General features: G+C 70.8%; 51 protein-coding genes and 2 pseudogenes (2 of these 53 cut by a window edge). 20 read left to right on the top strand and 33 right to left on the bottom strand.

Going from position 1 to position 56,801, the window contains the following annotated elements; genetic code table 11:
- On the top strand, positions 1-1,128 hold the 3' portion of the coding sequence (locus KCH87_RS06790; RefSeq protein WP_308298763.1) for a glycosyltransferase family 39 protein. 249 nt of this gene lie to the left of the window's left edge; the window shows 1,128 of its 1,377 coding nt (coding positions 250-1,377); its start codon lies off the left edge, out of view; its stop codon occupies positions 1,126-1,128.
- A gap of 5 nt (positions 1,129-1,133) precedes the next feature.
- Here the strand turns inward: KCH87_RS06790 and KCH87_RS06785 are convergent, their stop codons facing one another.
- The 3 genes from KCH87_RS06785 to KCH87_RS06775 all read right to left on the bottom strand — a co-directional run bounded on the left by KCH87_RS06785 (position 1,134) and on the right by KCH87_RS06775 (position 5,464).
- A complete protein-coding gene (locus KCH87_RS06785; RefSeq protein WP_210584940.1) occupies positions 1,134-2,003 on the bottom strand; it encodes a trans-aconitate 2-methyltransferase in 870 nt (289 codons plus the stop codon).
- A 192-nt stretch (positions 2,004-2,195) separates the two neighbouring features.
- Entirely contained in the window at positions 2,196-3,914 is a 1,719-nt protein-coding gene (locus KCH87_RS06780) for a glycoside hydrolase family 6 protein (protein WP_210584939.1), read from the bottom strand.
- Between the two features lie 62 nt (positions 3,915-3,976).
- Positions 3,977-5,464, bottom strand: coding sequence for a cellulase family glycosylhydrolase (locus KCH87_RS06775; RefSeq protein WP_210584938.1), 1,488 nt, complete (start codon positions 5,462-5,464; stop codon positions 3,977-3,979).
- Positions 5,465-5,716: 252 nt separating this feature from the next.
- Between KCH87_RS06775 and KCH87_RS06770 the strand changes: the two genes are divergently transcribed.
- The 3 genes from KCH87_RS06770 (at position 5,717) to KCH87_RS06760 (ending at position 11,743) form a co-directional block, all read left to right on the top strand.
- Positions 5,717-8,632 (top strand): glycoside hydrolase family 48 protein, encoded by a 2,916-nt coding sequence (locus KCH87_RS06770; RefSeq protein ID WP_210584937.1) that lies wholly within the window; start codon positions 5,717-5,719, stop codon positions 8,630-8,632.
- Positions 8,633-8,765: 133 nt separating this feature from the next.
- On the top strand, positions 8,766-11,231 hold the full coding sequence (locus KCH87_RS06765) for a sialidase family protein (RefSeq protein WP_210584936.1): 2,466 nt from the start codon (positions 8,766-8,768) through the stop codon (positions 11,229-11,231).
- 161 nt (positions 11,232-11,392) lie between these two features.
- Complete coding sequence (locus KCH87_RS06760; RefSeq protein ID WP_247195721.1) at positions 11,393-11,743, top strand: hypothetical protein; 351 nt, start codon at positions 11,393-11,395, stop codon at positions 11,741-11,743.
- Between the two features lie 49 nt (positions 11,744-11,792).
- Here KCH87_RS06760 and KCH87_RS06755 read toward each other — a convergent pair whose 3' ends face one another.
- From KCH87_RS06755 to KCH87_RS06740, 4 genes are all read right to left on the bottom strand, one after another.
- A complete protein-coding gene (locus KCH87_RS06755) occupies positions 11,793-13,667 on the bottom strand; it encodes a rhamnogalacturonan lyase (RefSeq protein WP_210584935.1) in 1,875 nt (624 codons plus the stop codon).
- Positions 13,668-13,706: 39 nt separating this feature from the next.
- On the bottom strand, positions 13,707-14,663 hold the full coding sequence (locus KCH87_RS06750; protein WP_210584934.1) for a YafY family protein: 957 nt from the start codon (positions 14,661-14,663) through the stop codon (positions 13,707-13,709).
- Between the two features lie 742 nt (positions 14,664-15,405).
- Positions 15,406-16,164 (bottom strand): class I SAM-dependent methyltransferase, encoded by a 759-nt coding sequence (locus tag KCH87_RS06745; protein ID WP_210584933.1) that lies wholly within the window; start codon positions 16,162-16,164, stop codon positions 15,406-15,408.
- Positions 16,165-16,168: 4 nt separating this feature from the next.
- Positions 16,169-16,471, bottom strand: a complete 303-nt coding sequence (locus tag KCH87_RS06740) for a 4a-hydroxytetrahydrobiopterin dehydratase (protein WP_210584932.1) — start codon at positions 16,469-16,471, stop codon at positions 16,169-16,171.
- 131 nt (positions 16,472-16,602) lie between these two features.
- On the opposite strand from KCH87_RS06740, the gene KCH87_RS06735 reads away from it, so the two are divergent.
- The 8 genes from KCH87_RS06735 (at position 16,603) to narI (ending at position 26,166) form a co-directional block, all read left to right on the top strand.
- Positions 16,603-17,430 carry a helix-turn-helix domain-containing protein gene (locus KCH87_RS06735; RefSeq protein WP_210584931.1) on the top strand — a complete coding sequence of 276 codons (828 nt, stop codon included), beginning with the start codon at positions 16,603-16,605 and terminating at the stop codon, positions 17,428-17,430.
- Between the two features lie 95 nt (positions 17,431-17,525).
- Positions 17,526-17,711, top strand: a complete 186-nt coding sequence (locus KCH87_RS06730) for a hypothetical protein (RefSeq protein WP_210584930.1) — start codon at positions 17,526-17,528, stop codon at positions 17,709-17,711.
- A gap of 281 nt (positions 17,712-17,992) precedes the next feature.
- Positions 17,993-18,856, top strand: a complete 864-nt coding sequence (locus KCH87_RS06725) for a helix-turn-helix transcriptional regulator (RefSeq protein WP_210584929.1) — start codon at positions 17,993-17,995, stop codon at positions 18,854-18,856.
- A 47-nt stretch (positions 18,857-18,903) separates the two neighbouring features.
- Complete coding sequence (locus KCH87_RS06720) at positions 18,904-19,719, top strand: SAM-dependent methyltransferase (RefSeq protein WP_210584928.1); 816 nt, start codon at positions 18,904-18,906, stop codon at positions 19,717-19,719.
- Positions 19,720-19,797: 78 nt separating this feature from the next.
- A complete protein-coding gene (locus KCH87_RS06715) occupies positions 19,798-23,355 on the top strand; it encodes a nitrate reductase subunit alpha (RefSeq protein ID WP_210584927.1) in 3,558 nt (1,185 codons plus the stop codon).
- Positions 23,355-24,953 carry a nitrate reductase subunit beta gene (narH, locus tag KCH87_RS06710; RefSeq protein WP_210584926.1) on the top strand — a complete coding sequence of 533 codons (1,599 nt, stop codon included), beginning with the start codon at positions 23,355-23,357 and terminating at the stop codon, positions 24,951-24,953. The genes KCH87_RS06715 and narH overlap by 1 nt, the downstream gene beginning before the upstream one ends.
- Positions 24,953-25,447: a nitrate reductase molybdenum cofactor assembly chaperone gene (gene narJ / locus KCH87_RS06705; RefSeq protein WP_210584925.1), complete on the top strand. Its 495-nt coding sequence runs from the start codon at positions 24,953-24,955 to the stop codon at positions 25,445-25,447. The genes narH and narJ overlap by 1 nt, the downstream gene beginning before the upstream one ends.
- Positions 25,444-26,166, top strand: coding sequence for a respiratory nitrate reductase subunit gamma (narI, locus tag KCH87_RS06700; protein ID WP_210584924.1), 723 nt, complete (start codon positions 25,444-25,446; stop codon positions 26,164-26,166). Before narJ ends, narI begins: the two co-directional genes overlap by 4 nt.
- A 104-nt stretch (positions 26,167-26,270) precedes the next feature.
- Here narI and dnaK read toward each other — a convergent pair whose 3' ends face one another.
- The 8 genes from dnaK to KCH87_RS06660 all read right to left on the bottom strand — a co-directional run bounded on the left by dnaK (position 26,271) and on the right by KCH87_RS06660 (position 36,569).
- Positions 26,271-28,133 carry a molecular chaperone DnaK gene (gene dnaK / locus KCH87_RS06695; protein WP_210584923.1) on the bottom strand — a complete coding sequence of 621 codons (1,863 nt, stop codon included), beginning with the start codon at positions 28,131-28,133 and terminating at the stop codon, positions 26,271-26,273.
- A 98-nt stretch (positions 28,134-28,231) separates the two neighbouring features.
- Entirely contained in the window at positions 28,232-28,981 is a 750-nt protein-coding gene (locus tag KCH87_RS06690; protein ID WP_210584922.1) for a glycerophosphodiester phosphodiesterase family protein, read from the bottom strand.
- A 6-nt stretch (positions 28,982-28,987) separates the two neighbouring features.
- Entirely contained in the window at positions 28,988-30,364 is a 1,377-nt protein-coding gene (locus KCH87_RS06685) for a hypothetical protein (protein WP_210584921.1), read from the bottom strand.
- Positions 30,365-30,486: 122 nt separating this feature from the next.
- Complete coding sequence (locus tag KCH87_RS06680; protein WP_210584920.1) at positions 30,487-30,915, bottom strand: OsmC family protein; 429 nt, start codon at positions 30,913-30,915, stop codon at positions 30,487-30,489.
- A gap of 65 nt (positions 30,916-30,980) precedes the next feature.
- On the bottom strand, positions 30,981-32,783 hold the full coding sequence (locus tag KCH87_RS06675) for a hypothetical protein (protein ID WP_210584919.1): 1,803 nt from the start codon (positions 32,781-32,783) through the stop codon (positions 30,981-30,983).
- Positions 32,780-33,841 carry an ATP-binding protein gene (locus KCH87_RS06670; protein WP_210584918.1) on the bottom strand — a complete coding sequence of 354 codons (1,062 nt, stop codon included), beginning with the start codon at positions 33,839-33,841 and terminating at the stop codon, positions 32,780-32,782. Before KCH87_RS06670 ends, KCH87_RS06675 begins: the two co-directional genes overlap by 4 nt.
- Before the next feature lie 81 nt (positions 33,842-33,922).
- Positions 33,923-36,010 (bottom strand): phage holin family protein, encoded by a 2,088-nt coding sequence (locus KCH87_RS06665; RefSeq protein ID WP_210584917.1) that lies wholly within the window; start codon positions 36,008-36,010, stop codon positions 33,923-33,925.
- A gap of 157 nt (positions 36,011-36,167) precedes the next feature.
- Entirely contained in the window at positions 36,168-36,569 is a 402-nt protein-coding gene (locus KCH87_RS06660; protein ID WP_210584916.1) for a hypothetical protein, read from the bottom strand.
- Between the two features lie 85 nt (positions 36,570-36,654).
- On the opposite strand from KCH87_RS06660, the gene KCH87_RS06655 reads away from it, so the two are divergent.
- Together KCH87_RS06655 and KCH87_RS06650 are read left to right on the top strand one after the other, a co-directional pair.
- A complete protein-coding gene (locus KCH87_RS06655; protein WP_210584915.1) occupies positions 36,655-37,428 on the top strand; it encodes an MBL fold metallo-hydrolase in 774 nt (257 codons plus the stop codon).
- Positions 37,425-38,045: a DedA family protein gene (locus KCH87_RS06650; protein ID WP_210584914.1), complete on the top strand. Its 621-nt coding sequence runs from the start codon at positions 37,425-37,427 to the stop codon at positions 38,043-38,045. Before KCH87_RS06655 ends, KCH87_RS06650 begins: the two co-directional genes overlap by 4 nt.
- 56 nt (positions 38,046-38,101) lie before the next feature.
- Here the strand turns inward: KCH87_RS06650 and KCH87_RS06645 are convergent, their stop codons facing one another.
- The 4 genes from KCH87_RS06645 to KCH87_RS06625 form a co-directional block, all read right to left on the bottom strand.
- Positions 38,102-39,181, bottom strand: a complete 1,080-nt coding sequence (locus KCH87_RS06645) for an MBL fold metallo-hydrolase (protein WP_210584913.1) — start codon at positions 39,179-39,181, stop codon at positions 38,102-38,104.
- Positions 39,178-40,425 carry an aminotransferase class I/II-fold pyridoxal phosphate-dependent enzyme gene (locus KCH87_RS06640; RefSeq protein ID WP_210584912.1) on the bottom strand — a complete coding sequence of 416 codons (1,248 nt, stop codon included), beginning with the start codon at positions 40,423-40,425 and terminating at the stop codon, positions 39,178-39,180. Before KCH87_RS06640 ends, KCH87_RS06645 begins: the two co-directional genes overlap by 4 nt.
- 137 nt (positions 40,426-40,562) lie before the next feature.
- Positions 40,563-41,270: a hypothetical protein gene (locus tag KCH87_RS06635; RefSeq protein ID WP_210584911.1), complete on the bottom strand. Its 708-nt coding sequence runs from the start codon at positions 41,268-41,270 to the stop codon at positions 40,563-40,565.
- Between the two features lie 322 nt (positions 41,271-41,592).
- Entirely contained in the window at positions 41,593-42,309 is a 717-nt protein-coding gene (locus tag KCH87_RS06625) for an ANTAR domain-containing response regulator (RefSeq protein ID WP_210584910.1), read from the bottom strand.
- Between the two features lie 127 nt (positions 42,310-42,436).
- Here KCH87_RS06625 and KCH87_RS06620 point away from each other — a divergent pair, with 127 nt between their 5' ends.
- The gene (locus tag KCH87_RS06620; protein ID WP_210584909.1) at positions 42,437-43,558 is read left to right on the top strand and encodes a PAS domain-containing protein; all 1,122 of its coding nucleotides are present in this window, start codon (positions 42,437-42,439) and stop codon (positions 43,556-43,558) included.
- Here the strand turns inward: KCH87_RS06620 and KCH87_RS06615 are convergent, their stop codons facing one another.
- The gene (locus tag KCH87_RS06615) at positions 43,559-44,353 is read right to left on the bottom strand and encodes an RNA polymerase sigma factor SigF (protein ID WP_210584908.1); all 795 of its coding nucleotides are present in this window, start codon (positions 44,351-44,353) and stop codon (positions 43,559-43,561) included.
- A gap of 316 nt (positions 44,354-44,669) precedes the next feature.
- Here KCH87_RS06615 and KCH87_RS06610 point away from each other — a divergent pair, with 316 nt between their 5' ends.
- Both KCH87_RS06610 and KCH87_RS06605 read left to right on the top strand, forming a co-directional pair.
- Positions 44,670-45,044, top strand: coding sequence for a DUF2795 domain-containing protein (locus KCH87_RS06610; RefSeq protein WP_210584907.1), 375 nt, complete (start codon positions 44,670-44,672; stop codon positions 45,042-45,044).
- A gap of 23 nt (positions 45,045-45,067) precedes the next feature.
- Complete coding sequence (locus tag KCH87_RS06605; RefSeq protein ID WP_210584906.1) at positions 45,068-45,610, top strand: type 1 glutamine amidotransferase domain-containing protein; 543 nt, start codon at positions 45,068-45,070, stop codon at positions 45,608-45,610.
- An 11-nt stretch (positions 45,611-45,621) separates the two neighbouring features.
- Here the strand turns inward: KCH87_RS06605 and KCH87_RS06600 are convergent.
- The 3 genes and pseudogenes from KCH87_RS06600 to KCH87_RS06590 form a co-directional block, all read right to left on the bottom strand.
- Positions 45,622-45,884, bottom strand: a pseudogene (locus KCH87_RS06600) (DUF6158 family protein).
- A 59-nt stretch (positions 45,885-45,943) separates the two neighbouring features.
- Positions 45,944-47,563 (bottom strand): ABC-F family ATP-binding cassette domain-containing protein, encoded by a 1,620-nt coding sequence (locus tag KCH87_RS06595; RefSeq protein WP_210584905.1) that lies wholly within the window; start codon positions 47,561-47,563, stop codon positions 45,944-45,946.
- A gap of 51 nt (positions 47,564-47,614) precedes the next feature.
- Complete coding sequence (locus KCH87_RS06590) at positions 47,615-48,280, bottom strand: histidine phosphatase family protein (protein WP_210584904.1); 666 nt, start codon at positions 48,278-48,280, stop codon at positions 47,615-47,617.
- Positions 48,281-48,352: 72 nt separating this feature from the next.
- On the opposite strand from KCH87_RS06590, the gene KCH87_RS06585 reads away from it, so the two are divergent.
- The 3 genes from KCH87_RS06585 to KCH87_RS06575 are packed head-to-tail and all read left to right on the top strand — an operon-like array spanning position 48,353 to position 50,944.
- Entirely contained in the window at positions 48,353-49,852 is a 1,500-nt protein-coding gene (locus KCH87_RS06585; RefSeq protein ID WP_210584903.1) for a bifunctional phosphatase PAP2/diacylglycerol kinase family protein, read from the top strand.
- Between the two features lie 46 nt (positions 49,853-49,898).
- Complete coding sequence (locus tag KCH87_RS06580; protein ID WP_210584902.1) at positions 49,899-50,732, top strand: class I SAM-dependent methyltransferase; 834 nt, start codon at positions 49,899-49,901, stop codon at positions 50,730-50,732.
- Positions 50,733-50,773: 41 nt separating this feature from the next.
- Positions 50,774-50,944 (top strand): hydrophobic protein, encoded by a 171-nt coding sequence (locus tag KCH87_RS06575; protein ID WP_210584901.1) that lies wholly within the window; start codon positions 50,774-50,776, stop codon positions 50,942-50,944.
- Positions 50,945-50,975: 31 nt separating this feature from the next.
- On the opposite strand, the gene KCH87_RS06570 is transcribed toward KCH87_RS06575, so the two are convergent.
- The 10 genes and pseudogenes from KCH87_RS06570 to KCH87_RS06530 form a co-directional block, all read right to left on the bottom strand.
- Positions 50,976-51,257, bottom strand: a complete 282-nt coding sequence (locus tag KCH87_RS06570; protein ID WP_210572152.1) for a gas vesicle protein K — start codon at positions 51,255-51,257, stop codon at positions 50,976-50,978.
- The gene (locus KCH87_RS06565; protein WP_210584900.1) at positions 51,254-51,442 is read right to left on the bottom strand and encodes a gas vesicle protein; all 189 of its coding nucleotides are present in this window, start codon (positions 51,440-51,442) and stop codon (positions 51,254-51,256) included. The genes KCH87_RS06570 and KCH87_RS06565 overlap by 4 nt, the downstream gene beginning before the upstream one ends.
- Complete coding sequence (locus tag KCH87_RS06560; RefSeq protein ID WP_210584899.1) at positions 51,439-52,197, bottom strand: GvpL/GvpF family gas vesicle protein; 759 nt, start codon at positions 52,195-52,197, stop codon at positions 51,439-51,441. The genes KCH87_RS06565 and KCH87_RS06560 overlap by 4 nt, the downstream gene beginning before the upstream one ends.
- Positions 52,194-52,520 (bottom strand): gas vesicle protein, encoded by a 327-nt coding sequence (locus KCH87_RS06555; RefSeq protein ID WP_210584898.1) that lies wholly within the window; start codon positions 52,518-52,520, stop codon positions 52,194-52,196. The genes KCH87_RS06560 and KCH87_RS06555 overlap by 4 nt, the downstream gene beginning before the upstream one ends.
- Positions 52,517-52,768: a gas vesicle protein GvpG gene (locus tag KCH87_RS06550; protein WP_210584897.1), complete on the bottom strand. Its 252-nt coding sequence runs from the start codon at positions 52,766-52,768 to the stop codon at positions 52,517-52,519. The genes KCH87_RS06555 and KCH87_RS06550 overlap by 4 nt, the downstream gene beginning before the upstream one ends.
- Before the next feature lie 3 nt (positions 52,769-52,771).
- The gene (locus KCH87_RS06545; protein ID WP_210584896.1) at positions 52,772-53,542 is read right to left on the bottom strand and encodes a GvpL/GvpF family gas vesicle protein; all 771 of its coding nucleotides are present in this window, start codon (positions 53,540-53,542) and stop codon (positions 52,772-52,774) included.
- Entirely contained in the window at positions 53,539-53,907 is a 369-nt protein-coding gene (gene gvpJ, locus KCH87_RS06540) for a gas vesicle protein GvpJ (protein WP_210584895.1), read from the bottom strand. Before gvpJ ends, KCH87_RS06545 begins: the two co-directional genes overlap by 4 nt.
- Positions 53,908-53,948: 41 nt before the next feature.
- The gene (locus KCH87_RS06535; protein WP_210584894.1) at positions 53,949-54,284 is read right to left on the bottom strand and encodes a gas vesicle protein; all 336 of its coding nucleotides are present in this window, start codon (positions 54,282-54,284) and stop codon (positions 53,949-53,951) included.
- Positions 54,205-55,023, bottom strand: a pseudogene (locus KCH87_RS50710) (ATP-dependent DNA ligase). The gene KCH87_RS06535 and the pseudogene KCH87_RS50710 overlap by 80 nt, the downstream one beginning before the upstream one ends.
- Positions 55,020-56,801: the 3' portion of a transketolase gene (locus tag KCH87_RS06530; RefSeq protein ID WP_210584893.1), read on the bottom strand. It continues 66 nt past the right edge of the window; the window shows 1,782 of its 1,848 coding nt (coding positions 67-1,848); its start codon lies beyond the right edge, outside the window — the gene reads right to left on this strand; the stop codon is at positions 55,020-55,022. The pseudogene KCH87_RS50710 and the gene KCH87_RS06530 overlap by 4 nt, the downstream one beginning before the upstream one ends.

Below are 56,801 nucleotides of genomic sequence, written 5' to 3'. Positions count from 1 at the left end.
GCGGCGAGCGGGACGGTGGCGTTACTCGGCCGCCGTCTGACGGGATCACGTGCGGGGCTGCTCGCCGGGGTCGTCTTCGCGCTGCTGCCGCCGGTGCAGCGCTATGCGCAGGAGGGCCGTTCGTACGCGCTGGTGTGCGCGCTGGTCGCCTGGGCGTCGTATCTGCTGGTGCGGGCGGTGGAGACACGCTCGCGTGCGCTGTGGGCGGGCTACGGTGCCGTCTCGCTGGGCGCGTGTCTGCTGCACGAGTTCGCCGTACTGGCCCTGGTCGCGCATCTGGTGGCGCTGCCCCGGGCGGCACGGCGCACCGGCCTGCGGGTGGCGCTCGCCGTCTGCGGCTGTCTGGCCCCGCTCGCCGTGCTGAGCATGGGCCAGTCGGACCAGGTGGCGTGGATCGGCGGGGTCGGGGCGGGCGCGCTCGCCGGCTTCGCCGGGGTGACCGCGCTCGGGGTGGCCGGTGCGGCGCTGCTGGGCCCCCTCTTCCGCTTCCGCGGCAGACACCTCGCGCTCCCCGCCCTGGCCCTGCCCCTGCTCGTGCTGCCCGGACTCCTCCTCCTGCTGGCCACACCGCTCAAGCCCCTGTACGTCGACCGCTACGTCCTCTACGGCCATATAGGCACCGCGCTCATCGTCGGCGCCGCACTCGACCGCCTCCTGGACACCCGGGCACGCGCACTGTGCATGGTCGCCGCCGGGTCCGCCGTACTCGCCCTGCTGCCCCTCGCCCTTCAGCTGCGCAGCCCGGAGAGCCGCACCGACGACGTCACCGCGATAGCGCGGGCCCTGCGCACCGCCGGAGCCGACGCCGACGGAGTCGTCTACCTTCCGTCACGACGTCGTGTGTGGTCGCTGCCCGAACCCGGCCCGCTCCCCGATCTCACCCTGGACCGCGAACTGGCCGCCTCGCACACGCTCTACGGCACCGAGGTGCCCGCCTCCGCCGTCCGCGCCCGCCTGCTGAACGCCACGCGCCTCGTCGCCCTGCGCGATCCGGCGGGCCAACCCCTGGACCGCACCGGCCAGGAGGAGGCGAAGCGCCGGGTGCTGGCCACGTACTTCGTCGAGTGCGGCACCCGGCACGTCCAGGGGGCGCGGCTCACGGTCTACGCCCGGCCCGGCCACTGCTGAGAAGGTCAGCCGGTCCGGACGGCCGTGTGCACCGTGCGGGCCGCCAGCACGAACAGGTCCGTCCGATGGTGCACGCTCGCCTTGTCGTCCGGGTCGAGGAGCCGGTCGAGGGTGGCGCGGTCGGTGGCGTCGAGGTCGTCGCCGAACCTCTCTCGGATGCGGGAGAGGGTGGCGGCGGCGACGGTGCGTGCCCGGTCGGGCGTGGGGGCGGGCAGGTCGAGGAGGAAGCTGCGGGTGCCGCTGGGCTTCAGCCCGGCTGCGGTCAGCAGTGCCGGCCAGTCCTCGGCCACGGCCACGCTGCCCGGCAGGGCCGCCCGCATCTCGGCGAACCAGTCCTCCTGTACGGCGTCGAGGCGTGCCTGTAGACCCGGGCGGCCGATCCCGATGTCGCGCGGCAGGAAGCGGGTGGGCAGGCCGCCCTCCACGAGTGCGAGCGTGCCGCCGGACACCAGTCGCTCGGCGTAGGCCGCGATGCCGGCGCGCTGGTCGCCGAGGTGGTGCAGGCTGTGGCTGGCCCAGATCAGATCGGCGGGGTATTCCAAGTCGCCCATGATGTCCGGCAGTTCACCGGTGAGGGTGCCGAAGCGGTCCGCGACGCCGAGCCGCTCCGCGCGGGCACGCGCCAGCTCCAGCAGCGGCTCGGAGCCGTCGACGGCGACGACCCGGGCGCCGGGGAAGGCATCGGCGAGCAGACACGAGACGACGCCGGGTCCGCTGCCCACGTCGACGATCAGCCCCGGCTCGGTCTGTTTCTTGCCCAGCCAGGCGAGCGCGTGCTCGTGCAGGGGCGTGTACAGCTCCGCCTGCGCCTCCAGCAGCGGGGCCATCTCCGCCCAGTCGATGTCGGTGTGTTCGTGCTGGTGATCGTGCGCCATGGTCATTGGCCTCTCGTCCGGGTACGGCCACAGCGTGCGCCGACACACCCCGAACAGGCAATCACTGTTGCCGCTACAGCAAAGTCGTGGCGCCGAAAATCAGATGCGAAACCCCGGCGAATCCCCGCGCCCCGAAGGGGCGCGGGGAACTGCGCGACCAGCCACAGCGGACCCGCAGCCGCAGTCATCGCACTACGACAACGGCGGGTACGCGTTCTGCATCAACTGCTGAAACTGCGCCGAGAACCAATGCCCCGACAGCGGAGCGCCAGGCAGCGCACCGGACAGATTGTTGCCGTTGCGCGGATTCCCCGTATACGTCGGATCGCACATACGGTCGAACCCCTTACCCTCATCGTTCGGAATCGCCGTGCTGGACCCGTCCGACTCCCCCGGCGGCTTCATCCACACGTACGCGTCGATCCCGGCGGCCGGCCCGGCCTGCGGACGCTCGCCGAGACCGGCCCCGGACTGGTTGCACCAGTTGCCGACGTGGATGCGCCGGTCGTAGCGGCCACCGTCGATGTAAGTGTCGACGCTGGTCGTCGCACCGGGCCCGGCGGGCCGGGCAGTGCCGCCCCAGCCGTTGCGGGAGGTGTCGATCAGCATGCCGATCCCGGAGTTGAAGCCGGTCGTGACGAGCTGGGTCCGGAAGGCCTGGGCGAACGACAGCTCGTCGACATAGCGGTTCCAGTCGACCCACTTCGACTGGCGCACGGAGGTGCCGCCCACCGTGTCGTCGATGGTGAAGTTCTGCTCCTTCAGGGCGCTGTAGTTGGCGGTGTTGGCGATGAAGCCGTGCACGTCGTTCACGGTTGCGCCCTCGGCGGTGGCCGCCTCCTTCATCACGGTCGCGGACGCGGCGAAGTTGTCGTCCCAGCCGATCCAGCCGTGGTGCCCGGCGTCGATGTAGTTGTAGACGTTGGGCACGTCGCCCAGCTCGCTGAGCGCGTAGCCGACGCCCTTCACGTAGTTGCCGTTGGCCTTCATCACGTCGCACTCGGGGGTGGCCGTCGGACGGCTGCCGGTGTTGGTGACGAGGTTGGGCAGCGAGTCGATCTCGATGGTCGTGACGATCCGCAGGTCGGCGTACTTGGGGTCGGCCAGGATCGCGGCGATCGGATCGATGTACTCGGTCTTGTACCGGTCGATCTCCGTCGGGCCCAGCTCACCGTTGGACGCGAGCGCGGCGCAGTCACGGCCCGGCAGGTTGTAGATCACCAGCTGGACGACGAGTTGGCCCGCGCCCTTCTGCGTCAGCGCCTCGTCGAGGTGGTCGCGCAGCCCCATGCCGCCGCCCACGCCGTTGATGGCGGCGGTCCGGTCGAGCCAGACGCCGGTCGGCTGGTTGGAGATCCGGCTGCCGCCCGGCTCGGCGGCGGCCTTCGCGGACCACTCCGGGTTCACGTACACCTTGGCGCCCGAGTACGGGTTGTCGACCCGCGGGCCGGTCGGGTCCGGCGGGTCGGTGGGATCCGTGGGGCCGCCACCGTCGTCGACGTTGCAGGTCACGCCGTCGAGCGTGAAGGTCGTCGGCAGCGCGTTGCTGCCACTGTAGGAGGCGTTGAAGCCGAAGCTGATCGAACCGCCGGTCGCCAGCGTCCCGTTGTAGGACTCGTTGGCGGCGGTGACGGCGGCACCGTTCTGGCTGAGCTTCGCGTTCCAGCCGTTGGTGATCGTCTGGTTTCCGGCGTACGACCACTTGAGGGCCCAAGCGGACTTGGCGGCGCCGTTGTTGGTGACCGTCACGGCGGTGGTGAAGCCGGTGTCCCACTGGTTCTGCACCTTGTAGTCGACGGTGCAGGGGACGGCGGCGGCCTCCACACCGCCGGTATCGACGGCGAGCGCCGTCCCGGAGGCCCCGGCGACCAGCGCCAGGGCAGCGAGCATCGCAGTTCTGGTACGACTCATGAGTGCGGGTTCCTTCTCCGTTGCGGAAATTGACCGTTGGCGGAAATTGACCGTTGCGAGAGCTATCCGTTCAGGGCGCGCAGGTGATCACGCAGCCCGATGCCGTACGACGTGGGAGTGCCGTCGTAACTGGAGATCAGGGCCGGGCCGGAGTTGCAGTTCCAGGTGTTCCAGGTCCAGCCCAGGTAGGACAGGCCACGGTCGTCGAACCACTTCATGACCTGGTCGATGAAGGAGTGCGCGCAGGTGTTCTCCCCGATCTCGCCTGCCACCAGCGGCACTTGGGCCGCGACGGGGGCGAGGGTGGAGTTCCAGCAGCTCTCGTTCGCGCAGGAGTTGAAGTTGTAGACGTGCCAGGCCGCGGCGAGATTGCCCGCCGGGTCGGTGGGCTTGTACGTCAGCCACTGGCTGAGGTCGTTCGAGTAGGCGAGCCCGCCGGCCAGGATCACGTTCCGGGCGCCGGTGGCCCGGACGGCGTCCACGAGGTCCTGCATGCCGGCGACCTCGTAGCCGATGCCCGGGCAGGTTCCGCCGTCCCGCCAGCACTGCCACGCCTGGGTGGCCGTGGAGGTCGCGCGGTCCGGGTAGGGCTCGTTGAACAGGTCGAACACGACCGCCGGGTCGTCCTTGAAGGTGCTCGCGACCGAGGTCCAGAAGGACGGCGTGTACTGCATGTCGGGCATCGGCTTCTGGCAGGTGGCGTGCACGTCGGAGCAGCCCGCCGAGTTTCCGGTGTACTGCCCCCAGGACCAGTGCAGTTCGACCATCGGCGTCATGCCGTGCGCCTTCACCTTGGCGACCAGGTCCTTGACGGCGCTGATGTAGTTGGCGCCCGCGTACTCGGGCTTGATGTGGGAAAGGCCCAGCCAGCACTCCTCGTTGAGCGGGATACGGACGGTGTTGGCGCTCCAGTCGGCCATCGCCTTGACGGCCGCGTCGTCCACCGGGCCGTCCCAGATGCCGTAGCCCTGCACGCAGGCGAACTCACCGCCGGAACGGTTCACGCCGAGCAGACGACGCGTGGTGCCGTCGGCGTCCACGAGCTTGTTCCCGGAGACGCGCAGCACCGGTGGCGCGGCGTCAGGTTCGGGCGGATCGGTCGGTGTCGGCGTGGGAGACGGCGACGGCTCCGCGTCCCCGTTGCACGTCGTGCCGTTGAGCCTGAACGACGTCGGTACGGCGCTGCTCCCCGACCCGGAGGCGATGAACCCGGCGCTGACGCTCGCGCCGGTGGCGAGCACGCCGTTGTAGCTCTCGTTGGTCGCGGTCACCGATGTACCGGACTGGGACCACTTGGCGTTCCAGCCCTGGCCGACCTGCTGACCGCCGGCGAAGTCGAAGGTGAGGCTCCAACTGCGCACCGCGGCCGTGTTGTTGGTGATGGTCACGCCGCCCTGGAAGCCGGTGTCCCACTGGCTCGTGACGGCGTACTCCACCGTGCACGCGGGCGTGGCTCCCGACGCCGTGACGACCGGTGCGATCGCGGTGCCGACCAGAGCCACGGCGGCTGAGAGGACGAGTAAAAGTCCTGAACGCGGGGGGTGTCGCATGAGCGAGTCCTTGCAGCTCGGGCGCGTCGTGACGGACGCGTCGACTGATGGAGTCGCTCCCACTGGTGCGAAGGAAGCTAGCGCCAAGTGACAGTGAAGGACAGGGGATGCGCTTGACTTTTCCTCAACTGGATCCATCGAATCTTTTCGACTCTTCAAGCACCTTGACCCCTCTTGCCCCCGTCCCCACTATGGGAGCGCTCCCACTGGTTCAAGCCTTGACTTCTCCGAGCCGCAAGGAGGAACCAGCACATGCCCCCAAGAAGGAGACGCCGCGCCGTGCGGCGGTTATGGACCGCCGTCGTGGCGGCCCTCGCCCTCCCCTTCACGATGCTGTCGACAGGATCAACGCCCGCCCAGGCGGCGGCACTTCAGTGCAGCGTCGACTACAAGACCAACGACTGGGGCTCCGGCTTCACCGCGGACCTGACGATCACCAACCGCGGTACGGACCCGATCAGCGGCTGGACCCTGACGTACGGGTACTCGGGCAACCAGAAGCTGACGAACGGCTGGAACGGCAGCTGGTCCCAGTCCGGCCAGTCGGTCACCGTGCAGAGCGCCGCGCACAACGCGTCGATCGCCGCGGGAGCCGCCGTCTCGACCGGCGCGCAGTTCACGTACAGCGGCACCAACGCCGCCCCGACGAGCTTCGCGGTCAACGGCACCACCTGCGCCGGCGCACACCAGCCGCCGATCACCGTGCTGACCAGCCCGGCCGCGGGCGCCGTCTACTCGCAGGGTGGCGCGGTCCCGCTCGCGGCCACCGCGGCGGCGGCCGACGGCGCGACGATCAGCAAGGTCGAGTTCTACGACGACACCACGCTGCTCGGCACCGACACCAGCGCGCCGTACTCGCTCTCGGTCTCAAGCTTGACCGTGGGCAGTCATTCGCTGGTGGCGAAGGCGTACGACAGTCTGGGCGCGTCCGGCACCTCCACGCCGGTCGGCATCACGGTCGCCTCGGGTCCCGCCGTGGTGGCCTCGACCAACCAACTGGCCGTCCAGCAGGGCAAGACGGGCACGTACGAGGTGAAGCTGTCGACGCAGCCCACCTCCAATGTGACCGTCACCAGCGCGCGGACCAGTGGGAACACCGGTCTGACGGTGACCGGCGGCGGCTCGCTGACCTTCACACCGTCGAACTGGAACACCGCGCAAACGGTTACGATCACGGCCGCTTCCTCGGGCACCGGAGCGGCGGCCTTCGAGTCCACCGCCACCGGGCATGCGAAAGCGTCGGTAACGGTTACCCAGATCGCCTCGACGAAGCTGTACGACGCCCGTTTCCTGGAGCTGTACGGCAAGATCACCAACCCGGCAAACGGTTACTTCTCCCCCGAGGGCGTCCCCTACCACTCGGTCGAGACGCTGATCGTCGAGGCACCGGACCACGGCCATGAGACGACCTCGGAGGCGTACAGCTATCTGCTGTGGCTCCAGGCCATGTACGGCAAGGTGACGGGCGACTGGTCGAAGTTCAACGGCGCCTGGGAGATCATGGAGAAGTACATGATCCCCACCCACGCCGACCAGCCGACCAACTCCTTCTACACTCCCTCGAAGCCGGCGACGTACGCGCCCGAGCTGGACACTCCGAACGAGTACCCGGCCCGGCTCGACCCGTCGGTCCCGGTCGGCTCGGACCCGATCGCGGCCGAGCTGAAGAGCGCGTACGGCACGGACGACGTGTACGGCATGCACTGGCTCCAGGACGTCGACAACGTCTACGGCTACGGCAACTCGCCCGGCAAGTGCGAGGCGGGGCCGTCGGACACCGGCCCGTCGTACATCAACACCTTCCAGCGCGGCGCGCAGGAGTCGGTGTGGGAAACGGTTCCGCAGCCGACCTGTGACGCCTTCAAGTACGGCGGCACGAACGGGTACCTGGACCTGTTCACCGGCGACTCGTCCTACGCGAGGCAGTGGAAGTTCACCAACGCCCCGGACGCCGACGCGCGTGCGGTGCAGGCCGCGTACTGGGCGGACATCTGGGCCGAGCAGCAGGGCAAGGGCTCGGACGTCTCCACGACCGTCGGCAAGGCGGCGAAGATGGGCGACTATCTGCGCTACGCCATGTACGACAAGTACTTCAAGAAAATCGGCAACTGCGTCGGCCCGGCCACCTGTGCGGCCGGCACCGGCAAGGACGCCTCGTCCTATCTGCTGTCCTGGTACTACGCGTGGGGCGGCGCAACGGACACGAGCGCGGGCTGGGCCTGGCGCATCGGCTCCAGCCATATGCACGGCGGCTACCAGAACCCGCTGGCCGCGTACGCGCTGAGCAGTTACGCGGACCTGAAGCCCAAGTCGGCGACAGGGCAGCAGGACTGGGCCACCTCGCTCGACCGACAGCTGGAGTTCTACCGCTGGCTCCAGTCGGCCGAGGGCGGCATCGCGGGCGGCGCGACGAACAGCTGGGCGGGCCGGTACGCGACTCCGCCGGCCGGGAGGTCGACGTTCTACGGCATGTACTACGACCAGCAGCCCGTCTACCACGACCCGCCGTCCAACCAGTGGTTCGGCTTCCAGGCGTGGTCGATGGAGCGGGTCGCCGAGTACTACCAGCAGACGGGGAACGCCGAGGCGAAGGCGGTTCTCGACAAGTGGGTCGACTGGGCGCTGTCCGAGACGACCGTCAACCCCGACGGGACGTACCAGATCCCGTCGACGCTTCAGTGGTCGGGCCAGCCCGACACCTGGAACGCGTCAAGTCCCGGCGCCAACAACGGCCTTCATGTCACCGTCGCCGACTACACGAACGACGTCGGTGTGGCCGCCGCGTACGCCAAGACCCTGACGTACTACGCGGACCGGTCCGGGGACAGTGCTGCCGCGGCGACGGCGAAGGCGTTGCTCGACGGTATGTGGAGCAACCACCAGGACGCGTTGGGTGTCGCCGTTCCGGAGACGCGGTCGGACTACAGCCGGTTCGACGACGGCGTGTACGTCCCGAGCGGGTGGAGCGGCACCATGCCTAACGGGGAAGCGATCAACTCGTCGTCGACGTTCGATTCGATCCGGTCGTTCTATGAGGACGATCCGGCGTGGTCGAAGATCGAGGCGTATCTGGCGGGCGGGGCCGCGCCCTCGTTCACGTATCACCGGTTCTGGGCCCAAGCGGATATTGCGCTGGCCATGGGCTCTTATGCGGAGTTGCTCGAATAAGGGCCGCGGAGCGTCTTGGGGGGCGTGGGGTTGTCTGGCGACTGCGGGCCCGTTGTGGCTGGTCGCGCAGTTCCCCGCGCCCCTATCGGGGCGCTGTCGTGCCCCCCTCTTTTGAGAAGGGAACCCCCCGACCGTGCGAAGAACCCGTATCCTCACGGCCGTGCTTGCGCTCGCGGCCGGATTGTTGGCGGGCACCCCGCCCGCACTGGCCGCCGATACCGAGCCGGTGTCGATCGCGGCCGACACGTACACCTGGAAGAACGCCCGGATCGACGGGGGCGGTTTCGTCCCCGGCATCGTCTTCAACCGCGCCGAGAAGAACCTGGCCTACGCCCGCACCGACATCGGCGGTGCCTACCGCTGGCAGGAGTCGACGAAGACCTGGACGCCGCTGCTGGACTCCGTCGGCTGGGACGACTGGGGGCACACGGGCGTCGTGAGCGTGGCCTCCGACTCGGTCGACCCGGACCGGGTGTATGCGGCTGTCGGCACGTACACGAACAGTTGGGACCCGGGGAACGGTGCCGTGCTGCGCTCCGCCGACCGGGGCGCGAGCTGGCAGAAGGCCGACCTGCCGTTCAAGCTGGGCGGCAACATGCCCGGCCGGGGCATGGGTGAGCGGCTCGCTGTAGATCCGAACAGGAACAGCGTGCTGTATCTGGGCGCGCCGAGCGGCAAGGGGCTGTGGCGGTCGACGGACTCCGGTGTGTCCTGGTCGCAGGTGACGAACTTCCCCAACGTCGGCAACTACGTCCAGGATCCGGGCGACACGAGCGGCTACGCCTCCGACAACCAGGGCATCGCCTGGGTCACCTTCGACGAGTCGACGGGCACCTCCGGCAACGCCACGCGGACGATCTACGTGGGGGTCGCCGACAAGGACAGCGCGGTGTACCGGTCGACGGACGCGGGTGCGACCTGGTCCCGGATCGCCGGTCAGCCGACCGGCTACCTCGCCCACAAGGGCGTGCTCGACGCGACGAACGGCTACCTGTACCTCGCCTACAGCGACAAGGGCGGCCCGTACGACGGCGGCAAGGGCCGGCTGTGGCGGTACGCGACCGGGACCGGCACCTGGACGGACATCAGCCCGGTGGCGGAGGCCGACACGTACTACGGCTTCAGCGGCCTGACCGTCGACCGGCAGCATCCCGGCACGGTGATGGCGACGGCGTACAGCTCCTGGTGGCCGGACACCCAGATCTTCCGCTCCACCGACAGCGGCGGCACCTGGACGAAGGCCTGGGACTACACGTCATATCCCAACCGCGCCAACCGCTTCACGATGGACGTCTCGTCGTCGCCGTGGCTGACCTGGGGCGCCAACCCGTCACCGCCGGAACAGACCCCGAAACTGGGCTGGATGACCGAGGCGTTGGAGATCGACCCGTTCAACCCGGACCGCATGATGTACGGGACGGGCGCGACGGTCTACGGCACCGAGGATCTGTCGAAGTGGGACAGCGGAGGTCAGTTCAGCCTCAGGCCGATGGTGCAGGGCCTGGAGGAGACGGCGGTCAACGACCTGGCGTCGCCCCCGTCGGGCGCGCCCCTGCTCAGCGCGCTGGGTGATATCGGCGGCTTCCGCCACTCGGACCTCACGAAGGTCCCGTCGATGATGTTCACCCAGCCGAACTTCACCTCGACGACCAGCCTGGACTACGCCGAGAGCAACGCGAACACGGTCGTGCGCGTCGGCAATCTCGACTCCGGGCCGCACATCGCGTTCTCGACGGACAACGGCGCCAACTGGTTCGCGGGAACGGATCCTTCGGGCGTCAGCGGTGGCGGCACGGTCGCGGCGGCGGCCGACGGCAGCCGTTTCGTGTGGAGTCCGCAGGGGGCGGGAGTCCACTACGCCTCCGGCTTCGGCTCGTCCTGGTCCCCGTCGAGCGGCATCCCGGCGGGCGCGATCGTGGAGTCGGACCGAGTGGACCCGGGGACCTTCTACGGCTTCAAGTCCGGGAAGTTCTACGTCAGTACGGACGGCGGCGCGACCTTCTCGGCGTCGGCCGCGACCGGGCTGCCCAGCGGTGACAGCGTGCGCTTCAAGGCGCTGCCCGGGACGAAGGGGGACGTGTGGCTGGCGGGCGGTGCGAGCGACGGGGCGTACGGCCTGTGGCACTCGACCGACTCCGGCGCCACCTTCACCAAGCTGTCCGGCGTCGAGCAGGCCGACACGATCGGCTTCGGCAAGGCGACGCCCGGTGCGACGTACCAGACGCTCTACACCAGCGCGAAGATCGGTGGCGTACGCGGCATCTTCCGCTCGACCGACAAGGGCGCGACCTGGACCCGCATCAACGACGCTGCCCACCAGTGGGGTTGGACGGGTGCGGCGATCACGGGCGACCCGAGGGTGTACGGCCGGGTGTACGTGGCGACGAACGGCCGCGGGGTCGTCTACGGCGACACGTCGGACACCGGCGGCGGAACCGATCCCACGCCGCCGCCGACCGGCGCCTGCACGGTGACGTACAAGGTCACCAACCAGTGGTCGGGCGGGTTCCAGGCGGACGGGTTCACGGGGAGCTGGTCGGGGTCGAACGCGAAACCGGCCGCGTTCAAGCTCGGCGATCAAAGCTGCATAGTGAACTGACTGCCAGAGGGCGCGTGTTGCATCGAACACGCGCCCTCTTCCACGCCCACCAGGAAGACACGGTCACAACTCAATCACCCTACCTACAAACAACTCACATTTTCTCCACACCTCTCGTTACGCCGGCCTGGGCCCGCAAGCGAGTCCTTCTCCCCATTGCCGTGACCGTCACCAAGACCGCCCCGACCAAGGCGCAGCCCAAGGCGGACGCGGCCGACGGCGCGCCCAGCGGCAAGGCGGTGTTCAAGGTGTGGGGCTCGGCTCCCTCGGGCCTGGACATCACCTACGGCAGCGACGGCACCAACCTGGCAGGCAAAGGACTGCCGATGGAGAAGACACTGACCGTCGACGAGGATGCCCTCTACTACCAGGTGACGGCCCAGCTCCTGGGCGGCGGCGACGTCAAGTGCTCCGTCACCATCGACGGCGAGACGAAGTCCGGCCGCGCGCAGGGCGGTTACAACATCTGCTCGGCGCAGCTCAACAGCGACTTCAGCGGCGGGTTCAGCTAGACCGTGGGTGGGTGCGTGCCTCACCGAGGGGGCACGCACCCACCGTCGTTCAGGGGGTATAGACGGTCGGCCGCGGTGCCGTGGCCATGCCGTTGCCGATGAAGAAGCTCGGGTGCGGGGGCTGGTTGTAAGCCGTGTTCTGCCAAGCCAGGCCCGTGCGGTACATCGGGTCGTGCAGGAGGGTCGTGATCTTCGTGCTGGTCTCGACCGGGGTCGAGTAGATGCGCAGGCCCGTGTTGTTGCTGGTGCGCCAGACGACCTCCTCGCGCCAGTCGCCGAAGAGGTCGCCGGAGAGGACCGGGGTGGACTTGGTGCCGTTGTTCGAGGAGACCCCGGAGCCGGTCAGGAGGCGTGTGTCCGAGGACGTGCCGTACTTGTCGATGTGCGTGCCGTCGAGGAGTTCGCGGGTGGTGTCGCCGTCCCACCAGGACAGGAAGTTGGCGGAGGACGGCTCGCGGCCCTTCGTGGCGCCCGCCTCGTCGCGGATGGACGTGTCGGAGGCCGACCAGACCTCGGCTCCGGCGTTGCCGGCGTAGATGTCCCCCGCCACTCCCCGGCCGTTGTCGCAGCAGGCCGCCAGGCTCCAGTTGACCGTGCCGTTCGCGGGGTTGACGTACAGCTCCGCGGGCTGCGAAGTGGACTCCGACACCTTGAAGTACTCCAGGCCCGCGTGTGACGGGTCGAGGTCGCCGAGGTGCTGGGCGTCGCCGTGACCGGTCTTCGTGGTCCACAGCCCGTTGCCGTTGTCGTCGACCGCCATCGCGCCGTAGACGATCTCGTCCTTGCCGTCGTTGTCGACGTCACCGACGGAGAGGCTGTGCGAGCCCTGGCCGTCGAACCCCTTGCCCGTGTTGGTGGAGGAGTTGGTGTCGAAGGTCCAGCGGCGGGTGAAGGCGCCGTTCCGCCAGTCCCAGGCCGCGATCACCGAGCGGGTGTAGTAGCCGCGCGCCATGATGAGCGAGGGGCGGGCGCCGTCCAGGTAGGCGGTGCCGGCGAGGAAGCGGTCGACCCGGTTGCCGTACGAGTCGCCCCACGACGACACCGTGCCCCGGGCCGGGACGTAGTCGACCGTCCCCATCGCCCTGCCGGTCTGCCCGTTGAACATGGTCAGGTACTCGGGGCCGGAGAGGATGTACCCGCTGGAGTTGCGGTAGTCGGCGGACGAGCTGCCGATCACCGCGCCCGTCCCGTCGACCGTGCCGTCGGCCGTCTTCATGGCGACCTCGGCCTTGCCGTCGCCGTCGTAGTCGTACGCCTGGAACTGCGTGTAGTGCGCGCCGGAGCGGATGTTGCGGCCCAGGTCGATGCGCCACAAGCGGGTGCCGTCGAGCTTGATGCCGTCGACGATCGTGTTGCCGGTGTAGCCGGACTGGGAGTTGTCCTTGGCGTTGGTGGGCTGCCACTTGAGGACGAAGTCGAGGGCGCCGTCGCCGTCGAGGTCGGCGACGGAGGCGTCATTGGCCTCGTAGGTGTACGCGACGCCGTCGGGCGTGGTGCCGCCGGCGGGCGGGGTGATCGGGACGTCCTTGTAGCCGGTGCGGAACTGGATCGCGTGGACCGAGTCGCTCTGCTCCACGCCGCCCACGACCGCGCGGACCGTGTAGTCGGCCTGTTCGGGCGCGCCGGAGTGGAAGTAGTTGGTGGAGCCGGTGATCGGGGTCGCGTTGACCTTCGTACCGGCGCGGTAGACGTTGAAGGAGACGTCGTTCGGGTCGGTGCCGAGCCAGCGCCAGCTGACCAGGTTGCCGCTGCTGGTGTGGACGCTGACCACGCCCCGGTCCAGGGCCTCGACCTGGCGTGCGGTGGCGGCCTCGGCCGTACCGGTGGCGCCCAGCGCGGTGAGTCCGGCGGCGACGAGCGCGGTCGTGGCGCCCAGCGCGGAGAGGACGACCCTTCGTCTGCGGTGCTTGTGCGGGTGCTGCACGAGACGTACCTCCTGGGTGGACGGACGGGTTCCGACCCCTCAGTGGTCGCCACGCGCTGCCAAGTTGCCGTATCTTTCGGCCAGTTCGGCGACCGTACGGGCGATCCGCGCGCGCAGCTCCGGCGGCTCCAGCACCTCGATGTCCGTGCCCAGACGCAGGAACTCGCCGTGTGCGTGCTCGACGGACTCGATGGGGACGGTGGCCTGGATCCAACCGTCGTCGTCCGTACGGCCGTTCACGGTGACGGCACGGGCCAGTGGACCGGGGAGCGTCACCCCCGGCGCCAGCCGCACCACCGCCTCTCGCCGGTACAGCCGGTCGTGGAAGTCCCGCTGATACGCCTGCCAGTACGCGGCCAGGTCGAATGTCTCGGGGCGTTCGAACTCCTCGTCGGACACGGCGAGTTCGAGAATCTGGTCGACCCGGAAGGTGCGCGGCCCGGGTCCGGCGACGACATACCAGCGGCCCGCCTTGAGGACCAGGCCGTACGGCTCCAGGCGGCGCTCCACATCCGTGGGCTCGCGCCAGCGCCGGTAGACGACGTGCAGCACCCGGCTGTTCCACACCGCGTCGGCGACCGCCGGGAGATACGGGACCTGCTCGCCGTCCGCGTACCAGCCGGGGGCGTCGAGGTGGAAGCGGCCGCTGATCCGGTCGGCCTGGACGGGCAGCGCTGCACGCACTTTCAGCTCGGCGGCGGCGAGAAGGGCGCCCAGGCCCAGTTCGGCGGCCGGTCCCGGTACGCCCGCGAGAAACAGCGCCTCGGCCTCGTCCGCGGTCAGCCCGGTGAGGCGGGTGCGGTACCCGTCCAGCAGCCGATAGCCGCCCGCGTGGCCCGCGTCGCCGTACAGCGGGACACCGGCCGCGCTCAGCGCCTCGACGTCCCGGTAGACCGTGCGGACGGAGACCTCCAGCTCCTCGGCGAGCTGGGCGGCGGTCATCCGGCCCCGGGTCTGGAGGAGCAGCAGGATCGAGACGAGTCGGCTGGACTTCACTGACAGAGGATGTCAGTGGATGGCTCCTAGCGTCATGTCATGGCCTTCACGGAGAAATCACCGAACGCATGCGCCCCGTGGCTTTCTGTCGCCGAGGTCAACGTGTCCGGCAATGGAATGCCGGGCCTACCGCCGGGCGGGCGGAAAGTGACGCCTCTGGAGGCTCGCGTAAGACCACGTCTTCGGGCGTGGCTGGGGCCTGTGAAGCAGGAACCCGTGGTGGCACCGGTTCACGGTGCGGACCAAAATCGCCTGCGTTCGCGCAAGCGAGGGCGCCAACACGTCACCCCCGACCCTGGCGGCGCAGCCTGCAAGGCACCGCTCCCGCCGATCCCGCACGAACGCAACGCCTGGGTGCGGCACCTGCTCGCGCCCGAACTCCCTGATCTGGACGCCTACTTGGCGGATGCCCTGCCCGCCGGAACGACTGGAGACCGCACATGAGCAGCCCGCACGACGCTGCGCCGGCGTGAGCCGTTCACATCGGGCGATTCCAAGTGCGGGTCAGCTTGCGTGGCCGTGGCCGGGGGCTGCCGCCCCCGGACCCCCGTTTCGGTCTGAACGGCCTCGTCCTCAATCGCCGGACAGGCTGAGATGTGGTGATCGGCGCCGAGAGGCGACTACGCACACGACGGGAACGACGTCCGGGTGCGGTTCGTCTGGTCGGGCGTCTCGGCGGACGCGGCGCGTTGGGAGCAGGCCTTCTCCCTGGACGGCGGTGAGACCTGGCTGACCAACTGGATCATGGAGTTCGCTCGTCGGCCGGCTTCCTGAAGGCCCGGAGGGTGAACACCGGGTCGGGGCGCGGCCGGTCCTGGTCGGGGAGTGCCCGGAGCGACACGGCGAACCGTTCGGTGAGCGGCTCGCCGGGCGGCAGCTGGGTGAACCAGCCGCGCCGCAGGTCGGCGGCGGTCCGGCGCGGGCTGCGGCCCTGGCCCAGGCCCGGGAAGCGGGCCCGCCCGGCCGGTCGCAGGCCCTGCCCGGCGGCGTACGACTCCACGTGGGCCGCCGCGTCCCGGGCGGGGCGGCGCGGGCGCGGGGCGAGGACGACATCGATATCACTGCCCACGTCGTGCGCGGCCGCCTTGTCGACCGTGGTGACGTACACACCCCCGGGCCGCAGCACGCGGGCGCACTCGGCGACGGCGGCCCGTACGTCGTCGGGTTCGTCGAGCAGGTGCAGCAGCCACACGCTGGTCACGGCGTCGAACGCCCGGTCCGGAAACGGCAGCCGGCGGCTGTCCGCGAGCACGACCGCGCCGGGCACGCGTGCGACGGCCATCCGGGCCATCCCGTAGGTCAGGTCCGCGCCCGTCACCCGCAGGGCGGGGCGGGCCGCCGCAAGCCGCCTGGTGACGATGCCGGTGCCGCAGGCGACGTCGAGCAGGCGGCCGGTCGCGGCCGGTACCAGACCGAGGACGGCATCGGCGGCCGCGGCGGCCCGGGGTTCGCCGCCGCGTGTGACGTCGTAGGCGTCGGCTTCCTTGTCGTAGTCCAGCACCGTGTCACTGTGCCCCGTGGCCCGGCGCCAGCTCCTCCACCCGGCGGGCCAGCTTGAAATCCCGCTCGGTCACTGCGCCCACCGTGTGCGTGTTCACGCTCAGTGACAGGGTGTTGTAGCCCAGGGTGAGGTCGGAGTGGTGGTCGAGCTCCTCCTGGACCTGGGCGATGTGGACGACCATCGCGGTGGCCGCGAAGTGCGAACGCAGCCGGTAGGAGCGGGCGATGCGGTCCCCGTCCTGCGACCAGCCCGGCAGCTCCGCCAGCCGGTCCTCGATCTCCTTCTGCGACAGCGGTTCGAGGGGCATGGCCTCGCTCCTTCCACGACGTCGGGGTTCCCCTTCAGCGTGCCACAGCCGCACGCTCCCGGCCCTGGTCAGACGTGTTCCCGGAGATCGGTCCCGGACACATCTGCGCCGGCCTCGACTACCGTCGTCGTATGACCACTCCCGCGTCCGACGCCGCCGTACTCCCCGCCGACGAAGGCGTCGGACCGCTGCTGCGGGCCTGGCGGGAGCGGCGGCGGGTCAGCCAGCTGGAGCTGGCGCTGCGGGCCGACTCCTCCGCCCGGCACATCAGCTTCGTCGAGACGGGCCGTTCCCGGCCGAGCGAGGAGATGGTGCTGCGGCTGGCCGAGCACCTCGACGTACCCGTGCGGGAGCGCAACGCCCTGCTGCTGGCGGCCGGTTACGCCCCGCGCTACCGGGAGACGCCGCTTCAGGACCCGGCGCTGGACACCCTGCGCGAGGGCATCGAGCAGCTGATCCAAGGCTACGAGCCCTATCCGGCCTTCGTGGTGGACGCGACGTACAACGTGGTTGCCGCCAACCGGGGCATCCTGACCCTGCTGGAGGGCCTGCCCGAGTCGCTGCTCGTGCCGCCGCTGAACGCGATGCGGCTGACCCTCCACCCGGAGGGCCTGGCGCCCCGGATCCACAATCTGCGGGAGTGGCGCGGCCATCTGCTCGCCCAGATGGAACGGCAGATCGCCCTGCAACGCTCCGAGCCGCTGAGGGAGTTGTACGCGGAGGTGGCCGCGTACCCGGTACCGGAGGAGGAGGCCGGGCCCGCGGACGAACCGTCCGAGCCCGTCCCGTACTTCGCACTCCCGATGCGCATCGAACACGACGGCCGGGTGCTGTCCTTCATCTCCTCCATCTCCACCTTCAACACCCCGATGGACGTGACCGTCGCCGAGCTGGCCATCGAGACACTGCTCCCGGCCGACCCGGCGACGGTCAAGTACCTTCAGTCGCTGCTGCCCTGACGGTTCTTGAGGGCAGTGTGCTGCAGCAGCGCGAACCCGACGACGATGAGCGCTCCAGGCCGAGGGCGACGAAACTCAGCACCGCCCAGGTGAGGTTGACCTCCACCACGGCCCGGATCAGCAGGGCCTGCGCGAGTGGCGAGGAGACCGACGGCGGCCCCGTACACGACGAGCAGTACGCCGAGGAAGCGCCCCGAAGGGGCGCGGGGAACTGCGCGACCAGCCACAACGAAACCCGCAAACGACCGACGGCCCATTACGGCACCCCGCGGAGCGCCTAGCTGGATCGCGGACATGACGAATCATCCTCCGTCGAGGTCGAAGTCGAGGTGCGGCAGCGGGACCCGGATTCCGGACCGGAGTGCGCCGGCCCGGAATCCGATGTGCCCACGATCCCCCGCGCGTCCGGGGCGGTCGATTACCCGCGAGGTAATGAGGTGTGGCGGGCCACTCACCCCGGGCCTGTGGGACGCGTGGCGAGCGCCTCAACCCCGTGCCTGTGAGACGCGCACCGGAACATGGCACACTGCTCCCTGACTTCGGCACGTAGGGGAGGCGTGGCGTGAGTGAGCGGCGTCCCGCGCCCACCGTGGGTCAGGTGGTGCTCGGAAGGCGGCTGCAGGAGCTGCGCGAGGCGGCCGGCCTCAAACGCGAGGAGGCCGCACAGGTCCTGCGGGTGGCCCCCGCGACCGTACGGCGGATGGAGATGGCCGAGGTCGCGCTGAAGATCCCGTACGTCCAGCTGCTGCTCGGCGCGTACGGCGTGACCGAGGACGAGGCGTCGGCGTTCGTGTCGCTCGCCGAGGAGGCGAACCAGCCGGGCTGGTGGCAGCGGTTCCACGACGTGCTGCCGGACTGGTTCAGCCTGTACGTGAGTCTGGAGGGCGCCGCCGGGATCATCCGCTCCTACGAGCCGCACTTCGTGCCCGGCCTCCTCCAGACGGAGGCGTATGCGCGGGCCGTCCTGGAGGCGGGGGTGATCGGGCAGACCGATCCGCGGACCATCGAGCGGCATGTGTCGCTGCGTATGGCCCGGCAGCAGCTTCTGGAGCGTGCGAACCGCCCCCACCTGTGGGTGATCATGGACGAAACGGTCCTGCGCCGCCCCGTGAGCGACGACGGCGCCGTCATGCGCGAACAGTTCGACAAGCTGCTGGAGTTCGCCGAACGCGACCGCATCACCCTCCAGGTCGCCGAGTTCCAGGCGGGCCCGCACCCGGGGACGTACGCGCCGTTCACCCTGTTCCGGTTCGCCGAGCCCGAACTGCCCGACATGGTCTTCACGGAGTATCTGACCGGTGCGCTGTATCTCGACTCCCGCACGGAGGTCTCCACGCACCTGGAGGTGCTGGACCACATGACGGCACGTGCCGCGTCCGCCGAGCGGACCAAGAAGATCCTGAGCGACTACCGCGACGCCTGCTGAGCCATGTCAAGTCGCCTAGGCCCGAATTCCCAGGGAGACGAAACCGGATGACCGGATCGGACGCCGCGCCCACGCCCATCGACACGAGCCGGCCGCACCCGGCCCGCGTCTACGACTGGTGGCTGGGCGGCAAGGACAACTACCCGGTGGACGAGGAACTGGCCCGCAGGATCGCCGCCACGGACGAGGCGGCGGTGCGCTCGGCGCGCGCCAACCGCCGCTTCATGCACCGGGCCGTCCGGACCGTCGCCGAGGCCGGGATACGGCAGTTCCTGGACGTCGGCACGGGCATCCCCACCGAACCCAACCTCCACCAGGTGGCCCAGGAGGTCGCCCCGGAGGCGAGGGTCGTGTACGCGGACAACGACCCGATCGTTCTCCGCCACGCCGAGGCGCTGCTGCGCGGCACGTCCGAGGGCGCGACGAACTACGTGCACGCCGACTTCCGCGACCCGGACACCATCCTCAGGCTGGCCGCGGAGTCCCTGGACTTCTCGCAGCCCGTCGCGCTGTCCCTGGTCGCGCTCACCCACTACCTGGACGAGGAGCCGGACGGCGACGATGTCTACGGCCTGCTGAAGCGGTACGTCGCCGAGCTCGTCCCGGGCAGCTACCTGATCCTCTCCCAGGTCACCCCCGACCTGAGCCCGGAGGTGATCGCCAAGGTCGCCGGTCACTTCCGCGCCGGCGGCACTCCGTTCTACCCGCGGTCGCTCGCCGGGTTCTCCCGCTTCTTCGACGGTCTGGAGCTGCTGGGTCCGGGCGTGATCCCGGCCGCCGGGTGGCGGCCCGGGCCGGAGGACGTGGCGGTCCAGGCGGAGGGCATCGTGCCCCTGTACGCGGGAGTCGCCCGCAAGCTCTGACCCGTACGGGCGCCGTGAACAGGTGCGCTCCCCCGCTCGCCCCTAGGTTCGAAGCCACGGGCAAGCAAGGGAGCGTAGGTGACCGACACCCAGGTACCGCCCAGCGAGCCGGCCGCGTTCCTGCTGCGCACCGGGAGGTTCTTCCGGTCCGGCACGCCCTCCCCCGACCTGCACAGCATCACTCTGACCGGCGGCCGGGAAGCGGACGCCTTCTACCGGGACCGCTGGAGCCACGACAAGGTGGTGAACTCCCGCGGCTGCCCCCGCGGCGCCGCCTTCTCCTGGTACACGTACTCCCCCACGCGCGTGCGCTACCCGTACATCCGCGGCGTCCTGCTGAAGATGTACCGCGAGGCGCTCGCCCGCCTCGGTGACCCGGTCCTGGCCTGGGCGGACATCCAGGGCGACCCGGGGCGCCGACGCCGCTACCAGCAGGCCCGCGGCAAGGGCGGCCTGGTCCGTGCCACCTGGGACGAGGCGGTCGAGATCGTCGCCGCCGCGCATGTCCACACCATCAAGACGTACGGTCCGGACCGCATCGCCGGTTTCTCCCCGATCCCCGCGATGTCGATGGTGTCGCACGCGGCGGGCGCCCGCTTCCATTCGCTGATCGGCGCCCCGATGCTGTCGTTCTACGACTGGTACGCGGACCTTCCGGTGGCCTCGCCGCAGGTCTTCGGCGACCAGACCGACGTACCGGAGTCGGGCGACTGGTGGGACGCCGCGTACTTGATGATGTGGGGCTCGAACGTCCCCGTGACCCGCACACCGGACGCGCACTGGATGGCGGAGGCCCGCTACCGCGGCCAGAAGGTCGTGGTCGTCGCCCCCGACTATGCGGACAACGCGAAGTTCGCGGACGAGTGGCTGCACCCTCACCCGGGCACGGACGGCGCCCTCGCCCTCGGGATGGGCCATGTGATCCTCAAGGAGTTCTTCGTCGACCGTGAGACTCCGTTCTTCGCGGACTACGTACGGAAGTTCACCGATCTGCCCTTCCTGGTGACCCTGACCGAGCGGGACGGCGCGTACGTTCCGGGGAAGTTCCTGCGCGCCTCGGACCTGCGTCAGGAGGGTGAGGGCGCGGACTGGAAGACGGTCGTACTGGACGCGGCGAGCGGCCGGGCCGTCGTCCCGAACGGCTCGCTCGGCTTCCGCTGGACCGAGTCCGGCAAGGGCCGCTGGAACCTCGAACTGGGTCCGATCGAGCCGCAGTTGAGCCTGTACGGCCATGAGGCCGCGGGAGGCGTGCCGGTGCTGCTCCCGCGCTTCGACACCGAGGGCGGCGAGCACGGGCAGGGGCGGGGGGACGTCGTACGCCGAGGTGTTCCGGCGACCCGGCTGGGCGGCGCGAACGGCCCGCTGGTCACCACGGTCTTCGACCTCCTGCTCGCCCAGTACGGCGTCTTCCGGCACGGCCTGCCCGGCCGCTGGCCCGCCTCCTACCAGGACGCCGGCTCACCCGGCACGCCCGCCTGGCAGGAGGCGCACACCTCCGTACCGGCGGCCAAGTGCGTGAAGATCGCCAGGGAGTTCGCGCGGACCGCCGAGCGGTCGAAGGGCCGCTGCATGATTCTGATGGGCGCGGGGACGAACCACTGGTTCCACTCCGAGACGATCTACCGCGCCTTCCTCGCCCTGCTCCAGCTCACCGGCTGCCAGGGCCGCAACGGCGGCGGCTGGGCCCACTACGTGGGGCAGGAGAAGTGCCGCCCGGTGACCGGCTGGGCCACGCTCGCCGCCGCCTCCGACTGGTCACGGCCGCCGCGCCAGATGATCGGTACGGCGTACTGGTTCCTGAACACCGACCAGTGGCGCTACGACCGGTTCACGGCCGACGTGCTCGCCTCGCCGCTGGGTGAGGGCCGGTTCGCGGGGATGACGAGCGCGGACTGTCTTGCCCTGTCGGCGCGTTCGGGGTGGATGCCGTCGTATCCGACCTTCGACCGCAATCCGCTGGAGCTGGGCGGGGCGTTCGGCGATCCGGTGTCGCGGGTGGTGGCCGAACTCCGCGCCGGGACCTTGAAGTTCGCCTGCGAGGACCCGGACGCGCCGGAGAACTGGCCGCGCGTACTGACGCTCTGGCGGGCCAATCTGCTGGGCTCGTCGGCGAAGGGCGCCGAGTACTTCACCAGGCATCTGCTGGGCACGCAGTCCTCGCTCAGGGCGCAGGAGGCCGAGCCGGGCGAGCGTCCGCGGGACGTGACCTGGCGGGACGAGGCGCCGGAGGGCAAGCTCGACCTTCTGCTGTCGCTGGACTTCCGGCAGACCTCGTCGACGCTGCTGTCGGACGTCGTGCTGCCCGCCGCGACCCGGTACGAGAAGCACGACCTGTCCAGCACGGACATGCATCCTTACGTCCACTCCTTCACCCCGGCCGTGGACCCGCCGTGGCAGGCGCGCACCGACTTCGACACGTTCAAGGCGCTGGCCGAGAGGCTGAGCCAACTGGCCGTCGACCACCTCGGGGTGCGCAAGGACCTGGTCGCGTCGCCGCTCCAGCACGACACACCCGGCGAGATCGCCCAGCCGGGCGGGATGGTCCGGGACTGGAAGCGCGGGGAGTGCGACCCCGTGCCCGGCAGGACCATGCCGAACCTCACCGTCGTGGAGCGTGACTACACGGCGATCGGCAGGAAGTTCACCGCTCTCGGTCCACTCGTGGAGCAACTCGGCCTGCCTGCCAAGGGAATCACTCTCAAGCCCGACGAAGAGGTCGAGGATCTCCGGCAGTTGAACGGCACCGCGTACGACGGCCGCCCGTCCCTCGATACGGCGGTGAAAGCCGCGAACACGATCCTCGCCCTGTCCGGCACCACCAACGGGCGCCTCGCCACCCAGGGTTTCCGCACCCTTCAGGAGCGCACCGGGCAGGAGATGGCCCACCTGGCCGCCGAGCACGAGGGCAAGCGCGTCACGTACGCGGACACGCAGGCCGCGCCCGTGCCGGTGATCACCTCACCGGAGTGGTCGGGCAGCGAGTCCGGCGGGCGCCGCTACACGGCGTTCACGCTGAACACCGAGCATCTCAAGCCCTGGCACACCCTCACCGGGCGCCAGCACTTCTTCCTCGACCACGACTGGATCCACGAGCTCGGCGAGGCGCTCCCGGTGTACCGGCCGCCCCTGGACATGAACCGGCTCTTCGGTGAACCCCGCCTCGGCCCGGACGGCCAACGGGAGGTGACGGTCCGTTACCTCACCCCGCACAACAAGTGGTCCATCCACTCCGAGTACCAGGACAACCTGTTCATGCTGGCGCTGTCCCGCGGCGGCCAGAACATCTGGATTGCCCCGCAGGACGCGGACGCGATCGGTGTCAAGGACGACGACTGGATCGAGGCGGTCAACCGCAACGGCGTGGTCGTCGCCCGCGCCGTCGTCTCGCACCGCATCCCGCACGGCACCGTCTACATGCATCACGCGCAGGAGCGCACGGTGGGCGTGCCGAAGACGGAGACGACCCGGCAGCGCGGCGGCATCCACAACTCCCTCACCCGTCTGATCCTCAAGCCGTCCCACCTGGTCGGCGGCTACGCCCAGCTCTCCTGGGCCTTCAACTACCTGGGCCCCACGGGCAACCAGCGCGACGAGGTGACGGTGCTCCGGCGCCGCAGCCAGGAGGTCGAGTACTGATGCGTCCGATGGCCCAGATCGCCATGGTGATGAACCTCGACAAGTGCATCGGCTGCCACACCTGCTCGGTGACCTGCAAACAGGCGTGGACCAACCGCCAGGGCATGGAGTACGTCTGGTTCAACAACGTCGAGACCCGGCCCGGCCAGGGCTATCCGCGCCGCTACGAGGACCAGGAGCATTGGCAGGGCGGCTGGGACCTGAACCGGCGCGGCGCACTGAAGCTGAAGGCGGGCGGCCGCTTCAAGAAGCTCGCGGGCATCTTCTCCAACCCGAAACTCCCGGAGATCAAGGACTACTACGAGCCCTGGACCTACGACTACAAGAACCTCACCGACGCCCCGCTCGGCGACGACTACCCGGTGGCCCAGCCCGTTTCGCAGCTCGACGGCAAACCGATGAAGATCGAGTGGTCGTCGAACTGGGACGACAACCTCGCCGGCGCCCCGGCCCACGGCGACCTCGACCCGATGGTCGAGCGGACCCGCAGAAAGGCCGCCGACAAGGTGAGGTTCGAGTTCGAGCAGACCTTCATGTTCTATCTGCCGCGCATCTGCGAGCACTGCCTCAACCCGTCCTGTGTGGCCTCCTGTCCCTCCGGCGCGATGTACAAGCGGGCGGAGGACGGCATCGTCCTGGTCGACCAGGACCGCTGCCGGGGCTGGCGGATGTGCGTGACCGGATGCCCGTACAAGAAGGTCTACTTCAACCACCGCACCGGCAAGGCCGAGAAGTGCACGCTGTGCTATCCGCGCCTGGAGGTGGGTCTGCCGACGGTCTGCTCGGAGACGTGCGTGGGGCGGCTGCGCTATCTCGGGGTGGTGCTGTACGACGCCGACAAAGTGACGGCAGCGGCTTCCGTGCCGGACGAACACGACCTGTACGCGGCCCAGTTGGGCGTCTTCCTCGACCCCGAGGATCCCGGGGTGCGGCGCGCCTGCGACGAGGCGGGGATCCCGTACGACTGGATGGAGGCGGCCCGCCGCTCCCCCGTACATGCGCTGATCAGCAAGTACAGGGTGGCGCTCCCGCTGCATCCGGAGTACCGCACCATGCCGATGGTCTGGTACATCCCGCCGCTGTCGCCGGTGGTCGACGCGCTGACGGAGACGGGGCACGACGGCGAGGACGCACGGAACCTCTTCGGGGCGATCGACACCCTGCGCATTCCGCTGGAGTACCTGGCGGAGCTCTTCACGGCGGGCGATGTCGCCCCGGTCCGGGCGTCGTTGGAGAAGCTCGCCGCGATGCGCTCCCACATGCGGGCCATCAACCTCGGCGAGAAGCCGGATCCGTCGGTCGTCGCCGCCGTCGGCATGCGGCCCGACGAGATCGAGGAGATGTACCGGCTGCTGGCCATCGCCAAGTACGAGGACCGGTACGTGATCCCGACCGCCGCCGTCGGGGACGCCCGGCGGCTGGAGGAGTCCGCGCTCCCGGACGAGTGCAGCCTCGACCACGACGGCGGGCCGGGCATGGGCGGCGAAGGGCCGTTCGGCCAGGACTCGGGGGGACGTACCCATCTGCCGCTGGTGTCGGTGGAGAACTTCCACGCGCTGCGCCATCGGCAGACCTCGGACAAGGAGGGAGATACCTGATGCCCGGATTCGAGATGCTCTACCAGGCGGCCGCGCTCTGTCTCACCTACCCCGACGACGAGTTCCGCGCCCGGCTGCCGCTGCTGCGCGAAGCCGCCCCGCAATTGCGGGAGTTCACCGACCACGCCGCGCTGACCGACCCGCAGGTCCTGGCCGCGCACTACGTCCAGGTCTTCGACTTCAAGAACCGCCACAGCCTGTATCTGAGCTGGTGGCGCGACGGGGACACCCGGCGCAGGGGCATGTCCCTGGTCCGCTTCAAGGACGTCTACCGTGCCCACGGCCTGGAGTTCACCGGCGAGGAGCTGCCCGACTTCCTGCCCGCGGTCCTGGAGTTCGCGTCCCGCACCGGCAACACCGACCTGCTCACCGAGCACCGTGCCACCCTGGAACAACTCCGTTCCCGCCTCACCGACTTCGGCACCCCGTACGCGTGCGTCCTGGACGCCGTGTGCGCGACCCTGCCGCCCGCCCGCACCGGAGCACGCTCATGACCGTCCTCCTCTGGGGCGTCCTGCCGTACGTCGCCTTCGTCCTCCTCGTCGCCGGCCTCGTCTGGCGCCACCGCTACGACAAGTTCGGCTGGACCACGCGCTCCTCGCAGATCTACGAGTCGAAGCTGCTGAACATCGCCTCCCCGGCCTTCCACTACGGCATCCTGTTCGTCCTCGCCGGCCATGTCGTCGGCCTGTTCATCCCGATGTCGTGGACCGGCTCGATCGGTGTCAGCGAGCACACGTACCACCTGTTCTCCCTGTACGGCGGCACCGCGGCCGGCATCCTCACGGTCGCCGGGATCGCGCTTCTGATCCACCGCCGCCGCACCCACGCGCCGGTCTTCCGCGCGACGACGGTCAACGACAAGCTCATGTACGTCGTCCTGCTCGCCGCGATCGCGCTGGGCATGGTCGCCAAGCTCACCCATTCCACCGGCGACGGCTACAACTACCGTGAGTCCATTGCCCCTTGGGCCCGCAGCCTGTTCACCCTCCAGCCGGACACCGAACGGATGGCGGGCGTGCCCGTGCTGTACGAGATCCACGCGGTGATCGGCATGATCCTGATCGCGTTCGTCCCGTACAGCCGTCTGGTGCATATGTTCAGCGCGCCGGTGCAGTACCTGTTCCGGCCGTACGTCGTCTACCGCAGCCGTGATCTGAATCAGCTCGGACCACGCCCGGAGCGGCGGGGCTGGGAGCGGGCGGGGTCCTGAGGCTTACGGCGGTTCGGTTCGGCAGCGCCCCGAAGGGGCGCGGGGAACTGCGCGACCAGCCCCCACCGGCCCGCGGCAAACGAACCGCACAACCAGCGGAGCGCTCACGCCGCGCCGCCCTTCTGGTCCCTCTCCTCGTCGACGATCTCCGCGTCCACCACGCCTTCCTCCTCCTGCGGTTCGGTGTGCTGCTCGGTGCCCTCCGCCGGGGTCTGCTGGGCCTGGGCGTACATGGCCTGGCCCATCTTCTGGCTGACGGTGGCGAGTTTCTCGACGCCGGTGCGCAGTTCGTTGGTCTCGGCGTTGCGCTCCAGGAGCTCCTTGAGTTCGGTGATCGCGGACTCGACCTCCGATTTGGTCTCGGAGGGCACCTTGTCCTCGTTCTCCCGGATGAACTTCTCGGTCTGGTAGACGAGTTGCTCGGCCTGGTTGCGGGTTTCGGCGGCCTCCCGGCGCCCCCGGTCCTCCTCCGCGTACTGCTCGGCCTCCCGCATCATGCGGTCGATGTCGTCCTTGGGGAGGGCCGAGCCGCCGGTGACGGTCATCTTCTGTTCGCGGCCGGTGGCGAGGTCCTTGGCGGAGACGTGCATGATGCCGTTGGCGTCGATGTCGAACGCGACCTCGATCTGCGGGACCCCGCGCGGGGCGGGCGGCAGTCCGGTGAGGTCGAAGACGCCGAGCTTCTTGTTGTAGGCGGCGATCTCGCGTTCGCCCTGGTAGACCTGGATGCCGACCGAGGGCTGGTTGTCGGTGGCGGTGGTGAAGATCTCCGAACGCCGGGTCGGAATCGTGGTGTTGCGCTCGATGAGCTTGGTCATGATGCCGCCCTTGGTCTCGATGCCCAGGGACAGCGGGGTGACGTCGAGCAGCAGGACGTCCTTGACGTCGCCGCGGATGACACCGGCCTGGAGGACGGCGCCGACCGCCACGACCTCGTCCGGGTTGACGCCCTTGTGCGGATCCTTGCCGGTGAGCTCCTTGACCAGCTCGGTCACCGCGGGCATCCGGGTGGAACCGCCGACGAGGATCACGTGGTCGACCACGGAGAGCTTGATGCCGGCGTCCTTGACCGCCTGGTGGAAGGGGGTCTTGCAGCGGTCGAGGAGGTCGGCGGTCAGCTCCTGGAACTGGGCGCGGGTGAGCTTCTCGTCGAGGTGGAGCGGGCCCTCGGCGGAAGCGGTGATGTAGGGGAGGTTGATCGTGGTCTCGGAGGACGACGACAGCTCGATCTTGGCCTTCTCGGCGCCCTCGCGCAGCCGCTGCACGGCCATCTTGTCGTTGCCGAGGTCGATGCCGTACTGCCCCTTGAACTTCTTGACGAGGTACTCGACGATCCGCTGGTCCCAGTCGTCGCCGCCCAGGTGCGTGTCCCCGTTGGTGGCCTTGACCTCGATGACGCCGTCGCCGATCTCCAGCAGCGACACGTCGAAGGTGCCGCCGCCGAGGTCGAAGACGAGCACGGTCTGCTCCTCGCCCCGGTCGAGGCCGTAGGCGAGCGCGGCGGCCGTCGGCTCGTTGATGATCCGCAGCACCTTCAGGCCCGCGATCTCCCCGGCCTCCTTGGTGGCCTGCCGCTGGGCGTCGTCGAAGTACGCCGGCACGGTGATCACCGCGTCGCTGACGTCCTCGCCGAGGTAGGACTCGGCATCCCGCTTCAGCTTCTGGAGGACGCGTGCGGACAGCTCCTGCGCCCGGTAGCGGGTGCCGTCGATGTCGCCCTGGTCCGGGAAGCGCCAGTCCCCCTCGCCCATGTGCCGCTTCACCGAGCGGGCGGTGCGCTCCACGTTGGTCACGGCCTGCCGTTTGGCCACCTCACCGACGAGCACCTCGCCGTTCTTCGCGAAGGCCACCACCGACGGTGTGGTCCGCGCGCCCTCCGCATTGGCAACAACAGTGGGTTCGCCGCCCTCCAGGACGGCCACCACCGAGTTTGTGGTCCCGAGATCGATTCCGACCGCACGTGCCATCGCTGTCCCCTTCCGCCAGGGCCGCTCACGCACTCCAGCACAAAACTTGAGTGCGCTCTTGTCAATGGGACGGGTACCCAGCGGGTGACGGAGTCTGCCTAGCTGAGCGTGCGCTCAGGCTCTCGTGGTTCTCCGCGGAGCGCCACCGCGCGCCGGGGCCGGTCGGTGATCAGCACGTCCACGCGGGGGTCGTCGAGGAAGGTCTGGAGGAGCTCGTCGTCGTTGACCGTCCACACCATGGTGAACAGGCCGTGCCGGGCGGCCTCGCGCAGTACGTTGGCGCGGGCGAGCCGCTGGTGCACGGCGACCCCGCTCGCGCCGCAGGCGCGCACCCGGCGCATCGGGAACAGCTCGCCGAGCCGGGTCACCGGCAGCCGGGCCCACCCGGTCTCCTTGCGGTTGCGGCCCAGGGACAGGGCCGTGCGCACGCCGGGAAAGGCCTGCGAGATGGCGGCGACGGAGCGGTCCTCCAGGGTCGTGGCGACGAAGCCGTCCTCGCCGAGCAGGGCGACCGCCCGGTCGATCAGCTCGCGCTCGTCGCCCACTTCCTTCAGGTCGAGATGCCCGATCAGCTTCCCGGCGATCAGGGCCATGACGTCGTCCACGACCGGCACGGCGTATCCGGCGCGCTCGCTCAGCTCGGCGTGGGTGATCCGGGCGAGCAGCGGGCCGGTGTGGTCGACCCGGGGGTCGTGGTAGACGACGAAGACGCCGTCCGCCGTACGCCGGACGTCGAACTCGACGTACTCGGCACCCGAGGCGATCGCGTCCTCGTAGGCCTCCCAGGTGGCGGCGGCAGCCTGCTCGGACCCTCCCTTGTGTGCCGATACGGCGGGTCGTCGTGACATGGGCAGTCAACTCCCGGATGAAGAACGCGGTGCGGGCACCGTAACCGATTCGTCGTCGGACGGGTCGAGCAGCGAGCCGGAGCGTCCGCTGACCCGCCTGAGCAGGATGTATCCGATCACGGCCAGGACGACGAAGGGAATCCAGGCCAGCGCGTACGCCAGGCCGTACTCCTGTAGGTCGAGGATGGAGTGGTGGTCGTCCACGTTCGTCGCGTTCACGCCGAAGAAGGCCAGCAGCAGGGTGGGCGGCAGGGCGATCAGCGTGGCCACCGCGACCAGGGCGGAGACGGTGCGGTCGCGGTGTTCGTCACGCTCCGCGATCGCGGCGTCCAGGGCGGCGGAGCGGGCGTTGATCACGGAGGTGAGGCGCTCGACCATGCGCGCGGAGTTGTCGAGGCTGTCGCGGATGCCGAGGGTGTCCCGCAGCGAGGACTGGAAGCCCTCCATCAGCATCTCCGGGATCAGCAGGCTGTCGACGTACGCCTCCACGCCGAAGGCCAGGTCGAGTTGGAGTTCGTTCACGCCCGTCGACAGCCGGGAGATGAGGGTGCGTACCTCGGACGGCGAGTCCGTGAGCGCCTGTTCGTTGCGCCGCATCATGTCGAAGGCGGCGAGCCTGGTGCGCTGGAGGACGGCCAGGGCGGAGATCATGCCGACGGCGACCAGGGTCAGGCCGTTCTCCACGTGCGGGGCCCAGCCCGCCTGCACGGAGACACCGCGGCCGTGCGCGGACAGGGTCACGCCGTGGTTGCTGAGGTTGGGCGGGACGCTGACGTCGAGGGGTGCTCCGGGGTGCCGGGGCAGCTTGCCGCGGTAGATGATCTCGTTGAGCAGCAGGTCCCGGCCGGGCTCCGCGTCGAGCAGTTTCTGGAGCAACTGGCCGCCGGGGAACACGAGTTGGTGCACGTTCTGGCCGAAGTCCAGCGGCTCGGGCAGGTCGAGCCGTTCGCTCAGCACCTCCAGCAGGGGGCGTGAGCGGAGCGTGAGCTGTGCGCGGTCGAAGCAGGTCGCGGCGAGCCAGGCGGCGACCGCCCCGGCCTCTGTCTCGCCCTGGAAACCGCAGTCCACGACGAGTGTCGCGTCGCCGCGCGGGGTGGCGACGACGAGGATCCCCACGGACGCGAGGGACAGGCCGTGGTCCCCGTGCGGCAGCCCCAGGTCGGCCGGCGTCACGGTGTCGGCCAGCACGGGTACGGGCAGCACCGCCTCGCTGGTCGTCAGATGCGGGGTGAAACGGCCGAAGTCGAGCCGGTCGACGAGACCACCCAGATCGGCGTTGTCCGGCCGCACCCGTCCGGCGAGGCTGAATAACAGGATGATGCGGGTCAGTTCCCGAGTGGCGGAGTCAAGCGCCGTTCCATTGCTGGACGTTCCCGGCAACATCGAAGTCCTTCCGACATCTCAGCATCATCTACATACCCCGGCCCGGGGCCGTGAACCGAGCGTCGCGCAGGCCCACCCCCGCCGGGGTGGGCCTGCGCGACGTCGGGACGAGGCGGACCGCTTCAGGCGAGCTTCGCCGACAGCGTGATGGTCGTGCCGGTGAGGGCCTGGCTGACGGGGCAGCCGACCTTGGCCTCCTCCGCGATGGCGACGAACGTGTCGTTGTCGATGCCCGGAACCGTGCCCTCGACCGTGAGGTGGATGCCGGTGATGCCCTCACCCGGCTGGAAGTTCACGTCGGCCGAGGTGACGAGCTTGGTGGGCGGGGTACCGGCCTTGGCGAGCATGTTGGAGAAGGCCATGGAGAAGCAGCTGGAGTGGGCGGCGGCGATCAGCTCCTCGGGGCTGGTCTTGCCGTTCGCGTCCTGGGCGCGCGATGCCCACGTGACCGGCTGCTCGTCGATGGCACCGGAGGAGTCGAAGGTGACGACCCCATTGCCCTCGAGCAGGTTGCCTTCCCAGACGGTGTGTGCGGAGCGCGTGGTTGCCACGGTTGTTCCTTTCACGTGTGGTCCCGTTGCGGGGTTCCCTGGCCCCCATCCGATCACATTCCGACTCACTGCACGCGGAACACCGGACCACGTGCGGTGAACGGCAGTCGGGCGCCCTGGGGAATCAGATAGGCGTGCTCGCGCCGCACCCGGAGCGTGTCGCACCAGCCGTCCGTGATCACCAGGACGGGGGCGCCCGGCGGGAAGTCGTCCGCCCGGTGCAGCAGGTCGATGCCGGGCTGGAGGACCGTACCTCCGCGGCCGTGCACCCGCACCCGTCCGGCGATCTCGGTGACCGGTACGAAGCCGGCGTCGTGCGGGGCCGCGTCGCAGAAGACGACGCGTGCGGCCGGTACGTCGCGCGCCTCGGCGTACGAGGCGATCGCACCCAGCGCCTTGCCGAGCAGGGTGCGGTCCATGGAGCCGGAGGTGTCGAGGACGACGCCGAAGGTGCAGCGGGCGATCTCCTCGGGCGGGAAGTAGCGGCCCGCACGCGGGATGTCGGGGGTGGAGGACTGGCGGCGCGAGGGACGGGCGTACGACCGTGCCGGCTCCGGACGGGGTACGAACTCGTCGAACCAGCGGGCCAGTCGGGCGTCCCAGGGCAGCGGCGGATGGCTCAGCGCGCGGATCTCCTCGACCAGGCCGCCGGGCAGGTATCCGCGCTCCTGCCCCTGGTGCAGATCGAGGCCCTGGCACAGGCCACGGCGGTAGAACTCGTCCAGGTCGACGTAGTCGCGCGGGCTGCCGAGCGGTCCGCCGAGGATGTCGCCGAGGCCCTTGCCGCGCAGGGTCGACAGGCGGCGCATCCGGCGCAGGTCGACGGCGATACGGTCGTAGACCTCCTCGGCGGAGAGGTCCCCCAGATCGGGGTCGAAGAGCAGCCCGTCGGGCATGGTGCCGACCTGCATCTCGTTCAGCCAGCCGTTGATGACGTAGTCGCAGGCGACGTTGAACAGATACGGGTCGCGGGGGCCGCAGCGGTCGCCGTGGCGCAGGGCGGCGTGCAGCATCTCGTGGGCGAGGACGAACCGCCATTCCTCGTCGTCGAGTTCGCGCAGCGGATTGACGTAGATCTCGGCCGCCCCCACGTCGACGGCGGCGACGGAGATGCCGTGGGCGCGGGCGAGTTCGGCGTCGGCGACCAGGGTGATGCCGGCCGCGATCCCGCCGAGCAGCGGGTAGGAGGAGACGAACCAGCTCAGGGCCCGCTCCCAGGGCTGGAGCCGGGTGGGTCCGCCGCGCATCGAGTGGCGGCGGCCGCCGGCCACGTCCATGGCGGTGGCCACGGTGCGGGTGAGGGCGTGCGCGAAGTCCAGCTGCCAGTTCTTCGGGGTGCCGCCCATCCAGGTGTCCCACGGCACCAGGAGCTGGTCCGGCTCGCCGCCGGCCGTGCCGCAGTGCTCGTACGGGCCCGGGATGCCGTCGCGGCGCCAGCGGGCGGCGAGCTGCTCCTCGTCGCCGTCGGGGTAGCTGGGCGGCAGGGCGTCGGGGGTGCGGCCGATGGAGAAGCCGAGCAGGAAGCGGTTGACGACGGCGCAGCGGGCGGCGAGCTCGTACCGGTCGGGCTGGGTACGGCGGCCCTCCTTCGCCGGGACGTGGCCGAAGCCGAGGTGGATGATGCCGTGGGCCACCGCCCAGGCCCAGTCGGCGGGGTCGGCGCGGCGGGTGGGGTGGACGTGCAGGACGCCGTCGGAGTCGACGCGGACGAGCCCGGAGGCGGGCGACAGGGGGCAGTCCTCCTTGCGGCAGGAACTGAACCCGACCGCGGCCAGCGCCCGGTTGGCCCGCACCAGCCGCATGCCCTCCGCGAACGCCTCGGCCGCGAGGTCCTTCTTGGCCTGCTTGGGACCGCGGGTGCGGCTCACTGCCGCGCCTCCACCAGGCGGGGCATGTCGCGGGCCGACTCGACCAGGAACCAGGCGGGCAGCAGGGGGTTGCCGTCGGTGTCGGGGGCGATGACGCTCTGCGCGACCTCCACCGAGATCTCGGCGAGCTGCACGAGCAGCGACTTGGCGCGGTACGCCATCTGCTGCCCGTTCGCCGAGAGGTGCTCCTTGCTGGCCGGCAGCTCCTTGACGAGGCGGCCGCGGAAGGACTCGGCGAGGTAGTAGAGCAGGTCGCGGTCCTCCATCCGGTGCGGCCAGCGGGCGTCGCCCTTGATGATCGCCTCGATGCCGTACTGGCTGCGCACGATCTTGACATAGCCGCAGAACGCGGTGGCGTGGGCGGGCGTCAGCGTGCCGTGCGCGATCACCTTCAGCGTCTCCTCGTCGAGGCCGTGGCCGAAGGAGTGCAGGGCGTCGGAGAGCATGTGCCAGGAGCGGGGCGTGGAGAACGGCTCCTCGGTCTTGGGCGGCTTGGACCACAGGTGATCGGGGCGGTCGGTGACGTGGTCCAGGATCCAGGGGTGGATGCCGTTGCCCGCGGCCCAGACCAGCCAGTCCTTCGTGGACGCCTCCAGATGGACGTGGGCGAGACGGTTGACCAGCGCGGAGGCGATGGGCCGGGCGAGGGCGTTGTCCGTCGCCCGGTTTCCGGCGCCGATGACGATCGAGCCGTCCGGAAGGTCGTAGTTGCCGATACGGCGGTCCAGGATCAGCGAGTAGAACGCCTTCTGCACATCCGGAGTGGCCGCGTTCAGCTCGTCCAGGAACAGGCAGTAGGGCTCGTCGCGGGCGATCGCCTCCGGCGGGCAGAACACGGACCGCCCGTCGCGGATCTGCGGCACGCCGATGAGGTCCTCGGGGGCGAGCTGGGTCCCCAGCAGGCTGACGCACTCAAGACCCAGGGACTCGGCGAACTCCCTTACCAGGGAGGACTTTCCGATGCCGGGGGCGCCCCAGAGGAAGACCGGGCGGACGGTCGCGAGGCCGAGCAGCAGCTCGGGTATACGGGCGGGAGTGACGGTGACGGCAGCCTGCAAAGCAGGGGGCTCCTCAAGTCTGTTCGAGCAGGTTCGACTGAGAACAGTGTGTGCGTACGACCGTTTTGACGCACCCGGTTTTCAGGCGGCCCGCTCCTCCGGCTCCGCGTCCAGCGGCACCTGCGGCCCGTCCGACTCGCGCAGCCAGCGGCGCAGGACGCGGTGGATGTGCTCGGCGCCGGCGAGTTCCTGTGTGTCGTCGACCGGGGCGGACAGGGCGACGGGCGACAGCAGGAAGGGCTTCGTCTGGGCGCCGCCGAGGCCGCCGTGCGAGCCGATCTGCTCCTCGAAGGCGAGGACTTCGCCGTCGGCCGGGTCGTACCAGGAGTTGACCATGATGTCGGCGGTGTGCGGGAAGGAGTGCGTGCGCCGGACGGCGTCGGCGGCTCCGGGGCCGAAGTCCTTGAGGGGGCCCGGGTCCTCGTCGAGTCGGTCCAGCGGGATCTCCGTGCCGTACGGGCCGAGGACGACGCCGTCGTGCTGCTCGCTGCGGACGAGCAGGAAGCCGATGCCGGGGTGGTTGGCGAGCGTGGTCAGCAGGGCGGGGTGGCGGGCGTCGATCTCCTCCTTGCTCATCCGGTGCGGCACGTCCGGGAAGGAGACCAGGGCGAGGTTCCCCGAGGCCAGCACGAGCGGCTCGGAGCGGCGGCGCGACGGGCGGTACTGCTCGTCGCCCTCCTCGACCGGCCGGCGCAGCGCTGCCCGTACGGCCGCGCGGGCCTCGGCGCCGCTGTGCGTGCGCCGGGCCTTGCGCGGCACGGGCAGCCCGCAGCCGGCCCGCACCAGATCGCCGAGGGAAAGGCCGTAGCGGGCCCGGAAGGTCTCGCCGGGGCTCTGCCCGTGGTCCGAGAGCACGACGATCCGGTACTGCCGTGGAGCGTGCTCGGCGACCTTCTCGATCAGCGCGAGCGCCCGGTCGAGGCGTTCGAGGACCTTCCCGGCGTCGCGGCTCATCGGCCCGGAGTGGTGCGCCACTTCGTCGTACGCCACGAGGTCCGCGTAGACGGCGGTGCGCCCGGCGAGCATGTCGCCCATGACGGCGGCGACCACGACGTCCCGTTCGACGACGGTCGCGAAGGCACGAATGAAGGGGTAGAGGCCGCCGCGTTTGACACGCGGGCGGACCTTGCAGAAACGGGCCCGGCTGGACTGGACGATCTCACGGCCGACCTCGGCGACGAAGGACAGGGCGGTGCGCACGGCGTTCGCCGGGTCGGAGAAATACGCGAAATAGCCCGCCCGGGAACGGTTCTCCCGGCCTCGCCGCTTGATGGCTATGGACAGCACGAGGGCCTGTTCGTCGGCGCCGCCGCTGAACAGGTTGCCGCGGCTGGCGCCGTCGACGGAGAGCAGTCCGGCGTCGCCGGTGCGCTCGACGGCACGGCGCTGGAGTTCGGCGGCGCTGGTCGGGCGGTTGCTGACCATCACCTCCCGGCGGTCCTTCTCGTACCAGCGGAAGGCCGGGACGTCGTGGTTGCTGCCGTGCAGGATGCCCAGCTGGCTGGCGCCGGTCTGGCTGGACCAGTCGGTGCGCCAGGCGGTGAGCCGGTGGGTGGGCCGGGCTCTGTCTCCGGTGCCGAGCCAGCGGGCGACGGTCGGCATCAGGCCCTTGCCGACCGCGTCGAGCAGTACGTCGTGGCCGACGCCGTCGAGTTGCAGGAAGACGGTGCCGGGGACGGCGGGGCAGGGCGACCCGGAGCCGCGACGGCGGTCGGAGAGGCGGTACAGCCGGCGCCGGTAGGCGTCGTCGTCGCGGACGGCCAGGGCACCGCCGGTGGCGGAGGCGACGGCGGACATCACGGCGGCGACCACGACCGCGGTCTCCCAGGCGACGGCGCCGCGCTCGGTGGGGTTGAGGCGCAGCGCCAGCAGCAGCAGCGCGCCGTTGAGGAAGAACACCAGCAGCCCGAGGACCAGCGCGGGCACCAGCAGCAGGAGCCGCACGAGGAGCGGCCACACCACGGCCGACAGCACACCGAAGGCGCCCGCCCCGAACGCGGCGGTCACCGTGATGTCGGTGGCGCTGTCACCGTCCGCGGACCGCAGCTGGAAGTCCGGCAGGATGCCGGCCAGCACGAGCATGGTGACCGTGGAGACGGCCCACACCGCGACACTGCGCCCAGCCTGACTGACGACCCGCCGCCAACGCCCACCACCCACGACCTGCACACCTCACGTCCTGGCCCGTCGTCGATGCGGGTCGCTTCCAGCGTGGCACATCGGGTTTCGGGTCGTCGGCCGTGTGCAGGTCCGTCGTGGCTGGTCGCGCAGTTCCCCGCGCCCCTTATCGGCGCTGTTGATCCGTGGCTGACATCGCCAGGGGCGCTCAGCGGCCGTCGTAGCCTGCCGTCGGCATTGACAGGCGGCGGTGGACTCGGGCCTTCATCTGGGAGTCGTACGCGGGTTCCGCGACCCCCACCGTCTCCACTCGCACCCCGCGCCGGGCGCACTCGGCGGTGAACTCGTCGGCGGAGGACAGGGCGCTCTCCAGCACCCGGCGGCTGGGGGCGACGAAGAGGTCGACGCCGGGCCGGACACCGTCCCAGAGCACGCAGTGGTCGGGCCGCAGTCCGCGGACCAGCAGCTCCCGGCTCACGGTGTAGCCCCGCTCCGCGGCCCAGCGGGCGCACATGGCGTGCTGGCTGCGGGAGTCCACCAGGAAGGGGTCCTCGTCCAGCTCTTCCAGGGGCGTCAGACTCGCGATGGTCGTGACACGTACCGGTCCCATGGCGTCCCCCTCACCTCCGGGTTTCAGGCGCTGACACTACTCCTGGTCGTAGGCTTCGGGGGAGTCGCGCGAAGGAGGCAAAGAGGTGCCGGTGGAGATCACCTGGTGGGGTCACGCCACCTGCACGGTCGCGGACTCGGACGTACGCGTGCTCACCGATCCCCTGTTCGCGCGCCGGCTCGCGCATCTGCGCCGTCGGCGAGGCGCCGTGCCGCCGTCCCGGGCCCGGCACGCGGACGTGGTGCTCGTCTCCCATCTGCACGCCGACCACCTGCACGTTCCCTCCCTCGCCACGCTCGCCCCGGGCACCCGCCTGCTCGTGCCCCGGGGCGCACCCCGGGCGGTGCCGGGGCTGCGCCGGCTCGGCCATCTCCAGGTCCGCGAAGTGGAGCCCGGCGACGAGACTGTGATCGGGGGCCTGGTCATACGGGCCGTGCCCGCGTGGCACGACGGACGGCGGCTGCCGGTCGGACCGCATCGCTCCCCCGCGCTCGGCTATGTCGTCGAGGGCGAGGCGCGCACGTACTTCGCCGGGGACACGGGACTGTTCGACTCGATGGCCGAGGAGGTCGGGCCGGTCGACGTGGCGCTGCTGCCGGTCGGCGGCTGGGGGCCGTATCTCGGCGAGGGCCATCTGGACGCGAGCCGGGCCGCTCAGGCGCTGGCCCGGCTGGCGCCGCGCAGCGCGGTGCCGGTGCACTACGGCACGTACTGGCCGATCGGGATGGATGCCGTACGCCCGCACGAATTCCACGCGCCGGGCGAGGAGTTCGTGCGACTGGCCTCCGGGGTCGCGCCCGAGGTGGCGGTGCATCTGCTCGGGCACGGGGAGAGCGTGCGCCCGGAGGTGGCGCGGTGACGTGGCTCGCGGTTGTCGCGACGACCACGCAACAGGAGTCGACGCAGCAGGCGATCGGCTACCCGTCGCTGTTTCTGCTGGTGCTGCTCGGGGCGCTGGTGCCGGTGGTGCCCACGGGGGCGCTGGTGAGTTCGGCGGCGGTGGTGGCGTTCCATCAGACGGCGCCGTTCGCGCTGGCGCTGGTCTTTGTCACGGCGTCCCTGGCCGCGTTTCTCGGGGACATCGCCCTGTACTGGCTGGGGCGGCGGGGAATGGGGTCGAAGAACGGGTCGCGGTGGCTGGAGGCGATTCGGTCGCGTGCGCCGGAGGAGCGGCTGGCGTCGGCGCAGGAGCGGCTGGCCGAGCATGGGGTGGCGGTGCTGGTGCTGTCCCGGCTGATGCCGGCGGGCCGCATCCCGGTGATGCTGGCCTGTCTTCTGGCGAAGTGGCCGATGCGGAGGTTTGCGCGGGGGAACTTTCCGGCCTGTCTGGCCTGGGCGGTGACGTATCAGTTGATCGGGATCCTTGGGGGGTCGCTGTTCAAGGAGCCTTGGCAGGGGGTGGTGGCGGCGGTTGGGTTGACTGTCGTCATCAGTGTGGCGCCGAGTGTGTGGAAGCGGGTTCGGGCTGCCGGGTGAGGTTTCGTTGCGGGGTGCGGGTGTGTGGGGGCTTGTCGCGCAGTTCCCCGCGCCCCTTAAGGGCGTTGCAGTACCCGTGAGGCTCCGATCGGCAGGTCCCACAAGTCGTCGCGGTCCCGTCCCGCCTCTTCCCACGCCACCCGCACCCGCGTCAGCGGCTCCAGTACCGGCTCCGCCGACAGCACGAACGTGCCCCAGTGCATGGGGGCCATGCGTCGCGCCCCGAGATCCTGGGCTGCCCGTACCGCCTCCTCCGGGTCGCAGTGGACGTCGCTGAGCCACCAGCGGGGGTCGTAGGCGCCGATGGGGAGCAGGGCGAGGTCGATGCCGGGGTAGCGGCGGCCGATTCGGGAGAACCAGTGGCCGTAGCCCGTGTCGCCGGCGAAGTAGACGCGCCGGCCGTCGGGGGCGGTCAGCACCCAGCCGCCCCAGAGGCTGCGGCAGGTGTCGGTGAGGGTGCGTTTGGACCAGTGGTGGGCCGGAACGAAGTCGAGGCGTACGCCCTGTAGTTCGGCCGCCTCCCACCAGTCCAGCTCGGTGACGCAGGTGAAGCGGCGGCGGTGGAACCAGCGGGCGAGACCGGCGGGCGCGAACACCGGGGTGTCGCGCGGAAGGCGGCTCAGGGTGGGGGCGTCCAAGTGGTCGTAGTGGTTGTGGCTGATGACGACCGCGTCGACGCGCGGAAGCGACTCCCAGTCGATGCCGACCGGGGTGATACGGGCCGGGGTGCCGAGGATGCGGCGGGACCAGACCGGGTCGGTGAGGACGGTGAGTCCGCCGATCCGGACGACCCAACTGGCGTGCCCCGCCCAGGAGACGGCGACCGTGCGTGCGTCGACGCGGGGCAGCGGGGCGGGCTCGAAGGGCAGGTGCGGGATGTCGGCGAGGCCCTCCTTGCCCGGTCGGACGGCGCCTTCGCGGGCGAAGCGGGCGACGGACTTGAGGCCGGGCAGCGGGGCGGTCAGCCGGTCGTGGAACGTCCGGGGCCACACCCGGCGTTCGCCCAGCGGGCGGGGTTCCGCGAGGGGCGGGAACGGGGGCGCGAAGGGTGACGGCGCCGCCGGTGCGTCGGCTTCCCGGGTGGGCGAACTCGTGGTGGGCGAACTCGTGGTGGGCGACTCGGACTGCTGTGTCATCGAGGAGGCTCCCATCGCTGAGCGTCGTCGCGGAGATCGTCGAAGACCGACTTCAAGTGGATCAACGCACGGTGCACGTGTGGCAGTTCCAACGGCGAGGGTGAACTGAGGCATTCCGCGCGCTCGGTGTCCGTTCCGCCGAGCAGCGGCCCGGTGGACAGCCGTACGCGCGGCGCCCCCAGGTCGTCGCCGAAACGGTGGCCGCCCGGCGCGGGCATCCCGAGCCGGGCGGCGAGGAAGTCCTCCAGTTCCTGGGCGTCGCCGACCCCGTGCGCGGTGAGCGCGGCGCGCAACGGGCCGAGGTCGACGTAGAGATGGCGGCCGGCCTGCGGCGGGCGGGCGAGGGTGCCCGCCGAGACGACGGCGGCGTGCGCTGCGGCGGCCACGCGTGCGTGCAGGCGTACGGCGGCGGACAGCCGCAGGGTCACCGGCTCGGGCTCGGTCAGCGCGTACGCGGCCGTGGCGGCGACCGGTCCGGCGACGCGGGCGCCGAGCGCGGTGAGCACGTCGAGCACGCGCGCGTGGAGGCCGTCGCCCGTCTCGCCGGCCGGGAAGCGGGCGACGGCGGCGGGCCAGCCGGGCGGCAGCAGCGCACCGGCCAGGTCGGTGACGACGGTGACCCGGTCGGGCAGCATCTCGGCGGGGCTGAGCAGCACGGTGCCGTGCGGGGCGTGCAGGGTGTCGCGCCAGGTCTCGTCACTGACCAGATGCAGCCCCTCGCCCTCGGCGGCTTCGAGGGTCGCGTGGAGTACCTCGGGCGGTGCGACGGTGGCCGTGGGGTCGTCGGCGACGGACAGCACCAGCAGCCGCGGATCACCGCCCTCGGCACGGACCCGGCGCACGGTCTCCAGAAGGGCGTACGGATCCGGGACCCCGCCGCACTCGGCGGGTGTCGCCACATGGAAGACGGGTCTGCCCAACAACCGTGCGTACGGCGCCCACCAGGCCGCGCACGGCCGGGGTACCAGGACGTCGCCGCCGATGGCGTAGGTCAGCGCCAGCAGCAGCGCGGGCGCGCCCGGCGCGGCGACGGCCCGTTCGGGCCCGACGGCAAGGCCTCGCCGCTCCCAGTAGCCGCACGCGGCGTCCAGGAGCGCCGGGCCGCCGCCGATCGGCTCGCTCACGGCGCGGGTCGCGGCTTCGGCGAGCACGTCGGAGAGTTCGGGCAGCACCGGCAGCCCGTCGTCCGGGATCGGCGGCCCGTAGCGGACGGTGCCGTGACTTTCCGGGTCCGTCCGCGGCATGGTCCCTCCGGTCCGGTTCGGTGTCGCTGGGTCGCCCGTCGTCCGGTGCGGGTCCCTGGGCTGTCCGTACCCAGGGTGCCGGTGAGCCATTGGGGATCGCTCGGGTTGTGCCGGTCACACGGTGGAGGTGATTCCGGTCAGCCGTCCTCGCCGGGCGCCGACGCCTTGCGTCGCAGCCGGTACACGGCACCGCCGAACGCGCCCGCGATCAGCAGACCGCCGGCCACCAGGGCGGGCACGGAGTCGTTGAAGGCGCCGCCTTCGCCGGCATGGACACCGTGCTCGATCACCGCACCGCCGCAGGAGGTGTCCTGCGGCTCGGGACAGGGCTTGCCGGTGGCACAGGAGGTGGCGGTCGGCTCGGGACAGGGCTTGCTCGTGGCGCACGTCAGGTCGAGCGGATCGGCGCACGGGCCGCTGCTGCCGCTGCGAGGCACGGTGAACGTGGCGCTCCATGGCTTGCCCTGCCCGCCGGGAGCGGCCGGGCAGGTGCCGTCGACCGTCCACGCGGTGTCCGGGCCGACACCCCCGTCGCCCTCCAGGTCCTCGGCCGGAGCGATACGGGCGGTGCCGGAGTAGGCGGGCCCGGACACGCCGCCCTCGTTGCCGGCGACCCGGCGCAGCGGGACGGTGCCTTCCTCGAAGGCCTCCGATGCGGCGTCCAGGGCGGCGGGTGCGGGACCGCCGAGGGGGTCGCAGGAGACCGACACGGTGATGCTGCGGCCCGGAGAGACCTGTCCTGGGCTGACCTCCGCGGCCGGATCCGCGAAGGCGGCCGCGGCGGCGACGACCGGGAGGACACCGGCCAGGGCGGCGACGGACAGGGCACGGACGGTGCGGCGCATGGCGTGGACTCCTTCGGCCGACGGCTGCGGGGGCGCGATGGTCGTGCCCCCGCAGCCATCACAGCCCGCACAGCAGGACGGCGCGCGCGGCCGGGCACCATTCGCGGGACGGACTCGGCCGAGCGGGTGACGCGGGGTTTGCCCGCCACCGGACAGATCGTCGCCGTGCGCGGAGCCGAGGGGTGCTGCGCACGTCCCTGCTCCACGCGCAGGACGTAGTCGACCGACAGCCCGGCCGGCTGGGCGAACTCCTCGCGGCGCAGTCCGGGATCCCGGCGGCGTCCGGCCGTCGCCGGATCCTCGCGCGGCCCGTGGCCCCGGCTCAGTTCAGCAGCGCCGCCAGATCCTCCTCCAGCCCTCGTCCACGCCGGTCGACGACCCCGGCCGCCACGTCACCGAGCTTGCGATGGGTGCTCTGGGAGATGCGGCGCAGAATTCCGAAGGCGGCCTCCGCGTCGCAGCCCAGTACGTGCATGACGATGCCGCACGCCTGGTCGACGACGGGGCGGGTGCGCAGCGCGGTGCCGAGTTGGTCGAGTTCCCTGAGCGCGGCGCGGTAGGAGCGGTCGCGGACCAGGCAGGTCGCGGCCAGGTCGCCGAGTGCCCGGGCCGGCCCGTGCGGGGCGTCCTCCAGGGCGCCCGGCCGGAAGCTGTACAGGCTGAGGGTCACCGTGAGCCCGGAGCGGCGGAAGGGGATGGTGACACTCGATCGCACCCCCGAGTCCAGCGCCATGGCGCGGTACTGCGGCCACCGCTCCTCGCTCAGCAGGTCCGTCGAGTCGACGGGCTCCCCGCGTTCCAGAGCGGCCGGGATGGGGCCGTCGCCCGAACGCATCTGCACCGCGACGAGCGCGGCGAGGTCGGGATGGGTGACCGCCGCGGGGCGTTCGGGGCTGTCCTCGCCGACCGTGCTGCTCGCTCCGCAGCAGTCGGTGGTACAGCGGGCGGCCTGCTCGACCAGTTCCGACAGCCGCCGGCCGGGGAGCGTGGATTCGGGGGACTCCACGCCCCAGCGACCGGAGTCCTGGGTGTCCGGCATGATGAGTTCCTCCTCTCCCCGTCAGCTTCCCGGTCAACTGGCCGGGAAACAGCGGGAGAAGACGGATCGAGCTGCTCGATGGAGCCCGCCGGACCCCGGACGCCGTACCGCACGCTAGGTTCGTCGCATGGCGCAGATGGAAGAGTTCGGTGAAGAGCTCGCGGATTTCGTGCGCCGCGTCGCGGAGTTGAAGTCGGCACGGTCCGTGTCGGCCGGCGACCTGCCCACCGTACTGGACGCGGCCATCTTCGAACTCGACCATGTGGCCGACCAGTTGTGGCCGTGGTACGAGAGGCTCTCCACGGACGGCAGGACCCGCCCGGCCCCCGCCGACCGCCAGGAACAGCAGCTGCTGCGCACGGTGTTCCAGCGTCTCCCGCTGCCGGTCGCGCTGGTGGACCGGGAGACGGTGGTGCGCCGGCTGAACTTCGCGGCGACCGCCTTCACGGCCGTCCGGTCCGGATACGCGACAGGCCGGCCGCTCACGGGGTTCCTCGCCCACGCCGACCGGGCGGCGTTCCGCTCCCAGGCCGCGGCCGTGGCGCGCGGCGAGGGCGACCGCAGCCTCACCGTCCACCTCCAGCGCCGCCCGGACGAGCCGGTGCACGTGACGCTGACCGCCGTACGGCCGAGCGGTGAGCCGCGCACCACGGTGCTCGTCCTGTTGCAGCCCGGCGGGCTCGGTGTGCCCGCGGACCCGGCACCGGACCACAGCGCCACGGGCAGCCATGTCCCGGACCTCACCGAGGCCACCCGGCACGCGGCCCTGATGGACCTGCTGGACGCGATGACCACCGCGCTGCTCACGGCCCCGCCCGGAGAGGTCCTTCAGCACGCGGCGCGCGTGCTGCACGGACGGTTCGCCGACTGGGTGATCGCCGACGCGGGCTCCGCCCGGCTGTCCCGTACGGCCGTGTTCGGCCCCTCGGAGAAGGAATCGGCCGCGCTGACGGCACTGGATCCGGCCGATTCCCCTCTCGTCGTCGAGGCGGCACGGGGCGGTGCCCCGGCGCTTCAGGTGCGCCCCGAGGACCCGGACGCCCTCGGCCGTCACGCGTCCGGGGCGCCGGTCCTCGTACAGGCGAACGTCACGTCACTGCTGTGCGTGCCTCTGACGAGCGACGGCACCGGGCGCGGCGTCCTCACTCTGCTGCGCTGCGGAGCCCGGCTGGCGTTCTCGATGGCCGAGGCGCAGGTGATGGACACGATGTCGAGGCACCTGGCCCTGGCCCTCGGGAAGGGCGACTGACTAGGCCGCGTCCTGGAGCACCTGGTCGCGCACCCTGGTGCAGCAACGGCTGATCAGCCGTGAGACATGCATCTGGGAGATACCGAGGTGCTCAGCGATACGGCTCTGCGTCATGTCGCCGAAGAACCGCATGTAGAGAATGGCGCGTTCACGCTCCGGCAGCGCGGCCAGCCGATGCCGTACCGCCTCGCGGTCCACGACCGTGTCCAGCGCCGGGTCGGACGAGCCGAGGGCGTCACCCAGGGAGTAGCCGTCCTCGCTGCCGGGGAGTTCGGCGTCCAGGGAGAGGGCCGTGAAGCTCTCCAGAGCTTCGAGGCCGACCAGGACGTCTTCCTCGCTCATGTTCGCGTGCTCGGCGATCGCGGCCACGGTGGGCCGCTGGCCGGCCGCGGTCTGCGACAGGTCCTGGCAGGCGAACCGGACACGGTTGCGCAGATCCTGGACCCGGCGCGGCACGTGCAGCGTCCACATGTGGTCGCGGAAGTGCCGCTTGATCTCCCCGGTGATGGTCGGTACGGCGTAGCTCTCGAAGGCGTTGCCGCGTGCGGGGTCGTACCGGTCGACGGCCTTGACCAGGCCGAGTGCCGCGACCTGCCGCAGGTCGTCGAGGCTCTCGCCGCGGCTGCGGAAGCGCCCGGCGAGCCGGTCGGCCATGGGCAGCCAGGCCTCGACGACCCGTTCGCGGATCGTGTCGTACTGCGGGCCCGGCGGAAGCGTGGCGAGCTTGCGGAAGTCTTCCGTGGTGTCGGGGGCGTCGTCGTGCGGGTGGTGCTTCGCGCTCACTTGAGTGGGCATGATGCGCCGCAACTCCCTTGGTCGGTGCTCTGGTTGGACGGTCACCGTGGGAGTGCGGCCGCAGTCGGACAGACGCGGCCGTGGCGGCGAAAGCGTCGCTCCCACGGACGTGCCTCCTGTCCGAAGCACTGCCAATTCGCCTGCCCTGCTCCCCCTGCCACAAACACTCCTCGCGATGTGAGCCGACCGCCCGGAGGACAAACGGCTGGTCACCGGCGTCGGGAGTTGCTGCCGGGGCGGGAGAGGAAGTGGCCGTGTGTTGCGCGCCGGTCTTCGGGTACGCGGAGCCTTCACCCCCGAAGATCTGGAGGGAGTCATGCAGCGAGGCAGCGACCGGCTGAGCGTCCATCGCGACGACGAGATGAAGCACGAACTACAGGGTCTGCTCAGGTCGGGTCATCCGACACGGACCGAGGAGTGGCACGACCCCGAGCCGACGGCCGAGGACGACCCGGAGATCGCGGGCGGTCCGGTGGCACCCGGCCGCACCCGGGCCTCCCTGGCCGCGGTCCGGCTGGAGCTGGCCAGGCTCCTCGGCCGCGGCGCCTTCCCGGCGGGCCCGCGCGAACTGGCACGCGATTTGCGCCGCCGGTACGCGCCGGACGCCCTCGTCGAGGCGCTGGAGCGGTTGCCGCGCTCGGCACGCTACGCCAACGTCCAGGAACTCTCCGAGGCCCTGACCCGCGGCTGATCAGGAAAGGACAGTGAAGGCTGATGCGCATCGCGTTTCTGACAGCGCCCGAGGGCGTGGAGCAGATCGAGCTGGCCGACCCTTGGCGGGCGGCGGTCGAGGCGGGACACGACCCGGTTCTCGTGTCGACGAAACCCGGTGAGGTGCAGGCATTCGACCACCTCGACAAGGCGGACACCTTCGTCGTGGAGGAGGTCGTCGGCGAGGTGCCGGCCGAGTCGTTCGGCGGGCTGGTGCTGCCCGGCGGCGTGGCCAACCCGGACTTCCTGCGCATGGACCAACGCGCGGTGACGTTCGTCCAGGCCTTCTTCGAGCGGGGACTGCCGGTCGCCGCGATCTGCCATGCCCCGTGGACGCTCATCGAGGCGGACGTCGTACGGGGCCGGACGCTCACCTCGTGGCCCAGCCTCCGGACCGACATCCGCAACGCGGGCGGCACCTGGGTCGACGAGCAGGTCCACATCGACGACCAGGGCCCGAACCAGCTGGTCACGAGCCGCAAGCCGGACGACCTCAAGGCGTTCGACGAGGCGTTCCTCGCGGTGCTCGCCCGGCAGACGGTCTGACCTCCGCCGGCCTAGGTATCCGCGCAGCCCCGTTCCCGGGCCCCTTCGCGCGTGCGCCCCGCGGCCACCGGACGCCGCGGGTTGCGGCGCAGATACTCGCCCTCCAACTGGGCCATACGGTCGTTGTGGGCGCGCAGCGCGTCATTCGAGCCGTGCAGCAGCGTGTCGTGGCGCGTGCGGTGGATGGTCTCCAGCTCCTTCATGAGCTGCTGGTCGTCCAGCCGACCCGGGTCGACTCCGGTCATGGTGTGCCCCGCTCGTCGTGGTCGTCCATACGGTTCGAGTACCCGCCGGATCTCGCTTTCCGCATCCACTGTACGAACATTCCACGAGTCAGCGCGCCCGCTCCACCCGCCGTTCGTCCCACACCGGCTCCGCCGTCTCACGGACCCGGCCGTCGCTGCCGAAGACCAGGTAGCGGTCGAAGGAGCGGGCGAACCAGCGGTCGTGGGTGACCGCGAGGACCGTGCCGTCGAAGGCTTCCAGGCCTTCCTGGAGTGCCTCGGCGGACTCCAGGTCGAGGTTGTCGGTCGGCTCGTCGAGCAGCAGGGCCGTGACACCCTCCAGCTCCAGCAGCAGGATCTGGAAGCGGGCCTGCTGACCGCCGGAGAGCCGGTCGAAGGTCTGCTCGGCCTGGTTGGTGAGCTCGTAGCGGCGCAGTCGGGACGAGGCGGCGCCGCGGTCCTGGGCGTGCTCCTTCCACAGGATGTCGAGGAGGGTGCGACCGAGCAGCTCGGGATGCGCGTGGGTCTGGGCGAAGTGCCCGGGCACGACGCGGGCGCCTAGCTTCCACTCCCCCGTGTGCGCGACGGTGTCGCCGGCGAGCAGCCGCAGGAAGTGCGACTTGCCCGAGCCGTTGGAGCCGAGGACGGCGACCCGCTCGCCGTAGAAGACCTCCAGGTCGAAGGGTTTCATCAGGTTGGTGAGCTCAAGTCCCTTGCAGGTGACGGCCCTTACACCGGTGCGGCCGCCCTTGAGGCGCATGGTGATGTCCTGCTCGCGCGGCGGCTCCGGCGGCGGGCCGGCCTCCTCGTACTTCCGCAGGCGGGTCTGGGCGGCCCGGTAGCGGGAGGCCATGTCGGGGCTGTTCTCGGCCGCTTGACGGAGCGTCAGCACGAGCTTCTTCAGCTGGGCGTGCTTCTCGTCCCAGCGTTTGCGCAGTTCCTCGAAGCGGGCGAAGCGGGCCTGTCGGGCCTCGTGATACGTGGCGAACCCGCCGCCGTGCACCCAGGCGTCGGCGCCCGCGGGTGAGGGCTCTACGGAGACGATCTTCTCGGCGACACGGGCGAGGAGCTCACGGTCGTGAGAGACGAAGAGGACCGTCTTGCGGGTCTCCTTCAGCCGCTCCTCCAGCCAGCGCTTGCCGGGCACGTCGAGGTAGTTGTCGGGCTCATCGAGCAGCAGCACCTCATCGGTACCGCGCAGCAGCGCCTCAAGCACCAGCCGCTTCTGCTCACCGCCGGACAGCGTGCGCACCTCACGGAACTGCGCCTTCTCGTACGGCACGCCCAGCGCGGCCGTGGTGCACATGTCCCACAGCGTCTCGGCCTCGTACCCGTGGGCCTCGGCCCAGTCGGAGAGGGCCTGCGCGTACTGCATCTGCGCGGCCTCGTCGTCGACGGTCATGATCGCGTGCTCGGCCTTGTCGACGGCCTTCGCCGCCTCCTGGATACGGGGCGACGCGACCGACACCAGCAGATCCCGTACGGTCGTCTCGTCCCGTACGGAGCCCACGAACTGGCGCATCACGCCCAGGCCGCCACTCACGGTGACCGTGCCGCCGTGCGGTTTCAGCTCGCCGGAGATCAGCCGCAGCAGGGTCGTCTTGCCCGCGCCGTTCGGGCCGACCAGGGCCACGACGGCGCCTTCACCGACCCGGAAGGACACATCGCCGAGCAGCGCCCTCCCGTCGGGGAGGTAGTACTCGAGATGTGCGGCTTCCAGATGTCCCATGAGGACGCATTGTGCTGGCCGGGGACGAGACCGGGCAAACTCTTATCGCGCCTACTCGGCCGGTTCCACGGGCTGACCGGTGGGACCGCCCCCGGTGCCGGGTCCGGTGGCCTCCACGACGGCGCCCGCCCACGACAGCGCCTTCCAGCCGTCGGACGGGGAGCCCTCCAGGACGACCACGCCGGTGTTGTCGAGCGGGTGGGCCGCGGCGAAGGCGATGTCGACGTTGTCCGCGCGGGCCGCGGTCCACATGCGGATCGCCGCGCCGTGGCTGACCATGGCGACGGTTCCGGCCCCGCTGCCTGCGGCCTCGGCGACCACGGCGTCGTACCGGCCCAGCGCCTCGGTGCCGCTCTCGCCGCCCGGCATCCGCAGCTCCACGTCGCCCGCCGCCCAGGCGAACACGGTCTGCATGTAGATCCGGCCGTGGTCGGCGTCGCCGGGCAGCATCTCCAGATCGCCCGCCGACAGTTCCCGGATGCCGTCGCGGACGAGCATGTCGAGGCCGCGGGCGGCGGCCAGCGGGGCGGCGGTGAGCCGGGTACGGACCATGGTGGAGACGTACAGGGCGTCGATGTCCTCGTCCGCGAGAGCCTCGGGCAGCAGGGCCGCCTGGCGCTCGCCGAGTGCCGTCAGCCCCGGCCCGGGGACGGCCGTGTCCAGCAGGTATTCCACGTTGGAGGGGGTCTGGCCGTGGCGTATGAGGAGCAGGCGCATCTACTGGGTCCTCCGGGTGTCGTTCGCGGCCCGGCGTACAAGAAACGGGCACTTCAGGGTACCCGGCACCCTATGAGCCCAGACGTCGATCTCACCGCCCCGAAGCCCGGACGGCACGCGCTGCGCGACCGGCTGCTCGCGCTGGACTACCGGCTGTTCGAGTTCGCGGCCGAACGCCACTGGCCCGGTGCCGAGCGCATCCTGCCCCGGCTGAGCCGGAGCGCGAATCACGGCGTGCTGTGGTTCACGGCGGCGGCCGTCATGGCGGCGAGCCGGACGCCCCGGGGCCGCCGCGCCGCGGCCCGCGGCATCGCCTCCCTCAGCCTGGCCTCGGCCACCATCAACACCCTCGGCAAGCGCAGTGTGCGCCGCCCGCGCCCCGTCCTCGACCCGGTTCCGGCGGTCCGGCACCTGAAGCGGCAGCCGATCACCACCTCGTTCCCGTCCGGTCACTCCGCGTCCGCGGCGGCCTTCGCGACCGGCGTCGCCCTGGAGTCCCCCACCTGGGGCGCCGTGGTGGCACCGGTCGCGTGGTCGGTCGCGCTGTCCCGCGTCTACACCGGCGTCCACTTCCCGAGCGACGTGCTCGCCGGCGCGGCCCTGGGAGCGGGTGCCGCCTATGCCGTACAGGGCCTGGTGCCGACCCGGGCCCAGGGCATCCCGCCGGCCCGGCCGCGTGCGGACGCCCCCGCCCTGCCCGACGGTGCGGGTCTGATCATGGTGGCCAACAGCGCCGCGGGCAGCGTCGAGCGCGTGCACGCCCTGGCCCAGGCCCTGCCGCAGGCCGAGCTCGTGGAGTGCGAACCGGCCGACATCCGCGACGAGTTGGCGAAGGCGGCCGCCCGCGCCCAGGCCCTCGGCGTGTGCGGCGGCGACGGCACCGTGAACGCCGCCGCCGAGGTCGCCCTGCGGCACGGCCTGCCCCTCGCGGTGCTGCCCGGCGGCACGCTGAACCACTTCGCCTACGACCTGGGAGTGGAGGACGCCCGCGATCTGAGCCGGGCCGTGCGCGGCGGTGAGGCCGTGCGGGTGGACGTCGGCCGGTTCGCCTCCGGTGACCACCGGGGTGTCTTCCTCAACAACTGTAGCCTCGGCGTCTACCCGGAGCTGGTACGCGAGCGGGACCGCTGGTCGCACCGCATCGGCGGCTGGCCGGCGGGAGTGCTCGCGGCACTGCGGGTGCTGAACGCCGACCGCCATCCGCTTGAGGCCGAACTCGGCGGTGGGGCACGCCCGTTGTGGCTGCTGTTCGTCGGGAACTGCACCTACCACCGCATGGGCCTCGTGCCGGGCCGCCGCACGGATCTGGCGGACGGCCGTTTCGACGTACGCGTGGTGCACGGCGGCCGCAAACCGGCGTTGCGCCTGCTCGCGGCCGCCTTCGCGGGCCCGCTCACCCGTTCCCCGGCCCATGCGGCGGTCCAGGTGGACCGACTGCGCGTGGCCGGCGTCGCGCCGGGGACGCCGCTCGCTCACGACGGCGAAGTCACCGAAGTGCACGGCGAGGTGACGCTGGAGAAGCTGCCGGAGGCGCTCACGGTGTACCGCCCGCTGAACGGGACGTCCACATAGTAAAACGCGGGTCTCATTATTCGACATGCCGACGTACGGTGTCGGCATGTCGAATCCGCAGGAGAGAGCCCGCGAAACCGCTGTCTACACGCATGGCCACCACGAGTCCGTACTCCGCTCGCACACCTGGCGGACCGCCGCCAACTCCGCCTCCTACCTGCTCGGTTCGCTCAAACCGCACATGAAGATCCTGGACATCGGCTGCGGACCGGGCACGATCACCGCCGACCTGGCCGCGCTGGTCCCCGAGGGGCATGTCACCGGCGTCGACCGGGCGCCGGAGATCCTGGACCAGGCCCGGGCCACGGCCGCCGAGCGGGGCCTGGCGAACGTCGGCTTCGCGGTCGCCGACGTCCACGCCCTGGACCACCCCGACAACACGTTCTGCGTGGTCCACGCCCACCAGGTGCTCCAGCACGTCGGAGATCCGGTGCGGGCGCTGCGCGAGATGGCGCGGGTGACGAAGCCGGGCGGGTTCATCGCCGTCCGCGACTCGGACTACGCGGCGATGACCTGGTACCCCGTGTCACCGGGCATGGACGACTGGCTGGACCTCTACCGGCGGGTGGCCCGCACCAACGGCGGCGAGCCGGACGCGGGACGCCGGCTGAAGTCCTGGGCGCTGGCGGCGGGCCTCACCGACATCACCGCCGGCTCCAGCACCTGGACCTTCTCCACACCCGAGGAGCGGGCCTGGTGGAGCGGCCTGTGGGCGGACCGCACCGAGGCTTCGGGGTACGCCGAGCGCGCCATTGCCGGCGGTCACGCGACCCCCGAGCAGCTGCGGGCCGTGTCGGAGGCCTGGCGTGCGTGGGGCGAGCGGGAGGACGGCTGGTTCAGCGTTCTGCACGGGGAAATTCTCTGCCGCAAGAAAGCCTGAAGTCCGGATTTCTGGAAACCCGGCCAGTAGGAGGTCGAATTATGGTTCCCATTCTACTGGTACTTATTCTGGCACTGATTCTTTTCGGTGCCGGATTCGCCGTAAAGCTGCTGTGGTGGATTGCACTGGTCGTGCTGGTGCTGTGGCTGTTGGGATTCCTCATGCGAGGCACGACGGCAGCCGGAGGCAGGGGCCGCTGGTACAGGTGGTGAATCGGCTCCCCTTGATCGATCCCTGATCGGATCAGTCCCTGGGGAGCAGCGGCCCGAGCGGCCCGAGGTCCAGATTGAGGTCCTCGGGCCGCAGCCCGTAGCGCTCACGGAGTTCGGTCATCCGGTCGTCGAGCAGCATCAGCGTGAGCCCGATCCGCTCCTCCTGCTCCTCACTCAGGTCGCCCTCGTCGAAGCGGCGCAGTGCCTGCCGCTCCATGAGCTGGCGCAGCAGCTCCACGACGGTCAGGACGAGCTTGACAAGGTCGCGTTCGACGGTGTCGGGCTCCAGGTCGAGCCGGTTGCGCGGGGTCATGCCGGCTCCTGAAAGGGCGAGGGGACCTGTGCGTTCACGGAGCTGATCAGCGCGTTCAGGTCGATACGGACGAGGTCCACGTCCGCGATGCGCAGGGTGACGTCTCCCGTGATGACGACGCCGCCGGCCAGCAGCCGGTCGAGCAGATCCACGAGGGCGACCTCACGGCGTTCGATGACGGTCACGCGCCCTCCTCCGCCACGAAGGAATAGGCCGCCCAGGGCCCGGTGAGTTCGACGCGAATTCGACCTTCCTCATCCTTCGTACGGTCCACGATTTCGACGAATCCCTCGGAATCGGCGCGCGGCACGAGATAGGCGGCGTTGAGCACATTCCGTCCGGAGGCGCCGGAAAGGGAGGTGCTCTGCGGGGCGTGCAGCCGGGAATCCTCGGCGCGCGCGGAAAGCGTCGCGTGCAGTCTGCTCGCGAACATCTCCGCGTGCTGCCAGGTGTCCTCGTGCGCACGGACCCGCGAACGCCGCTGCCGCAGATAGTCCCGGCCCGACGCGGCCGTCCTCGCGGGCGGGCCGGTCTCCACGGACTCCATGTCGACGTACACCTTCACACCCCATTCCACCCGCCCCTCCAGCCGGTCGAGGGTGCGGCGGAACTCGGCCTCGCGTGCCTCCATCATGATCCGTACACCGCTGTCGTCCCGGAAGACGGTGGCGAGCCGGAGCGGCAGGGGTGTGGTGACCGCGGTGAGCGCGTCGATCACACTCTGGTGGGCACGCGCGGTCTCGGTGAGCCAGTCCAGGTCCTCCAGATGGGCGCGGAGCGGTTCCTCGGCGAAGTCGCGCTCCGGCACCGTACTGAGGACGGCGACCAGGCCGTGGTGGGTCAGCTGTTTCGGCGGCTCCCCCGCGACGCCGCTCAGCTGGGCCTGGAGCGCGGACCGGAAGGGACGGCACACGGCGTAGACGTAACGCAGGCCGGTCATGGGAGCTCCTCCTGCCCTCGGCCGGGATCCAGGGCGGCCAGCCGCTCGCGCAGCTCGGCGTTCTCACGGACGAGCTCGACGTGCCGGGCACGCGAGGACAGCGCCGGGTCGTCCTCCCACCAGTCGATACCCATCTCCCGGGCCTTGTCGACCGAGGCGACGACGAGCCGCAGTTTGATGGTGAGCAGCTCGATGTCGAGCAGGTTGATCCGGATGTCGCCCGCGATGACGACACCCTTGTCCAGCACGCGCTCCAGGATGTCGGCGAGGTTGGCGCCGCCGTTCGGGCCGTACGCCTCGGGAAGCCGGCCGGGCGTCGTCATCGACGGCTCCGGCCGTCGGCGTACAGACCCGCCTCCAGCCTGTCGAGGAGTTCGTCCTCCCGGCGGTCGAACTCCTCCTCGTCGATCTCGCCCGCCTCCAGCCGCTCTTCGAGCCGGGCGAGTTCGGCCCGGACGGTGACCGGGTCGTGGTAGATCCGTTCCGCCTCGTTCAGCACCTGTCTCATCACCCACGCACTGCCGCGCACCGGTGCGAACGGCAGCAGCGCGATCCCCGCGATCAGACCCACGGCTCACTCCTCGGCGGCGTCGGTGCCGGTGGGGGCGGCCGCCGGCTCGGCCGGCCCGGGCTCGACGAAGCTGTACGGCGGCAGCGGCCCGTTGAGGCGCAGTTCGAGGTGGGGGTAGGCCTTGCGGGTCTCCTCCACGGCGGTCACGAACGTTTCGGCCGCCCCGCGCTCCACCAGGAACGAGAGGTTGGCCAGCCAGCCGGTGGACTCGGGTCCCGTGCTGACGGCGGCGGCCATCGGTTCCAGGGCGCCGTGCACATCGGCCGCGTCCTCGGCCTCATGCGCCTTGACGGCGGCGACCACCATCTCGCCGAGCCGCAGCCGCTGCTCGTAACTGCCGCCGCCCGCCTGCCGGTTGGCCTCGGTCCTGGCCCGGATCTCCGGGTGCTCGGCGAGCACCCGGTGCAGGACGGCCTCTTCGTCGTGCACCGCCTTGACGTTGTACTCGACCTTGCCCTCCAGCGCCCGCAGGCGCTCCCTGTAGTGCTCGGCACGTTCGGCGAGCACGCCGGTGACGGAGTCGTCGTCCGGGGCGACGTTGCCGAATCGCATGGGCAGCACACATCCGCCGGCGCCGGTCTCGGCGAGCACGGTCTGGTGGGCCAGCAGGTCCCGGCGCTTGGGGCGCAGTCCGTCGGGCGCGTCGCTGACGAAGGCCGCCAGGTCCGCCTGCTTGAGCACGCGGACGGGGCGCGGCGGGTCGCCGACGCCGGACAGCTTCTTGGGCAGGGCCGGATGGGAGGCGGCGGTGATGCCGTAGACGTAGGTGCTCACTCCTGTTCCTCCTTGCGGAGCGCGGCGGTCGGCATGCCGGCGCGCGGCCTGGACTCGGTGATCTCACCGACGACTTCCGGCAGGCCCGAGGCGACGGGGGGACCGACGGGGAGACCGGTCGCGAGTTCGGGGGACCGCGGCCGGGCCTCCAGATCGAGCCGGTTGCACGCCTCGGCGAAGCGCAGATAGGTGTCCACGCTGGCCACGACGACGCGGACGTCGATCCTCAGGATCTCGATGCCGATCAGGGAGACCCGTATGAACGCGTCGATGACTATGCCCTTGTCGAGGATGAGTTCCAGGATGTCGTAGAGGCCGCTGGAGCCCCCTCTGACGACGGTCTGCTGTACCGGGACAACGGTCATGCCGACCGTTCCTCCTTGCCTGTGGATGCGGTGGGCGCGGGCTAGGGGCCACCGGGCCGGTATCCGTCGGCCCGCCCGCGTTCGTAGCGATGGATGCGCCGGTAGCCCATGAGGTGCCCCTGCGGATCGAGGTCGACCTGGTAGCTGGCGAGCAGGCTCATCGTGTCGGGGACCCGGACCACTTCCAGGACCTCGATCTCCAACGTCCAGCCGTCCTCGGTCTGTTCGAGGGACGACACCAGTTCGGCGGGCATGCCGATGAGCTCGCCGAGCTGGGTGCGCGCCCGGCGCAGCAGGTCAACGGGGTCCGGTCTGCCGTCCGCCCCGCTGCTCTCGCGCTTCTTCGATGCCTTGGGTGTGTCGGGTGAGTTCGTCATGGGCCCCCTCGAACGCCGAGTGGCCCCGAAGGGATGGGCCAAACCCACCGGATTTTCTCTGCTTCAGCCACGCAGCGCGTCGAGCCTGCGCCGGGCGGCGCGCATCGAGGTCCGGGGCGTCCAGCTCGGTCCAGGTGAGGGGTGTGGCCACCGGTGCCCCGGGTTCGGCACGGACCGTGAAGGGCGCGGCGGCGGTCTGGGCGTAGGCATTGCGCTGGACGTCCAGATACAGCCGGTCGCCGCGGTCCTTCTTGCGGGCGGCGGTGGTGAGCCGGTCGGGGTGCGCGTCGGCGAGGGTGTCGGCCAAGCGCTCCGCGGGCTGTGCCAATTTGCGTCTCCGCCGCGGGGCAGTGATGGGCCGTCGATCGCCTGCGGGCCCGTTGTGGCTGGTCGCGCCCGCGCGGCGGAGCCGCACATTGACACAGCCCCGCGCCCCTTCGGGACGCTGCCGAACCGCAGCCGACTTCAGCGGGCTCGCCAAGGTCGAGACCGCCTACGCGTGACAGCCATCGGTGCAGGGTGAGGCAGGCCTGGTCGGCGAGGTACACCAGGGTCGCGGTGTCGTCGCAGACGGTGTGGCGGACGGTGCCGCCCTCCTTGGGCACCTCGACACGGGTGATCCACTCCGGGTAGTGGTCCGGGGTGTTCCTCTGCATGAACCGCGGTCCGGGGCGACGGCCCGGTAGTAGTCGACGAGGTCACCCTTGGTGTACTCCTTCGTGTCCCCGTCGCCGCTCATCGCACGACCGCCTCCTCCACCAGCAGCCGCCCCGACGCCGCGATCGACTCGGCGTCGATGCCCGCGGCGTGCAGCTGCTCCTCGGGCGACGCCGAGCCCGGCATCGACCGTACGGCGAGCCGCACCAGGCGCGGTACGGGCCGGCCGTCGAGGAACGCGGCCAGGACGGCGTCGCCGATGCCGCCCTCCTCGCGGTGGTCCTCGACGGTGAGCAGGCAGCCGGTGTCCTCGGCGGCCTTGCGCAGGGTGGGCAGGTCGGCGGGCTTGACCGAGTACAGGTCGACGACCCGGACGGCGATGCCCTCCCCCGCCAGTGCGTCGGCCGCGGCCAGCGCCTCGTGCACGGTGACGCCGGCCGCGACGATCGTCATCCGGTCCTGTGCGGAGGAGCGCAGTACCTTGCTGCCGCCGACGGGGAACTCCTCGTCGGGGCCGTAGAGCACCGGGCCCTTGCCGCGGGAGGTGCGCAGATAGCGGATGCCGTCGCAGCCCGCCATGGTGGCGACTAGGTGCGCGGTCTGGTTGGCGTCGCACGGGTACAGGACGGTCGAGCCGTGCACCGCCCGCATCATCGCCAGGTCCTCCAGACCCATCTGCGAGGGCCCGTCCTGCCCGATCGCGACACCGGCGTGCGAGCCGACGAGGTTGATGCCGGCACCGCTGACCGAGGCCATGCGCACGAAGTCGTACGCGCGCGTGAAGAACGCGGCGAACGTGGACGCGTACGGCACCCAGCCGCGCGCCGAGAACCCCACCGCGTTGGCGACCATCTGCTGCTCGGCGATGTAGCACTCGAAGAACCGGTCGGGGTGTTCCTTGGCGAAGAACTCGGCCCGCGTGGAGTCGCCGACCTCGCCGTCGAGGGCGACGATGTCCCCGCGTGCGGTGCCGAGCGCGGTGAGCGCCTGGCCGTACGCGTCCCGGGTCGCGACCTCGTCGCCCGCGTCCCAGCGGGGCAGGTCGAGGTGCCCGGTGCGTACGGCGTGCAGCATCCGGGCGGCGGGCGGCTCCTGGACGCGGACGCGCAGGTCGCGTCGTCCGCCGAGCTCGGCGATCGCCTCGTCGGCGTCGGGCAGCGGCTTGCCGTGCAGTCCCTCGCGGTCCTGGACGGAGGCGACGCCCTTGCCCTTGAGGGTGCGGGCGAGGATCACGGTGGGCTGCCCGGTCGTGGACAGCGCCTCGCCGTAGGCGCGGTCGACCGCGTCGACGTCGTGTCCGTCGATCTCGATGGTGTGCCAGCCGAAGGCCGCGAAACGGCGTGCGTAGGCGTCGAGGTCGTGGCCGTGCCGGGTGGGGCCGCGCTGGCCCAGCCGGTTGACGTCGACGATCGCGGTGAGGTTGTCCAGATGCTCGTACGCCGCGTGCTCGGCGGCCTCCCACACGGACCCCTCCGCCAGCTCGCTGTCGCCGCACAGCACCCACACCCGGTACCCGGTGCGGTCCAGCCGCTTGCCGGCCAACGCGATACCGACGCCGACGGGCAGTCCCTGGCCGAGCGAGCCGGTGGCCGTCTCGACCCAGGGCAGCCGCCGGGGCGTCGGATGCCCTTCGAGCATGCTGCCCAGCTTGCGGAAGGTGAGCAGCGTGTCGTCGTCGACGGCGCCGGCCGCCTTGTACATGGAGTACAGCAGCGGCGACGCATGCCCCTTGGACAGCACGAAGCGGTCGGCGGCGGGGTGGGTGGGCCGGTCGAAGGCGTAGCGGAAGTGGTTCGCGAGCAGGACCGCCATGAGGTCCGCGGCAGACATCGAGGAGGTGGGGTGCCCGGAGCCCGCGGC

Origin of the sequence: Streptomyces sp. GESEQ-35, from assembly GCF_017948485.1 — a bacterium.
Lineage (GTDB): Bacteria > Actinomycetota > Actinomycetes > Streptomycetales > Streptomycetaceae > Streptomyces.
Note: the sequence above shows the minus strand (reverse complement) of the source record. Positions and strands in the feature narration are given on the sequence as shown.

Excerpts from the sequence above, each read along its gene's own strand:
- KCH87_RS06625 (WP_210584910.1), bottom strand. The coding sequence starts at position 42,309 with ATGCCGGACACCCAGGACTCCGGTCGCTGGGGCGTGGAGTCCCCCGAA.
- narH (WP_210584926.1), top strand. The coding sequence starts at position 23,355 with ATGCGTCCGATGGCCCAGATCGCCATGGTGATGAACCTCGACAAGTGC.
- KCH87_RS06555 (WP_210584898.1), bottom strand. The coding sequence starts at position 52,520 with ATGACGACGCCCGGCCGGCTTCCCGAGGCGTACGGCCCGAACGGCGGC.
- KCH87_RS06635 (WP_210584911.1), bottom strand. The coding sequence starts at position 41,270 with ATGCGCCGCACCGTCCGTGCCCTGTCCGTCGCCGCCCTGGCCGGTGTC.
- KCH87_RS06575 (WP_210584901.1), top strand. The coding sequence starts at position 50,774 with ATGGTTCCCATTCTACTGGTACTTATTCTGGCACTGATTCTTTTCGGT.
- KCH87_RS06610 (WP_210584907.1), top strand. The coding sequence starts at position 44,670 with ATGCAGCGAGGCAGCGACCGGCTGAGCGTCCATCGCGACGACGAGATG.
- KCH87_RS06740 (WP_210584932.1), bottom strand. The coding sequence starts at position 16,471 with ATGCCCCTCGAACCGCTGTCGCAGAAGGAGATCGAGGACCGGCTGGCG.
- KCH87_RS06585 (WP_210584903.1), top strand. The coding sequence starts at position 48,353 with ATGAGCCCAGACGTCGATCTCACCGCCCCGAAGCCCGGACGGCACGCG.
- KCH87_RS06685 (WP_210584921.1), bottom strand. The coding sequence starts at position 30,364 with ATGTTGCCGGGAACGTCCAGCAATGGAACGGCGCTTGACTCCGCCACT.
- KCH87_RS06780 (WP_210584939.1), bottom strand. The coding sequence starts at position 3,914 with ATGAGTCGTACCAGAACTGCGATGCTCGCTGCCCTGGCGCTGGTCGCC.
- KCH87_RS06660 (WP_210584916.1), bottom strand. The coding sequence starts at position 36,569 with ATGGGACCGGTACGTGTCACGACCATCGCGAGTCTGACGCCCCTGGAA.
- KCH87_RS06690 (WP_210584922.1), bottom strand. The coding sequence starts at position 28,981 with ATGTCACGACGACCCGCCGTATCGGCACACAAGGGAGGGTCCGAGCAG.
- KCH87_RS06535 (WP_210584894.1), bottom strand. The coding sequence starts at position 54,284 with ATGACGAACTCACCCGACACACCCAAGGCATCGAAGAAGCGCGAGAGC.
- KCH87_RS06605 (WP_210584906.1), top strand. The coding sequence starts at position 45,068 with ATGCGCATCGCGTTTCTGACAGCGCCCGAGGGCGTGGAGCAGATCGAG.
- KCH87_RS06560 (WP_210584899.1), bottom strand. The coding sequence starts at position 52,197 with ATGACCGGCCTGCGTTACGTCTACGCCGTGTGCCGTCCCTTCCGGTCC.
- KCH87_RS06615 (WP_210584908.1), bottom strand. The coding sequence starts at position 44,353 with ATGCCCACTCAAGTGAGCGCGAAGCACCACCCGCACGACGACGCCCCC.
- dnaK (WP_210584923.1), bottom strand. The coding sequence starts at position 28,133 with ATGGCACGTGCGGTCGGAATCGATCTCGGGACCACAAACTCGGTGGTG.
- KCH87_RS06640 (WP_210584912.1), bottom strand. The coding sequence starts at position 40,425 with ATGCCGCGGACGGACCCGGAAAGTCACGGCACCGTCCGCTACGGGCCG.
- narI (WP_210584924.1), top strand. The coding sequence starts at position 25,444 with ATGACCGTCCTCCTCTGGGGCGTCCTGCCGTACGTCGCCTTCGTCCTC.
- KCH87_RS06590 (WP_210584904.1), bottom strand. The coding sequence starts at position 48,280 with ATGCGCCTGCTCCTCATACGCCACGGCCAGACCCCCTCCAACGTGGAA.
- KCH87_RS06645 (WP_210584913.1), bottom strand. The coding sequence starts at position 39,181 with ATGACACAGCAGTCCGAGTCGCCCACCACGAGTTCGCCCACCACGAGT.
- KCH87_RS06595 (WP_210584905.1), bottom strand. The coding sequence starts at position 47,563 with ATGGGACATCTGGAAGCCGCACATCTCGAGTACTACCTCCCCGACGGG.
- KCH87_RS06720 (WP_210584928.1), top strand. The coding sequence starts at position 18,904 with ATGACCGGATCGGACGCCGCGCCCACGCCCATCGACACGAGCCGGCCG.
- KCH87_RS06620 (WP_210584909.1), top strand. The coding sequence starts at position 42,437 with ATGGCGCAGATGGAAGAGTTCGGTGAAGAGCTCGCGGATTTCGTGCGC.
- narJ (WP_210584925.1), top strand. The coding sequence starts at position 24,953 with ATGCCCGGATTCGAGATGCTCTACCAGGCGGCCGCGCTCTGTCTCACC.
- KCH87_RS06785 (WP_210584940.1), bottom strand. The coding sequence starts at position 2,003 with ATGGCGCACGATCACCAGCACGAACACACCGACATCGACTGGGCGGAG.
- KCH87_RS06580 (WP_210584902.1), top strand. The coding sequence starts at position 49,899 with ATGTCGAATCCGCAGGAGAGAGCCCGCGAAACCGCTGTCTACACGCAT.
- gvpJ (WP_210584895.1), bottom strand. The coding sequence starts at position 53,907 with ATGACCGTTGTCCCGGTACAGCAGACCGTCGTCAGAGGGGGCTCCAGC.
- KCH87_RS06570 (WP_210572152.1), bottom strand. The coding sequence starts at position 51,257 with ATGACCCCGCGCAACCGGCTCGACCTGGAGCCCGACACCGTCGAACGC.
- KCH87_RS06770 (WP_210584937.1), top strand. The coding sequence starts at position 5,717 with ATGCCCCCAAGAAGGAGACGCCGCGCCGTGCGGCGGTTATGGACCGCC.
- KCH87_RS06735 (WP_210584931.1), top strand. The coding sequence starts at position 16,603 with ATGACCACTCCCGCGTCCGACGCCGCCGTACTCCCCGCCGACGAAGGC.
- KCH87_RS06775 (WP_210584938.1), bottom strand. The coding sequence starts at position 5,464 with ATGCGACACCCCCCGCGTTCAGGACTTTTACTCGTCCTCTCAGCCGCC.